Genomic DNA, 41,028 nt, shown 5'->3' on the forward strand with positions numbered 1-41,028 from the left:
GTTCGATGTTAGTAACTCCATACTTTCATCAGCAAAACCAACACCTGCTTCTGCATAGAAGTTAAAGACTTTATCAATACCAAACTCTTCTAATTCAGTTCGTTCATCATCGTAGCGAGCAATGGCGGCTATTTTTCCTTTATAGCCAGCTGATCTCAACTGGGTACTGACGCTAATACTATCAATAACCTTAGGTAGAGCAAGTAACACTAACTCAAGTTTTGCTAGGTTAATTCTTTCCCAGAAAAAAGCATCCTCAGCATCACCACAATATGCTTGGATACCTTGTTCAGATAGTCGCTCTACTTTTTCTGACTCAGCATCTAACCCCCATGCAGGGGTGTTACCATGCTCGCGGATTGCTCGATATGCTCCCATGCCAACGCGTCCTAAACCTACAATTACAATAGGTGCTTGTGTTGGTTGGCAAAATGTATCCTCTGCTAAACAGGTTTGACGCTCGAATTGATGGAAAAAGGTTTTATAACGGCTAAAAAAGCTATGAGCAAACCGATATAAGGTATTGGTGATCACAAAAGAAATAGCAACAGCTAATGCTAATATTACCAGCCAGTCATTACTTAACCATTGATTGGCAACACTGATTGCAGCAACAATTAAGCCAAACTCACTGAAATTACTTAATGCAAGCGCAGTCAAATAGGCGGTACGACATCGTATTTTCAACAAACATAAAATCCCAAAAAACAACCCGAACTTGATTGATATGACTAATACCAATAATAGGGCTAAACCTATCATTTCTAGGGTAGGTGTTGCACTAAAACCTATGGATAAAAAGAAGCCTATAAGGAATAAATCTTTAAAACTCAATAAAGCTTTATTTATCTCCGTGGCCTTAGGGTGAGAAGCTAAAAATATTCCCATAATTAAGGCCCCTAAATCACCTTTTATATTCACCAGCTCAAATAGCTCGTAACTGCCTAAGGCGATAAAAAAACCCATTAAGGGAATTAATTCACCATGACCAACAAATGTTATAAGTCGATTTATTATAGGTTTAATAAAAAACAAAGCGAGTAAGGCAAATGCCCAAATCGATGGGGTTTTTCCGGTAGCAAACACTAAAAAAGCGACAGCAACGATGTCTTGAATAACGAGAATACCTACGGCTAATTTGCCATGGCGGGTGCGCATTTCACCATTTTCTTCAAGCAATTTGATCACGCATACAGTACTACTAAAGCTTAACGCAAAAGCGATTAAAGTGGCTGTGGTTGAGTCTATTTCAGCAAAATAACTCAGGGCAACAATGGCCAATACTTTGATGATAGCAAAGGTGATTAACATCCACATGATGGTGTGCAGAGAGCTAGTTAACCAGACTTCATTTTTAAATAAACTTTTGAGGTTAAGCTTTAGACCAATAGTAAATAACATTAAAGTAATGCCTAAGTCACTTAACATCTTCAGGCTATCATCGGCTTGATAGCCGAGAAAATTCAATGCAAAACCTGCAATTAGGAAACCAATTGAAGGTGGAAGGTTAACAGTTTTTACTGCTAGACCGCAGGTGAAAGCAAAAAATATCCAGATAAAATCCATAATTCTATTTCGGTTTCCTATCGTGAGAGTCGTAATTTATAGTGAGCTAGGGGGCAACTAAGTTGCTTAGTTGCTGTTTCATAAAATCTACAATAATTGGCTGTGCAGCTACATTCGGGTGAATACCATCTGTTTGCATCAATTCGGGTTTAATGGCTATCTTTTCCATAAAAAAGGGTAACAAGGTGACATGAGTTTGCGCTGCAACGTCGGTGTATACCTGATTGAATAGCTTGTTGTAACGTGCACCATAATTTGGCGGAATTTTTATCTCCATGAGCAATACCTTAATACCTTGTTGTTGCGCGAGACTAATTATTTGTAACAAGTTGTTTTTAATTAACTTAGGTGGGAAGCCTCTGAGGCCATCATTGCCCCCTAATTCAATTAATAAATAATCGATGTTCTGCTCAGCTAAAATTCTCGGCAGACGAGTCAAACCGCCACTTGTCGTTTCTCCACTGATACTAGCATTTTGTAGAATGTACCCCGCATTTTGCTGTTGCAATGCCTGGTTTAGTTGGTATACCCAGCCCTGATTCTGTTTCATCCCAAAGCTTGCACTAAGGCTATCACCTAGTATTAAAATAGTGCTAGGTTTACTATTATCCTTTTCTTGTGCATGGCTTGCACTAATAGAAAATATATTAATACTAGTAATTACAGTTATTATTAAACAAAAGAAAAGCTTTTTAATCATGAATTCAAATTCCGAAATTATTTTAGAAACCCAGTCACTTGCTAAGTTTGTCACAATTGAGGGTAAGCAACTAGATTTATTGCACAATGTTAATTTTACTGTAGAAGCCGGGCAAACCATTGCAATTGTTGGCTCTTCGGGTTCAGGTAAAACAACTTTGTTGTCTATTCTAGCAGGTTTAGATTTACCTTCTAGTGGTGAAGTTTATCTTAAAAGCCAACCTATGCACCAACTAAATGAAGAGCAACGTAGCCAGGTTAGGGCAGACCACGTCGGTTTTATCTTCCAGCAGTTTTTATTGATTAATAGTTTAACGGCGTTAGAAAACGTGATGTTGCCGGCTGAGTTGGCGAATGACAAAGACGCACAAGCATTAGCACTATCCTTACTTGAAAAAGTGGGATTAAGTGAACGAGTCAATCATTTCCCATCACAATTATCTGGAGGAGAGCAACAGCGTGTGGCTATTGCTCGAGCGTTTATAACGCAACCTGATATTTTATTTGCTGATGAGCCAACAGGCAATTTAGATAAAAATACTTCCACCTACATAACAGATTTATTGTTTGACTTGAATAAACAATTTGGCACTACATTAGTATTAGTTACTCATGATTTAACTTTAGCTCAGCGCTGCCAAAAGCAAGTACAAATGCAAGATGGAAAATTAAGTGAGCCACAATTATCATCAACTGAAGTAACGTTTAGCACAGAGCAAACCGCATGAATATCTTTAGCTATGTCTTAAAGGAAAATTGGGCCAAACAAGCGTTACGGTTGTTGAAGCATGAATTAAGGCGAGGTGAGTTAACAATAGTTGTTTTAGCAATAACACTTGGTGTGACGAGTGTTTTTTCGTTAGCAGGTTTTTCAGATAGAATTAAACAAGCATTGATTAATGAAAGCACTAGTTTTATTGCTGCGGATCGTGTTTTACAAACAAGCCGCTCCTTAGACTTAACGAGCGAAAAACAATTATTAACCCGTAAAGCGATTGACAAAAAAAGCGAACAACTTGAGGTTGAGCAAGCTCAACAGGTATTAATGTCATCAATGGTTTTTGCTGAAAACAATATGCAACTCGTTGAAATTCAGGCTGTTTCAGATGGTTATCCGTTACGAGGTGAGCTACTAGTTAGCTTTGATGACAACCTAACGACTTCTGAGGTTGTTAATGCCCCTGAATTAGGCACCGTCTTTATTGAAGAAAAACTACGTGCTTTGCTTGATGTATCCTTTGGCGATACCCTAGATATTGGTGAATCGACTTTTGTTATTAAGGGGGTTGCAACTCAGATTCCTGATGCGTCTTTTAGTGTGTTTACTTCAGGTGCTAAAGTATTGATTAATATTAAAGACCTCGATGCAACACAGTTGGTTAAACCGGGCAGTAGGCTGACTTATAAATATTTGTTTGCGGGGGACACTGACAATATCGCATCACTTGATCAATGGCTGTCGCCACAAGTTAATGATAGTCAGCGTTGGTTTGATATTCAGTCGAAACAATCACCTTTAGCTAACGCATTGAATAAAGCTGAAAAATACCTTTCACTGGCTAGTTTGCTAGGTATTATATTGGCTGCTGTAGCCGTTGCTGTTGCAAGTAGACGCTATGCAGAAAAACATCAAAGCGGTGTGGCTGTATATAAGGCAATGGGAGCATCAAAATCATATATTAAAAAGCTGTATTACTTGCACTGGACATTATTAAGCTTGTTCAGCATTGCTTTAGGACTATTCTGTGGTTATATACTTGCGCAACTAGGGTTATTTGCTATTGAGGATTATTTACCTGTTAAGGTTTCTACCTCTGCTTCTAGTTTGGTTGTGTTTGGTTATAGTTTAACGCCAATCGGCTTTTATCCATTATTCATGGCTATTATCACTGGTATTTTGTGCTCATTTGCTTTTGCCTTGACGCCATTAAAACAGCTGGTAGCAACATCACCACTCACGGTTATCCGTTCTGCTAATTTAGGTGGTAGTGGTGACAGCCTTACAGCCCGAGCTATCTATTATTTACCCCCCATCTCAGCGTTGTTCGCTTTATTAGTTTTATTCAGTAAAGATATTATCTTAAGCGTTGCCTTATTAATCGGAGGGGGGATAGCCTCTGCTATTTTATTAGCTTTTGGGCAATTACTCATGCAACTTAGTCGCTCAGTTGGCAGTAAATCGGGGGCAGCTTGGCATTTAGCTTTGGCAAACTTACAACGTAGAGCTAAAGCAAATAGTGTGCAATTGGTCAGTTTTACTATCGCAATAAAACTGTTGTTAATGATTATCGTCATCAAAACAGCCCTGCTAAGTGAATGGCAAGCACAGTTACCAGAGCATGCCCCAAATACCTTTTTAGTCAATATTGCTCAAGACCAAGTTAACGAAGTTGAACAATTTGTGAAGCAGCAAAACCTAGTGGCAAGCGATGTTTATGCTGTGGTGCGAGGTCGTTTAACGGCAATTAATGAAGATAAAATTGCTAAACAAGTGTCAAAAGAGGCCAGTGATGGCAGTGATAATGGTCGAAAAGGGGTTGGGCGCGAGCTTAACTTAACTTGGCGAGCGCAATTACCGGATGAAAATACTATTGAACAGGGTGCTTGGTGGCAGGACAATACCGCGCAAGTTTCTGTCGAACAAAGTATTGCTAAGCGTTTAAATGTTGGTCTAGGAGATAAGCTAACCTTTCAATTAGGCAGTGAACAATTTACCGTGCCAGTAACGAGTATTCGAAAAGTGAATTGGCAGTCAATGCAGCCTAATTTTTACATGATTTTTAGCCCTCAAGTCTTGTCAGACTTTCCTGCTAGTTATATTTCATCTTTGCATGTTCCACTGGATAAGAAAAAAAGCATGCAGCGCTTTTTAGCTGATTACCCAACCATTAGTGTGATTGATGTTGATGCGATGATTGTTCAATTAAGGAAAGTTATAGATCAAGTATCAACTGCGGTAGAGTTTATTTTAGTGCTAGTCGTTTTTGCTGGATGCTTAGTGCTTATTGCACAGGTACAAGCGAGTATGGAAGAAAGAGAACGTGAAATAGCAATATTACGTACCATTGGCGCTAAAGGCAGATTATTGAGAAATAGTGTTCTATTAGAGTTTGTAGCCTTGGGTGCTATTGCAGGCCTTATGGCGAGTGTTGCCATGGAGTTAACGGTTTATCTGTTACAACATTATTTGTTTAATATGCAAACTAGTTTTCATTTTGAGTTCTGGTTGCTAGGTATCTTAGCAGGTGGTGGTTTTGTTGGTTTAGTGGGGGTACTTAGCTGTTGGCGGTTATTGAACTTGTCGAGTGTCGCGTTAATTCGCCGTACGATGTAATAGCATTAATTTCAACTAATCAGTGTCTTATCTCTAGGCCTTTTAACGCTCGCAGAGAGGAAAAGGCATTAATCAAGTTAATGGTATAATGTTATGTTTTAAAAAATGTATGATAAGCTACCGGGTTGTTATATCGAGTTAAAACAATATGATTAACCCAGGTTAGCAATTGCAGTAGAAAGCTACTAACAACGATAAAACATACCATATTTCATCATAAGGAATAATAATAAATATGAATCCATCCAAGCAGGCAACACCCTATTTAGTTGCACTTGCCTCTATCATCGTCATTATTGCTGGTTTAAAGGTCGCTGCACCTATTTTAGTGCAACTCTTGATGGCGTTGTTTATCGCAATAATCTGTATGCCGTCAATTCGTTGGATGGAAGGTCATAAAGTTCCTCGTTCTCTCGCTATTGTGGTTGTTCTTACGGTTTTTCTAGCGTTTGTCTATGTAATAGTTGCGTTAGTAGGAGACTCAATTAATGCGTTTAATGCCAATAAAGAGTTTTATATTGAACAGCTAGGATCTCGAATGAGAGGGATTGTCAATTGGGCTACTTCGCATGGGGTACCTATTGAAAATGTCAATATCGCCGCCGCTTTTGAGAAAGCAGACATAATGTCTTTAGTCACAATGGTTTTAGGTGGTGTAGGGAATATATTCAGTGATTTCTTTTTGATTTTTTTGTGTGTTATTTTCATTTTAGCAGAAACAACCAGTTTCCCTGCCAAGTTCTCTAGAGCTTTTTCTAATGCTCAAGATAAAATGGTTCATGTAAATAATATCTTGAGTAAAATACGCCATTATTTGGCGATTAAAGCAGCGACTAGCCTTTTAACGGGTATTTTAGCTGCGCTAGCACTGCTATTTATCGGCGTTGACTACCCATTTCTTTGGGGAATGTTGGCCTTTTTGTTAAATTTCATACCAAACTTAGGTTCACTGCTTGCCGCTTTACCTCCTGTTATTTTAGCGCTGATACAATTAGGACCTATAGGCGTTATGTGGACAGGCATAAGCTTTTTTGCCATAAATAATATTATTGGCAATTATCTTGAACCTAAATTAATGGGTAAAATGCTTGGCTTATCAGCATTTGTTGTTTTTCTTTCATTGATTTTGTGGGGATATATCTTTGGTGTCATTGGTATGTTTTTATCTGTACCACTTACTATGATGATCAAAATAGCATTAGACACTAACGATAAAACACGTTGGCTAGGTATTTTACTTGGGCCAGAAGAAGAAGCTAAGGAAGTAGTGGCTCCAATAAAAAATTAAAGCAGGTTACTGGATGACACTCAACTCTTTTATACGATTTTGCGTCATGCGTATAACACATTGTTTGTATGCGGTTTCTGCGCCTCTTTGAGGTGCAATTGCAAGATATTGCCAGCGACAATTGTTATCACGGTAGGTGATGAAATTGTTTTGCGAGCGATTGAATAATTTTAAAGCGGAATGTCGACCATTAACTAACACTTTTTCTTCTAACAATAACGTGTGGTGATTGAGCCACGTTTGTAGTTCGCGTTCGAGCGAGTCTTTGATGTTATCTAAACAGCGTGAGTGTTCATCGGTGTTTTGTTCAAATTTTTCACATTTAGCTAATATGTTTTCGATTTCACCCGTATTGCCATACGCAGAGAATGAACATTGAGCTAAAATTAAAACACTTAATGTAAATAAACTTTTTTTCATATTAGAGTTACTGTTAGTAAAATAAGTAGGTGCTGCGCTTGAGATCAGCTTGTTTAATATTTACCTTTCACGCTTAACTATTAGGTTAGTCTAAAATAGCCATTAAAAATAGTTAAGCGGGTTAGTACAAATTGATTAATGTTTAAATTATGCTGGAAGAACTTTTAAATAAGGTTTAACGGTTACTTTTTTGTATACACCAGCACCAATGTAGGGATCAGCATCAGCCCATGTTTGGGCGGCTGATAAACTAGCAAACTCAGCAATAATTAAAGAGCCGGTAAAGCCTGCATCGCCGGGTGCATTGCTATCAATAGCAGGACAAGGCCCGGCAACTAATAGTCGTCCTTCAGTTTGTAAAGCACTTAAACGCGCTAAATGGTGCTCGCGTACAGATAATCTTTTTTCTAAGCTGTTTTCAACGTCTTCACTGTAAATTAAGTAGAACATGGGGATTCCTAGTTTTGGTTATAGCCTGATGATTAGGTGTTTGTTTTGTCATTATCGTTAGCTGAGGAGTGATGAGGGTTTTCACTCATTACGTTTGAAGTAATCTCTATGCTATCTTCAAGTGCTTCTACTACTTCTTCCTCTTCTTTTGGCAAGTATTTGTAGAGTGAAAAAATAGAGCCAACGGCAAATATAAGTGTAATAGCGGTAAGGCCAAATACTTTAAAATTCACCCAGGTTTCTAATTCATAATTAAAGGCAACATATAAATTTAACGCGCCCAAAAAGGCGAAAAATACAGCCCAAGCAAGGTTTAGCTTGACCCAAATAGGCTCTGGTAATGTTAATGATTCAGACAAAAATTGTTTGATGATGTTTTTTCCAAAGCCGTAATAGCTCACCAGTAAGGCAAGAGCAAAAAACTCATTGATAATGGTGACTTTCCATTTAATAAAACTTTCGTCATGTAAAAAGATCGTTAATCCACCGAACACGGCTATTAAGCCAAAAAATATCCAATTGCGCGTTGGTACTTTTTCTTTTTTTATAAAGTAATAAAGGATTTGTAAAGCCGAGGTAATAATCAATGAACCAGTAGCCCAGTAAATATCGGCAAATTTATTGACAACAAAAAAGATGATCAGTGGGACGTATTCAAAGACTGCGTGCATAGTAGATTATTCAACTAGGTAGGGGATTCACAAAAAACTAATTCTATCGAAACTCTTCTGCTATTAATAGTTAAAGCTTATAACTAAAGGAAATAATATTTAGCAAGTTAAATAGTTTGTGATCTTTATCAACTAAGCGCTCGATCTAGTTTGTACTTTTAGCCAGAGCAAGGTACTTTACGCTTATTGAAACTTATCGAGTTAATAAAATACCATGTCAACCAATGAACTTTTTTATCAAGAGCAAGGCAATGAAGTCAATTTATTCAATCACGCCTTTGAACATCAACTCCCCGTTTTAATCAAGGGGCCTACAGGTTGTGGTAAAACACGTTTTATCGCCCATATGGCTCAAAAATTAAATAAACCTTTATATACCGTTGCTTGCCACGATGACTTAACCGCAGCAGATTTAGTAGGTCGGCATTTAATTGGGCCGGAAGGTACTTATTGGCAAGATGGCCCTTTAACTAGAGCAGTTAGGGAAGGGGGCATTTGCTATCTAGATGAAGTAGTTGAAGCACGTAAAGACACCACTGTGGTGTTACATCCTTTAGCGGATGATAGACGGGTATTGCCATTAGAGCGAACTGGAGAGTTAATAGAAGCTGCGCCCGGTTTTATGTTAGTTGTATCTTATAACCCTGGATATCAAAATTTACTTAAAGGTATGAAGCCTAGTACTAGACAGCGTTTTGTTGCCTTGCGATTTAATTATCCTACGGCGGAGGTTGAACAACAAATATTGATCAAGGAAACAGGGGTTGATGAACATTTGGCGTTTAAACTAGTAGAGTTAGCTAATGCACTTCGTAAATTAGAGCAAAATGATTTAGACGAAGTGGCTTCAACACGCTTGTTGATCTATGCAGCCCGAATGATTTCTTCAGGCATGCATGCACTTGATGTCTGTCGATGCTGTTTGGCAGAGCCGTTATCAGATGACCCGCAAACAGTAAAAGCTTTAATGGATGTTGCTAAGATCTATTTTGATGAATAACTTTTGCACCATTTACACGTAGTGGAGTAATAATGAACAATGCAATTGCTGCCAAAATACCAGCAGAGATAACCTTGGAACACTCAACAACTGACGTTACTGTATCAAAACGCCTACCGGGTGATTTAGCGATGTGGTTTTTTATTTTGGCTGAGTTAACGGTATTTGCCATATTATTTATTGGTTTCGCTGTTGCGGAGCAATTAAATATTGATATGTTTAATGAGGGTAAAGCTCAACTACATCAAATATCTGGATTGATAAATACACTAACGTTAATCACCAGTAGTTTTTTTGTCGCGCTTGCTTTAACTAAAATGCATCAAGGGTTTGGCAAACAGGCAGCGCAATTACTGGTAATTGCCAAGTTGATTGCCTGTATATATATTGGCGTCAAAGTATGGGAATACCTGTCATTATTTGAACAAGGTATTGATATAGAGACCAATACGTTTTTTACTCTCTACTTTATGATTACCTTTTTTCACTTAATGCATGTATTGCTAGGTATGGTCATTCTTGTCTTTGTTACTTTGAAGGCAGCTAAAAATGAATACAATGATAGCAATATCTCTGGGTTTGAGTCGGGTGCAAGTTATTGGCATATGGTTGATTTGCTTTGGATTATTTTGTTTCCTCTGATTTATATTATTTAAGTCCTTAATACTGGAGCCTAGAAGTGAAATTATTTGATTTCAATAGTAGTAATAAAAAAAATACCTATAGTTGGCTATGGTTACTATTGCTAACAGTAGTCTCTACCTATATTGATGTGCTTTTTGGCTTTTTCACTGAGCAAAAAAGCTTGTTTATTCTGGTTGTTTTATTTATTGTTTTTCTTAAAGGACAGCAAATTATTGATATTTTTATGGAGCTGAAACATGCTCCAACGTTGTGGCGCAGGTTGTTATTAGCTTATGTTGTGTTGCTACCTATCATAATAGGCTTTATTTATTTACTATAAAGCCTGCGTTAATAATGGGTTTTAAAGGTGAAGTACGTATGAAATCTAATCAAGACAACAAGCCTGCAATTATTTACCAATCACTTTATTTATCTAATTTGTTGCTTATTCCGCTGGGTAGCGTGCTGGTTTTACTTTACTATTTGTATCAAGCTCGACCCCATAGGGCTTCGCCAAAAATACTCACTAATTTCAATAGAATTCACTTGTATAGAAGCATTCAAATATCGGTGTTAGCGGGCATAATGCTTGGCGTAGCACCGATTTTTTATATTTTATATTCAGCAGAATTTGATGTTTCAGTAATGATTACTGTTTTTTATTTTGTTACTTTACATGCTTGTTTTGTACTTATTGGTATGTTGAATTTGGCCCGTGCTATGGCAAAAAAACTACCGGTATTTTAATCTTTTATTGTTAATACGTCAGCAAAGCCTGTTTAGAGCTTCTGCTTTTTCCCAGTTTATATCGCTTAAATCACGCTAAAAAAATCTAGGGTTATTGACATAAATCACTTTAACTGTCATTGCATCTGATACAATCTAATTATTATTTAAGTAGTTATATGGTTTAAGGTTATGGAAGAGTGGGTTGGTGGAATTTGGCATAAATATATTACCCGAAAGGCTAACCCTGAATATGATCATGCCCGAGTTTCATTTGATGAAGTAGCTAAATCAGTTGGTATGATTTTTAGGGCTCTCGGTGGCAATGCAGTCAAACGTATTGAAGCGGCCACTGGTCGAGAGTATCTAAGCCGTAAAAGTTTTTTACAAAAAATTTCAGGTGATACCCAGCTGGTTAGCTTGGCGTGGCAAGACGATGAAAGTTTACGTTTGCCAGAGTCTCTCGCCATTTTTGATGATAAAGCGCTTAACTATGATCTCTATATCTGGCTAGCCGTTTTAGCTGCGCATCATGGTGGCCAGTTTAAGCATTGGGCGAGAGATAATCAAAAGCTAGTGGTAGAGGTGTTAGAGGCATTTCCAGCGCTACGTTCTCGTTATGCAAGGCTTGCTAAAGCGTTTGTTAGTAGCCGAATTGATATTGATAAATTACCTAAAGCTGAGCAAGCAATGGAACGTGCAATTGTCGAGGCTATTATCAAACCCGGCTCTATCACCGAGTTTCCTATGGTTAACTTTGCGCCTAAAGCCGTGTATTTATGGTTATATCCGTCAGCTTTGTCTGATGAGGTTGTTGCTGCAGAATTTCAGGAGCTTGAAGAAAGCGATGAAGACGAAGGCAAAAATAAGAGTAAAACTCAAAAGTCAGATACCAGTAGAAAAAAAGCCGAGCGTGTCGATTCTCCCGATGAAAAACAAGGCATGATGATCTTTCGTCTTGAGAGTTTATTTTCATGGAGTGAATTTTCTAAAATAGACCGAGGTTGTGATGATAGTGATGACGATGAGGATACTTCTTCAGCGGCTGAAGATTTAGATAAAATCACTTTAGCAAAGCAGCAAGAGCAGCAAAAAAGCGCGAATATAAAAATAGACTTAGATTTACCTTCTGCCTCTGAAGATGATATTCCTTTGGGAGAAGGCATTAAATTACCAGAATGGGATTATAAAACACAGACCCTTCAAGCTGATCGGTGTTTATTGCAACCAATGTTACCTAAAGATGCAAAAGCAGAAAAATTGCCCGTGAGGTTACAAAAAACCGCCAAAACTATTCAAGCCCAGTTTGAACAATTACGCAGTGTCAGGTATTGGTTAAAAGCACAACCACAAGGAGAAGAGCTAGATCTAAGTGCGTGGTTAGATTTTCATGTAGAGAGCAAAATAGCACCAAGTGCTGAAAAAGGCTTATATCAATCATTTCGTGGTAACAACCGTGATTTATCTTGTTTGCTATTAGCAGACTTATCAATGTCTACCGATGCACATTTAGACAATGACAACCGTGTTATTGATGTGGTGCAAGATAGTATGCTGTTATTTGGTGAGGCATTACAAGCTGTTGGAGATAACTTTGCAATGTATGGTTTCTCGTCTGTAAAAAGACATAATGTCCGTTTTACTATGTTGAAAAACTTCAATGAAAGTTACAGCGACCATGTTAGAGGCCGTATTCAAGCGATCAATCCTGGTTTTTATACGCGCATGGGCGCAGCTATTCGTCAAGCTACCCAAGTTATTAACGAGCAAAAAAGTTCAGAGAAATTATTGCTTATTTTAACTGATGGTAAGCCTAACGACATTGATCATTACGAAGGGCGTTTTGGGATAGAAGATACTCAAAATGCAATTAATGAAGCAAAGCGTTTGGGTATAAAACCCTTTTGTATCACCATTGATACTGATGCACAGGACTATTTGCCTTACCTGTTTGGTAGTGATGGTTTTACTGTTATTTTAAGGCCGGAACAGTTGCCTTTACGTTTGCCACAACTTTATCATCAATTAACCGCTCAATAGGAATGCTGATATGAGTAATCAACAAAACAAATGTCTATTTTGTCAGGGTGAAAACACGGTTGATACTGACACGTGTCAGCATTGTGGTATGACGCTTCCTAAAAAGCACCCTGAAGATAGAAAGAGTAAAATCAGTTTTTTTGTTAAAGCGTTTTGGGCCATTGTCATCTTTTGCACTGTGATGGTGTTTTATCTTCCAAGGTGATTTGGTCTAATGGTAAAACCTTGGCATGATTGCAACACTGAGTGATAATCATACAGTAAGATTTTTTTGGAGGCTCTTTCGATGATTGACCAACATGGCGAGGTGCAATTATGTTATGAAAACAACATAATAAGGGCAACACTTATTGGCGCATTCAATGAACAAGGTGCAATACAATACACTGAAGGAATTAAACATATTGTTAAAAGCTTGAAAGGACAAGAGTATGCTATTTTGGTTGATAATACCAAAATGGAAGGGGGGACACCTGAAGCCTACCAAGTACTTGAAGAGTATAATCAATGGTTAAACCACACCAATTTGGTAGCTAAGGCAGTTGTGGTTGAAACTATAATAACCACTGAATTAATTAGACATTTGTCGCCAGCAATAAAACTTCAAACAACAAAAACATTTAAAAATAAGGCTTCTGCTTTACGGTGGCTGCAAACGTTGATCAGTGATTCATGAACTTATTGTTGGACAAGCCCTGCAGTGATTGTAAATTTTTTACATGGTGTCATTTATTAAAATGTTTTATATTACAGCGTTAAATAAAAGTGTCTGTTGAACGTGCTAAGTAATAGCACAAAAATTAACATAAAAAGCAGGCAGATTAATCAATAAAGGAATAATATGCGTAACTTATACAGTAGTGTTGTTTTAGCTTGTCTATTATCTGCTTGTAATTCAGATAAAAATGTCGATCCGTTAACACAAGAGCCGGAAAATAATATAGATAGCCAACTTAGTGAAATTATTTCAACTAACGGTTTAACAGGAGATCACTTTAATGGCCGCGATATTCCGGATGTAAACAGCAATATTGTGCAGTTAGGCAAGCACTTGTTTTTCTCTAAATCCTTAGGTGGGGATAGAGACTCAGCTTGTGTATCGTGTCATCATCCTATGCTAGGAGGGGGAGATAACCTAAGTTTACCTATCGGCGCTAATGCTTTGTCACCTGACTTATTAGGCATAGGCAGAGTACATGATACCAGTGCTCCAAACTTTGACGGTGGTCCTACTGTACCAAGAAACGCACCTACTACATTTAATATTGGTGGTTGGGATAAATTTATGTTTCACGATGGTCGTGTTGAAAGTATGGGCAAAACCGTCGGGAAAAATGGTAATGATGGTCTGGGGATTCGAACTCCTGACAGCTTACTGGGTATAGCTGACCCGAAAGCGGGCAGTTCTTTAACTCATGCTCAAGCTAGATTTCCAGTGACTTCTAACGAAGAAATGAAAGGTTTTAATCATTTAACTAAAACGAATCAACAAATCCGAGACTATTTAGCGCAGCGTATTGGTGGGTACGGCGAAGCCGAGACAGAATTAAGTGATCATAACTTTTGGCTAGATAAATTTAAAGAAGCCTTTCAGCAGCCTAATGCGAGTGCAGAGCAGCTTATTACCGAGCAAAATATCTCATTTGCAATTGCCCAATATGAGTTATCTCAAGTTTTTATTAACAATCCATGGTCAGATTATATCCAAGGAGATACTGACGCTTTAACTGATTCGGCAAAACGTGGTGCTATTTTATTTTATAGTAGTGAAGAACAAGGTGGAGCAAATTGTGTTTCTTGCCATTCAGGAGACTTTTTTACCGATGAAGAGTTTCATAATATAGCTACGCCACAGTTAGGCCACGGTAAAGGTGATGGAGACTCAGGACACGAAGATTTTGGTCGCTATAGAGAAACTCAAGTGCAAGCGGATAAGTTTGCTTTTAGAACGCCTACTTTATTGAACGTTGCTAATACAGGTCCTTGGATGCACTCTGGCGCTTTTACAACCCTTGTTGATACGGTTAAACATTCTGTTAACGCAAAAGAGTCAATCCAAAATTTTCATAACATTGCCATGGAACAACCCGGTATGCAAAATATCGATATGGCAGCAACTTACGCTACAGCAGCCTTTGATAATGTTAATTTTGAGGGGGGAAACTTACAACTCTCACAACAAAGTATTGATGATTTAGTCGCGTTTCTTCATGCGTTATCTGATCCCTGTGTAACAGACCGAGCATGTATGAAGCCATGGCTATTAGAGGATGATGAAGCACAAGACCCTAATGGTGATCAAGTTAATGCAATTGATCAAAGTGGTGAAACAATTTAGCTATTATCAATACATTGCAAAAACATGTTTCTTATTCTACCAGCATACTGCATTTTGAGGTTGATTGGGCATGAATGAGATTTGTGAGTGTTACTGTCAAGTATATTTACACTTTTTCTTGAATGAAAGAAGGCAAAACTTCAACTGATTGTATATTGGCCTGTTTTTTTTAATGGTACATTGTATGCTTAATTGTTTTTGATAAATAAATAAACTTTGGTGTGTAAATTTTTTGCTTTGTTATTCACCTGCAAATGCACAACATGAGATAAGGACTTTTTAATATGCACAAATCTAAAATGAATAAAAGAGTGTTCAAGCTTCTATCTTGTATACTCTTGATGTTTGCTTCTAGCCAAGTTTCAGCCTATGTGCTTGGCCCTACGACTCCAGGGAAGTGGGGGCCTTCAACAATTGGAACGGGGGCAACTGTAACGTGGAGTTTAATGGGGGCAGGTTTAGCCACTGACTCTGGTACTTCTGTTGCGTTAAGCTCATTTATGCCCGCTGGATTTAAAACGGCTATTACTGCGGCTTTTTCTGCATGGAGCGCTGTCGCAGATTTAACTTTTGTTGAAGTTGTAGACCCTAGTGTTGGTTGGGCAGACCCAGGTGCAGGCGTTAGTGATATTAGAATAGGGGGGCATAGTTTTGATGGTCCTTTTGGTACACTCGCTCATGGTTTTTATCCACCTGCTAATGGTGGAACTGCAGCGGGTGATATTCATTTTGACGTGGCAGAAACATGGAAAATCGGTTTCGGTGGTACAGGGTTTGATATTTTTCAAGTTATGGCCCATGAGTTAGGCCATGCCTTAGGTTTAAATCATACTGCTGTTGCTAGTTCACTGATGAACCCTTTTTATACTGAAGCTTATAGCGGTCCACAAGCAGATGATATTGCCGGTATGACTTATCTTTATGGCCCCGCTAACACAGTTTCACCCGTACCTGAGCCTAAGAGCGTTGTATTATTATTATTAGCGGTAATTTTGTTAGTTTTTGGTCATAAGAAAAACCAACACGCTAACTTACAATAGTTTACGAAAAAGTTTACGAAAAAAAAGCTTATGAAAAAATGGATTGTCCAGTATGTTGTTGTGTTGTTTTGCTTGCTATTAAGTGAGAATGCCGTGGCGTACTGGGCAAAAATGAGTAAGGAAGCGTTATTGAATTACCCCATTATTGTTTACGGGCAATATATTGGAACCTCACCTGTTAACATTGATGCAAATTCCTCTTTAACCAATTTAGGGGTAATAAAAACTTTTGAAGTTCTCAAAGGTAAACAAAATCAACCATTATATTTTCTTAAAGGTCATGATCCTAACTTGCCAATCAGCAGTGATATGCTATTTTTTGAACCTGGACAAATTGGACTGTGGTTTTTACAGCCGGTAGAAAATAGTACAAACCTCTATCAACTCAATCACCCCAGTCAATATCAACACCTCAAGGAAGAAATTAGCGAGCTAGAACGATGGAAATCGTTGTTAAAATAATCAAGGCTATGGAAAAGATATTATTATGGATAGCTTCTCAATTCTATTAGGCTAAGCTTAAGGAGTGTTATTGGTAATGGATAAGCACTAGTCTGATTGGTATGAACTATCAAACTACTTTATATTTAACTAATGAAAACATTAACGTTAGGATGAAAAGCGTGATAAAAATATGGGTTGTTTTGATACTTGTTTTACTTATCGGTTGTAGTGAAAAAACATATGATGAATATATATCTGACGCTAATCAGCAAATCACCACCAACAATACGGCTAAGGCCATCATATCGTTAAAAAATGCCATCCAAATATCCCCAAAGTCACCACTTGCTAGGTTTATGTTAGGGCAGTTATATTTCCATGAACATCAATATAAAAATGCTGAAAAAGAACTAAACAAAGCGCTGGTTCTAAAACACCCGGCTAATCAAGTTATTCCATTATTATCAAAAATATACCATAAGACTAATGATGATTTAGCATTGCTTTCTCTCGAGCATAAATACACACAATTATCCATAGAGCAAAAAGCCGAAATTGGTTTTCACAAAGCACAAGCCCACTTACGGTTGCAGCAAGAGAAAGAAGCGATAAAGCTGTTAAAGAAAATAAGTCAATATAAAACAACTTCACCCTTTAAAACGTTAGCGAATAGCTACGTTTTATCGACCAATAAAAACTTTGATAACGCGTTAGCACAAATTGACTTTTTATTAGAAAAGTTTCCTACTCAAGCGGATGCGCTAAAACTGAAGGGGATGCTGTTATTAAAAAAAGATCAAAAGTCAGCAGCAGTAAAAATATACCAGCAATATCTAAAAGCATACCCAGAAGACAGAGCGAGTCAATTATTCTTAGCACGTTTATTAACGGTAATGAATAGAACAAAAGAGGCTGAGCCGATAGTTGATGGTTTACTTGAAATATATAATACCCATGCGTTATTAAATCAACTTAAAGCGGTTGCTCGCTACCATGCTAAAGACAATACCAGTGCGTTAGCATATTCTGAGAAAGCAATCCTGAAAAATCCACGCGAACCTGTATTAAGATTAATTGCAGGTTATAGTGCCTATCAATTGAAAAACTGTAATACTGCTTACAATCACCTCTCTATAATTGCTGATAAACTAGCATATGATCATCCAGCCTTAAGACTCCTAGCTATATGCCAAGTTAATTTAGGGTTTGGTATAGCGGCAAGTAACACGCTCAGTTTAATTAATGAAGCTAGTCCCCCGGATGCGGAACTTTTTTCTATGGTTAGCTTCGCTTTAATTAATCAGGGAGAGATAGTAAAAGCTAAAGAAGTACTCAACGCTTCGCCTTTAGAAGGCAATAGTGAAGATTTAATGCTTTTGGGAATCATGAAACTCTCAATGAACGAAGTATCTGATACTATAAATCTTGAGCTTGCACACCAACAGACGCCGAGTAATAGTCTAACCAAACAAACTTTAGCAACCGCCTATTTACAGACCCAACAATTCGAACAGGCATTAACGTTGGCAGAGGGTTGGAAAAAAGAAAATAGTAAAGACAGCCAAGCTTATTTAGTTTCAGGTTTAGCTTATGTAAAGTTACTTGATTATGCAAAAGCGAAGCTTGAATTTCAGCAATTAGTGGCAATTGCGCCGGAAAATCTTAAAGCTCAATTATTGTTAATAGACGTGTTAGATAAATTAGGTGAATACAGTAAAGCGAGAACTGATCTAAATCAGTTGTTAGAAACACATCCATTTTATGTCCCAGCGTTAGTTAAACTATACTTGTTTTCAGCTAATAAAAACGAAGTGATATCGTTAATGCAATCTAAGTTAAAATCAGTGCCTGAAAACACTGAGTTAATTTTGGCATTGGCGAAAATTCAACTCGCAGAAGCACAGCCCCAAGAAAGTGTTAGTTTACTTTTACCCATTGCAGAACATTCTAATAAAAGTGACGCGTACTGGGACATTCTTGGTCAAGCATACATGCAACTACATCAGTATAATCAAGCTAAAAAGCACTATAAGTTATGGCTGCAAGAGAAACCCCACAATACTTTTGCTTTGATAGGTAATTTGGTATTAATGGATTTATTTCATCAATACAATGAAGCCGTATTGCTCACGAGCAATTATCTTAAGAAAGCAGGGCGTGATAGTCGGTTAGAACTGTTGCATATACATTTCTTAATAAAAGTAAGTGATTTTGACGCAGCTAAACTAAGCTATGCTCAGCTAGCTCAAACTTTGCTTGATTTACCCTTTACAAAAGGGCTTGCTGGCCAAATTCAGATGCATGATAAAAATTATTCCGACGCTTTAGCTAATTTGTTTATTGCGTATGAGCACTTCCCCAACACCCAAAATGTCCAACTGATTTATCAATGCTATTACGGGCTAGAACAAGCTACCAAAAGTTATGCATTTTTAAAGAAACATGTTGAAATGCATCCCAATGATTTGGAAAGTTTGCTGCAACTGGCTGCCTTACAGATTAATATTAACATTGATGAGTCTATTCATAATTATGAAAAAGCATTAAAGATAAATTCTAACAATTTTATTGCTTTAAATAACCTTGCTTCTTTTTACCTTGATAAAGGTCAAGTAGAACGTGCACAAGAGTTTGCTGAGAAAGCTTTAAAATTACAGCCAAGCAACAGCTATGTACTTGATACATTGGGGCAAATATTATTGGCTAAAAAAGAATATCACCAAGCATTAACTTATTTTTCTAAAGCGGTTAGTGACAAAAATGTTATAGATGGTATCTATGTTAATTATATTGAAGCTCTATTTCTTACACAACAGCACGCTTTGGCTAATCGTAAAATTGAACAAAGAAAAATTACCTCAGGCAAAGCTCTTGAAAAGTTGTTGAGCTTAAAGAAAAAATATAAGACTTAATATGCTTGGGAGGGGTTTGGAACAATTAAAAGCATCTTAAAAAATGATTTTTTTAGATGCTTTTAAATAGGCTTTGTATAAATATCAATAGCATTGAATTAAATGATTTTCTTACATTCTTTTATACATTCCAAGCAAGATTCTTCACACGCTTTACATTGAGGGTGTTTCGAGTGTTTACCACATTCTTCAGCACAAACCTGACAAACGTCTATGCAAATTTTGGCAACTGCTACTAATTGCTCTGATTGATAAGTGGCCATTTTGGCAAGTGCTCGGCACATCACTATCATTTCGTTAACCGTTTCAGCACATCGAGCAACACTGGTATCACCTGATTTAAACAACTCTATACAATGATCGATACACTCATCACCATGTTGAGCGCATTCATTCGCGATGCTTACCAGTGCTTTGTTTATTTTTGTCATTGGGTGATGGTGATGAGAATGATCTTGAGCAGAAAATGCCGTACCTGACGCTACAACTGCTGAAGTAGCAAGTATGCCTTTTAATAAAGTTCTACGAGAGTGATTTTCATTTTTTGCGTGATCAGACATATTTTATCTATCCTATTTATCTATGATTGCTTGAAAGTGAGTTAATATTGAACTAACTAACTGTAATCAGTAAAGTTTAACATATCTCCTTGCATTGTATATACTTTCAGCAGAGCAAAAGATAAGTGCAGCAATGTTATCATTGAAAGAAATAAACATCAGCAATGATATGTAGACAAGGTTATAAATACGCTTTTAATCAATGGGTTGCCTCTGTGTCTTTGAATTATCGCAGAATGGGAAATATATTAATTAACTTAACGGTAAAGTGATTGAAAAAATACTGCCCTTATTTATTTCACTTTTTACATTCACCGAGCCCTTGTGAGCAAGCGCAATGTGTTTGACAATAGATAGCCCTAGCCCTGTTCCACCTAACGCTCTGCTGCGAGCTTTGTCTACACGATAAAAACGTTCAAACAATCGTGATAAATGCTCTTCTGGAATTCCGCTTCCTTTATCTTCAACACTGATTTCAATATCGTGCGAATTTTTGATCACAGTAAGTTTTATTTCACTGTTGCCATCACTATATTTTATTGCATTATTGAGTAAGTTAATTACAGCTTGTTCAATTAAAGAGGGGCTATGCTTAAAGGTTATATCTTCGGCTTGGTTCAAAATAATGTCGATGTTTCTCTCTAATGCCTTGTCTTTACATAGAAATATAGCATTGCTTAAAGCTAAGGTTATAGACTCATCGACAAAATCTATTTCATTAATTTCTGTTTCTTTTTCTATTTTAGATAAGGTTAATAAGTTTTCTATAATACCCTCTAGACGAATAGAGTGAGTATGAATAATATCAATAAATTCTGCGTTTTTCTCTTGGGTTAAGTTAGGAAATTCAATTAATGTTTCAGATAACCCTTGTATTGCAGTCAATGGCGTTCTAAGTTCATGTGAAACATTAGCAACAAATTCTTTTCTTTGTAACTCAAACTCTTTTAATTGGGTGATATCATTAAACACCACAAGAGTGCCACATTTGTTTTTATGAATATCAAGTAATGGCGCTGATTGGGCGAAAAGTACTTGTTCAATGTCGTTATGGATAATAATTTCTTGCCCAACCGGCTGGTCTTGCTTGAGGGCATATAAAATTAAATGGTTTAACTCTACATTTTCAACAACATCTTTAAGTTTTTCACCTTCGATATTATTTTCAGAAATTTTTAAAATATTATAAGCCGCTTGATTAATGCGTAAAATATTTTCGCTATTATCTACTGCAATAACGCCTTCAACCATACTGGAAAATACCGCTTCTTGTTCATTTCTCTGGTTAAGAATTATTTCTATTCGTTGGTTTAATTGGATAGCAATTTCGTTGAACGCTTGCCCTAGCTGCTCGGATTCAAGCGAGTCGTTAGAGCTGAGTTGTACACGACTAGAAAAATCGCCTTTGGCTAAACGTTGTGCTTGAACCTTCATAACTTCTAAAGGCCTCACAAGTGCTTTAGACATCCACCAACTTGCAAATGCCGTTATGATGGTTAGGATAATAAACCCAAGAGATACCTTGTAATATATGCCTCTTAGCGCATTCTGTAGTGTATTTAACGGCGTTGAAGTTCTCATTACGCCTATCATTTTATTTTGCGCTAAAATTGGCATAGCAAAATACATTGAATCAATTGCTAACGTGTGACCGTAACGTATTGATAAACCCTTACCGCTAAGAATAGCTTGCTCAACTTCTGGACGTTTTTTATGATTATCCATTGTGGTAGGATCTTTTTTGTTATCTCCAACAATTTCACCAGAAGGTAAAATAATTGTGATCCGCGTGAATGAGTCGTCACCTAATTGTTGAGCCTTATATTGTACTTCTTGGTATTTTTTGGTTTGAAGCAGACGAGCAAATTCAGGTGTTAGTATTTTAGCTCTTATTTCTAAATCACTTGCACGCTCTTGATAGTAAAACGATTTAAATGACCATAATGCAATCATCACAATTGCAAGTAGTGAAATAAATGAAATAATTAAAAAGGAAGGATATAACTTCCAAAAAAGGGTTTTGCGTTTTATGGTCATTGCATGTTCGTTGGTGAAAAATGCTTATTTAAAAGAATATTAAGCTTAGGGAATAGATACTTTAACAAGTGTGAAGTAACAATACTATACACTTAATAGCAACACTTTGTTCTTTGGTTTAATTGGCAAATAACAAGGAAAAAAAAGCACCACGAATGGTGCTTTAGATGTTTGAGAATCAGACTGATTACTGTTTTTTTAATCTTCTTGATGCTAATCCCATAATGCCTAATGCGAAGATAGCAAGAGAAGAGGGTTCAGGGACATCTGTTGGGCTTCCTACTATGAGAGTTAGGGAATCTGATGCTATATTATTTGACCATGCCCATTCGTAGGCTCCAACATTAGCGCCTAATGATGCGAAGGTTGCACCAGCAAAAGTTCCACTGCCTGATATTACCTGACCAGATTGATACCCATTTGGCATCCATATTTGTCTAAAAGAAGATGAAAAGTCGATAAATAAGTTATCACCTGCGATAATGCCTCCTGATAACGAACCAGTAAATGCAGCTAGTGTTGGGGTTTTGGTAAATGCTGCTAAATCATAGTCGTCAACACTGCCAGAAGCGAACATAGATTGTAAATCTCCAACTCCTCCAGCTGTCCATAAATTACTGGAGTTGCTATTTCGCGTTGCATCAAAGACTGCAGAGCCTAAGTCAAGAGAACCATTCCAACTAATTACTACATCACCATTTAACTCATCAAGGTTAAGTATCAATCCAGCATTCGCTAAGCCACTCATAGATATAATCAAACCAACTAAGGCCATTTTTAACATTTTTATATTCATTGTATCTTCCTTTGTAATACATTCATTGAAAGAGAATGGTATTTTTATTGTTGGAAGCATGATATATACAAAAATCATTCCAAAGCATATATACTCTTTTTTTTCATAGGTTTAGGTTCCGCTATAAACCACCGAAATCAATAGATGTAAAGTAATTGGACACTCGCTGTGCATAATTATTAATTGCCTTTAGTTAATAAATTCAATTATGACCACTTTGCAAAACGTTCCTTTATAATTCCGCACATTACACAACTGCCTTAGCTAAACCCTGAGAATACGATAAGGGCAGTTATATCACCATTTATGACGCTACCATATACTAGTAACAGCACTAGTTTAAGTGTATAGAACAAGTTAAGCGTTTACCCTACAACAATTCAACCCGTAAGCTAAACATCCACGTTATACACTAATCTACTCGCGCTACAAAGTCGGGCTTCGTGAGTCTTAGCTGCCTAAAGCAGCTAAAGTGTAGCTTTACAGTGTGAAACCCTTCCATAGTTAATAAATCTCTTTCTAAAATTATAGATCGAGAGAACTAGTAAACCTGATAAACCAAAGCTACCACCTGAAGAAGATTGTTCTTGAAGCGAAGGTGGAGCAGTTACATTGTTATTATTAATTGTGTCGTCAGACGAGCTCTCAATAAAGTTAGCTACGACGGTTCTGTTTGAATTCATGTTAACGACACAAGTTTTCAAACTGTCTGTTGGAATCCAGTTGACTACTCTATTGTCAAATTCGCCCCAGACAATATCATCTATACCATTTGAATCAATATCAGCAAATGAAACAGAAGTTAGTCCATCATTAGCTCGATGTACAATATCTGTAATAAAACTTCCATCTTGATGCTGAGTTAATAGCCCCACATCCTGCCCATAATAGGAAGTTACAAGTACATCTGTTAGATTATTTTGATCAATGTCTCCAAGTGCCACACCGTAAACATAGTTATCAGCATAAATTGTTGATTCGATATAATCAGAAGCCGTTAAACGATAGGCTAATACCTTGTTTAAATTAATTGCGGTGCCAACGATATCAAAATTGCTGCTACCAGTTAATTTCCCTACTGCCAGCTTGAAGAAAGCTCCTTCAGTCGGGATATCTTGATATAAAGAAAATTGGTTATCGCCTTCGTTGGCGTACCATCTCAAGCTAGGCCCAGTAACAGAATTTACAATATCTTTTAAACTATCTGCTGAAATATTCGCACTAAAGCTTCCTAGTAACAAATCATTTAAACCGTCTTGATTGATGTCGGCTATCGCTAATGAATAGGGGTGTTCATTGGCGATCTCAATCATATCAGTCAAGGTAAAATTACCATTACCATCATTCATATACGATAAAATAGCGTTGGCTTTGTAATCGACAACAAAAATATCAGTATCACCGTCGCCTTCCCAATCGGCAGTAGTCATGGAGCTTGAATAAATTGGGGCGGAAAATGTTTGTGCAAGTTGATATTGCTCGTTTCCTAACGAAAAACTGACGGTTAACTGGCTGCTAAACAATGAAATGGTTGCTATATCTTGTAACCCATCACCATTGAAATCTGCAAATGCTACCTCTTTCGGTCGAAACTCCTGAGCAATGAGTTGCTTTTTATCAGGGTTCATTAATACCTCTTCACCAGCATCACAACTACCAGACTCCCAGTGACTAAATTTATATCCGGAGGTTTCTTCAAAGTTTAAAGAAACGATAGAATCACTCGTAATTTTCTGCTGACACGTTTCAGTGCAAAAGGTATTGTTAGATTCAATATTGACCTTTCCTTTACCAATTATCTCAAGTGTTAAAGTTACCTCTTGTGCTAAGACAGCGATTGGAAGGTTGGTCAAAATAGTACTTAATATTAGAAATGATTTTATTTTCATTAGAAGCTCCAAGTTAGTTTCAAATCAATTTGTTCTCAAGTATGATGAAAAGCTATTTTTATAAGATAGTTTTTAAATCCTTTTTTTATCCCCTTTAATAACAGCAGTTTAGAGAGATGTATTTGAAAGAAAGTTTTTGTATAGGAGATATACTCTTTAATCCTGAACGCAATGCGATCATTGTAAATAAGCAAGAAAAACGTATTAAGCCAAAAACTATGTTGCTTATGTGTTATCTGGCAAAAAATTCTGACAGAGTTGTCACTAAAGAAGATATTATGACTAACTTATGGCAGGGTGTCGTAGTAGGTGATGAAGCTGTCACCCGGCTGATTTTTAACCTCAGAAATGTCTTGTGTGATGATGCCAAAAACCCAAAGTTTATAGAAACTATTCCAACCAAAGGTTACCGTCTACTTGTTGCCCCAGACGTTATTAAAACGAAAGTAGATGGCAGAAAATACAAATTTCTAGTATTGGCCTTTGTGATGTCACTTGTTATAACGTCACTGATGAGTCTATTCATCAACAAAAATGAGTTATACACAGGTACAATCTCAGAAGTTGCATCGGTTACAAATAAAGCTGGTTTAGAGCGGCACTTTAATATCAATTTCAAAACCAATAACTTGCTATATGTGCATGTAACAAATAGCAGTAGTCAGTTGTTTTTTAAGCTTAAAGGAGAGGGTGTCCCTATACAACTCACCGATAGTCATTCAAGAAAACGCTCTCCAAAATGGTTAAATGAGGATACTTTTTTATATATACAAGCAAGACGAAATGATTATGCAATTACTCGTCAGAATTTGGCAGGCAAGCAAGAAGATTTATACTCAACACAGAATTTTATTTACTGGGTTAATCAAACCAAGCAAAAACTCTTTTTTACCGAAGAGTCTAGTTCAAAAGGGCAGCGAAAAACTAGTTTAAAATCACTCGACTTAGTTACGGGGAAAGTGGATAACTTGTCTGAAAACAACTCCGAATTACCTGACTATATTTCTTCTTTTGCAGTCGATTTAAGTGGAAACCGTTTGTTTGTATCAGATCAAAGTGGTCAGCTGATGTTATTTGAACTTGGCAGCAAACAATTGCACCCACTACAAAGTAATTTCACACGTGTCTTACATATTGATGTAATTAACGAGCATACTTTGCTAGTGACCGGGCAAAATGATGCAGCTAGTGGAATATGGAAAGTTAATTTATATGATAATGAACAAAGTTTAGTGCTTTCGGCAACTGGAGGACTGGAAATAGCTCAAGCTATATTACATCAAGGCAAGTTATTTTACTCAACCTATCAATTTGATACTGATATTTATCTTTTAAATGAAGGAAAGTCATTCCCGCTAGAAACAATAAATACCCCTTACAACGAATTGCATCCAAAATTTATCGATAATCAAAGCAGTATATTGTTTATTTCTAATAGCGGCGGAGGCTACGATTTATGGCATTACAAATTAAACACTGATTTTGCTGAACGGATAACTAACTTCAATGCAAGAAAAATGTATCCGCCCGTAATTTCATCAGATGGCGAATTGGTTGCAGTATCGTTTGAACAAGAGAACAAGCACTTTGCGGTTATTGACTTAACACGCAACATACAGGAGAGTAATATACAAATTGATAATCAGCGATTTCCGCTCGGTTGGTCTGAAGACAAGCAGACACTATATTTCAGTGAATATTCAGATAATATAAACCTTTTTAAAACCTCTCGCGATCTTAGTAAAACTAAATTAATTGCAGCAAATGGCGGTTTATTTGTGAACCTAAATGATGCAGCCAATACTATAGTATTTGCTGACTATGTCAGTCAGGGGATTAAAACGTTAAGTGATAAAGGTGAAGTTCTAAACTTTACGCCGCTCAACATTCTCAACAACTTGACCATTGGTGAAGCTATGATTAAAAACAAAGCCTTGTATATTGCTTTACGCGGAGAGAATGAATATAACATTCAGAAAATTAATGTCTCGAATGGCGACACTTCATATGTCACTGAGCTCCCAGTGCAATCGCATTTTTCCGATATTGATGCACATGGAAAAAAAGCATTATATTTATTACGTGAAGCATCTGGACCCCAAGGTGATATTATTAAAGTAAATTTTAAGAATTAACCGCGTTGTTATCAGCTCATCAGCCTTAATTTATTTTAACTTCAACCCTGATACTCACTATTTTAAGTAAGCTCACATATATTTGCTGCAGAATGCTTATAATATATTATTAAAGGTAATCAATTAATCATTCAAGCCTGTTTAGAAAAAGAAAAGATTAATAAAGGTGCTTTAATTCACTAAAGCGCTTCTTTCCTGTATAATCCGCGCACTAAAATTTCCTTAAATCTCTTTGATTAATAAAGGCACGAGATGACTGTAGAACAATTCGACCCAAGCACAAGTAACTCAAATAAAAGCCAAACGACCACGTTAGACATTCCGTCTAAAATGATTGAAGAGCAACATAACGACGTTGTTAACTCAAATAAAGTGTCTACTCTTGTTTCTGAAAAAGCTGCAAAGGTGGGCTTCGTAAGTCTGGGTTGTCCTAAAGCCGAAGGTCAACCCAAGCTGTAACCCCCTAATTTATAGGACCACTGTTAATACCGTCCGTTTATTCAACTATCTGTTCCCTTAAAACAACTCCGTTATTTTACAAGTTCATCTATTAATATTAAAAACACCTTGTTTACTTAAATGCGATAACGTACATTTAAAGTGTACTTATTTGTATTTTGGTAAATAAAATGTCAACTAAACTCAAATGGCTTAATGATCAATTATCACAGTTTGAACTACTCTTAATGCCATATTTGAAGCAACATGGTATATCACGTTCGCATGTGCAAAATTATTTGAAAAGTGGTTGGTTAGAAGTAGTTGTTGGCGGTGTATATAAAAAGCCAAATGCAACCATATCGTGGAGTTCGGCACTTTCTGCATTGCAATATCAACAAGCCAGCTCGTTACATCTTTCAGGGCTTTCAAGTCTAGCACAGCAAGGGATATCTCATTACCTCGCCATGGGTAGTGAAACAATCCATTTTAATTCTATAAAGGCCATAAGGTTACCCAAATGGTTATTTTCTCAACATTGGAAGATAGAAGTTAAGTGTTCTAAAGTACTTGATCAAATTGATGAGAATGATCTAATCGAATTAGCTGTTAATAGCCAAACAGTCAAAGCTAGCGTAATTGAATTAGCGGTTTTAGAAATGTTAGAGAAAGTAACAGATGAAAGTAGCTTTATATTTGCTGTTCAAATGTTCCAAGGTTTCACATCGTTAAGACCTAGAAAGCTGCAATCATTATTGGAAAGATCACCTTCTATGAAAGTGAAACGTCTTTTTTTATTTCTAGCACAATATTACCAACATCCTTGGTTTAAGCGCATAGATGAGAGTAAATTAGCTCTAGGCTCTGGTAACCGTCAAATAGTGAAAGGGGGTTATGTCGATAAGCGCTATCTAATCACTGTTCCAATTAGATTTAAACAAGGAGAGTTAGAAAATGGATAAAAATAGCCCTTATTACAAACAAGTAAAATTGTTGATTTCTGTATTGCCTTATGTCGCTAAGGAAAAGTGTTTTTCGTTAAAAGGTGGTACGGCAATTAACTTGTTTATTCAAAACTTCCCTAGATTGTCAGTCGATATTGATTTGGCCTATATGTTATTGGAACAAAGAGATGAAGCTATAGTTAATGTCAGAAGTGCATTAAGCAGAATAGCTAAGCAGATAAGTAATTCAGGAATAGCAAAAACCGAGTTACAACTCAATAGACCTGATGAAATGCGTATCATTGTGTCAGGACAACAAGCACAAATAAAAATTGAAGTATCACCGGTAATGCGAGGCACTTTAAAGCCAGCTATTGAAATGGATCTTATTGAGTCTGTAGAAGATGAATTTGGTTATGCTAGCATTGGCGTGGTGTCATTAGCTGATTTATATGGTGGTAAAATTTGTGCCGCACTTGATAGGCAGCATCCAAGAGATCTTTTTGACATTAAGTTACTTCTTGAACATCAAGGCTTGTCACAGGGCATTGATAGAGCTATTTTTGAAGGTTTTATTGCGTATTTGTTAAGTCACCCAAGACCTATAGCTGAAGTAATGTCTCCTAGGCTTAAAGATATCGAAAGCTCATTTATTCAAGAATTCAATGGTATGACAACACAGGCTGTAACTGTTGATGAACTCATTGTCATACCAAACAAATTAATAGCAGCGCTAAAAACTCACTTTACCAAGCAAGATTTGGATTTTCTGCTGTCGTTTAAATCAGGCAAGCCAAACTGGGAACTTTCACCAGATACTAATATTGCTAATTTACCTGCGGTGCAGTGGAAATTGATTAACATTAATAAAATGAGCATGGATAAAAAATCGCAAGCAGTAGATAAGCTAACTCATGTGCTAACAAAGTGGCTTTAAACTAATACTACAACCAATCATTTCAACAAGCTCAAGCTCGTTATCATGGGCTATATCCGAAGCTGTCTTTAACTGACGAGCTAATGTAGTGCCACCTGATTGCTTATCACTTGACCAACGAATATAGCTATAACATTTCTTTAATTTATATAGATAGAAAGAGAGGGCATGAACCAGTGAGTATTATTGCTGAGTTTTATTAATATGGGCAGTTAATCCTGGTAATAATTTAGATACTCGACAACCTGCCTAACATAGTGATTGTCGAACTTTGAAAAATGATTTTTGGTGAATGGTTCACAATGTTAACTATTGAATCGTTTGATACTTTCATCTACTTCCTTTTTGAATGACTTACAATAAGCACAAGTTACTTTGGGTGAGGTAGTTAGAGCAACCGAATTGATTATTCGCCAACTAAAAAATATAATTGTATTGCTATATACAAAGTGGGTTGTAATATATCTACCGAAACAGGATGTTTTCAAGTTCAACTACTTGAAGTAAAGGAGTATTATAATCAAATCAAATTAAATTAAATCACCGTAACTGTTTGTGCTTTTGCACTAACGGTATTTTTGGCGATGATTAAAAATATAAACTCGAACTGATTTAGTTCACTTAAAATAAAAACAAGGATTTTGTATGTTAAAAAAATAATACTGTTTGCCGTTTTGCTAAGTTTTTCAAACCTATCTATGGCTACAGTTCACCTTTGTCCAGTGACGTCTAAAGTGATAAATGGTTGTTCATTTGATGATATAGGGGTGAATTATGGTGAATTTGTTGAATCTATTGCCGAAGTTATAGCATCTCCATACTCAGGAGACTTTACTCCTTCTTGTAATGCTCATGATATCTGTTATCAAACGGTAGGAAAAACGCAACAAACATGCGACCATGAGTTTAGAGAAAATCTTTATGATGAATGTGGAATTGACCCTTTATGTAAGGTGTATGCTGACACTTTTGTTGAAGCGGTTCAAGCCAATGGCATTGATCATTATAATTACGGCGTAAATACTGCTATCTCATTTGCAGGGCAAGCGGAAAGCAATATAACCACTGAAAGCTGTGTTACGACTCCTAAGTATACTGACAGATATAATTCAGGTATGCTTGATTACATTAAGAGTGAATTTAATTCTCGTGTAGGGAGAAATCCAACCACAGCAGAGGAATTTGACTTACTCAATCTATACTTACTAAATGAGAGTGATTCTGATAATGATTACACTAATTGGAAAAGCTCTGTGATTGCTTCAATTCAAAGCAATTACCTAAATACTTCTGGGCCTGAAGCTATCTTTTATAAGCAATAAGTAACGGTTCGTGGGTGGACTTCAGCATTTATTTTAGATGGTTCATTATCAAAAGGTCAGCCAGTTAATTATAAGTGGCATATGGCTCACAATCATCAAGAAGAATTCGATAAAGATATTAGTAAACAGACACCTCTTGCTGGTGGTATGATGTATATCAGTGGTTATTTAAGAGTTGATAGTACTTACGGCAAAGACTACATAATTGTTGATGAATCATTTTATGTTAATTCGTGTCCATCCACACCATGTAATATAGAACCATAAGGAAATAGCGATGAATATATCAAAACTTTTATTTACGGCGTTGTTAGTGTTTATTCTGGGGGGATGCTCTTCTATGAAAGCCATTGACACGGTTCATGTTAATTCTCATGCTGAGCTGACAAAATACCTAGAAGTAGGTGATGAGGTTATTGTTATCACTAAGCAAGGTATAACACATGAACTTTCTATTACTGATATTCATGCTGATGCCATTTCTGGTGGTGAAGTGAAAATACTTATTGCAGATATTGAAAAAATAAATAAGAAAGAATTTTCTTTGCTGAAAACAGGTGGGCTTATATTAGGTATACTTTCGATAGTTGTTATGAGTTGCTGCTTTATAGTTTCGTAAGGTATTATGAGAACGAATTCAGATGGGTTAGATTAAGCCCATCTGAATTTATCTTCCCTTATTAAAAGAAAACCTGTACTAAATAATGAATAAGCTAAAACCACCATTCATAAAGCTGTAATTATCAATTAAAACACAAAAGACAAGCAATATATTCTCCTGTATAATCTCGCCCAATTCATTAAAGCCTTTACAAAGACCCTGACTTTGCAATAAAGGCAGTTAAACCACCATTTATGACGTTGCTATGGCTTATTAAACGATAAGTTAAGGCATCGGCAAACGCTGTAAAGTTCAAGTTGAGAGAGCCATGACCGTAGAACAATTCGACCCCAAAAGCACAGCTAATGCAGCTTCTAAACAAAGTTTTGCTAAGCAAACTACAACGCTTGAAACGCCAGTTAAGATTATTGAAGCGCAAAGTAATGCTCAAGCAAGTGACCAGCCATCATCAAATCGCGCTGCAAAGGTGGGCTTCGTGAGTCTGGGTTGACCTAAAGCCGAAGGTCAATCCAAACTAAAGGCTTTATTTTATAAGGTCTACTGTCAATACTATATCTTTTTCAATTATTTAATTCCTTAAAATAACCCTTGTTATTTTACAATTATTACTATCAATAACCTGTTTAATTCAATGCAATATCGTGTGTTTTAAGTATACTTTTCTTGAATTTTCATTAAATAATTTGAGTTCTATAGTTTTAATAAATTGTGAAAAAAACAAAATTCTCTATCTCCTTTATTAAACAAACTAATTTAAGAGAGTATTGTTTGTCTGTAATTTGAATATTTTAATAAGTTTGCAATTAATATTTTTTATTTCTAGAAATTCACAGGCTTCAATAAGGTAAATTATTTTCTTTTTAGAGGAAGCAAATCAAAGAATCTACACCCACGTCACATTTAATGTATATTTAACTTATCTTTTTCTTGTTATCTTTCATGTTTTTAATAGTTGGAGTAAAAAATACTTTACCAATAATTGTATTAAAATAAAATGCTATATAGATCATTATTAGTTCTTACAAGATAACTTAAATTTAATGAAATTGATGGGAAACCTATTGCTTAAATTGATTTATAAACTGAACCAAGCTTATCCCAAAATTATTAATAATCATCTATGGAGTATTGTATTTTTTATTACTTCTCTGGCTACCAGAATGAATATGACAAAAGACTTAAATTATTAGGGATAAATAAATGACTGCCCATAATTCAATCGAAATCGTAGAAAAAATTTACAAATTGTCTAAGAAAAGACACATTAAAGACGTGGATAATTATATACAAAGCATTTTAGCTGAACTGTTAAAGGAACAGACTAGTGATGATGCTCTGACTGCGCTCTCTAAAATTGAATTTCGTTCTGATATACGTGAAGAAAGAAGGTTTAAAATTACTAAGCCTGATTTTAAATTACTTGTCGAAAGCTTGAAAGAAGAAAAAAACTTTGACGGATATTTATTAAAAGCTTCAATTGAATTAATAAATAAATTAGTGCAATTAGGTGGGGACTATTTAACACAGTTAAAACTGCATGATAAAGAAAGTTCAGTAAGAAAAGTATATAACGCGCTACAAGATTTATGTGAAATGGATAAAGATACTTTTATAAAAATATTGCACTCTTGGATTGCTCATTGTCATTTATATTTTGCAGAAGGAGAGCTAAAAATAGACGAGAATTTTGTAACTAAAAAGCATAAAGAATTATTTGGTTACGATCTTAAGGTAGAGAAAAGGATAGGTAGTTTAGCGCATAAAACGTTTTTGTTATGGAATAACCAATGTTCGAAGAAATGCACGAAGAAATTATCAATTGACCCATTATCTGGTGACGATATCAGAGCAATAAAGGATATATTCGATGGAATAATAGAAGAAATAGAAGATTCCCTCTATAAAAAAGAGCGCTTTTTTTACTCTCAATTAAACAAGTTAGTTGATAGGTATAATATAACGGTTGAAGATATTGCAGGTTTGAGAGAGATAAAAGAAAAGAGTGATTATTCAGATAAAATATTTAAAGATAAAAATGGTGAAGGTCGCATTCCCAATTTTATATTGGGTTATCATCAATTAAAAAAACAGAAAAGCTTTTTAGATGAATGGGCTGCTAATAGCTCTTTGTTAGAAAATGAAATTGTTAATTTGACAGGAAAAGTAAAATCACTGTTAGATAAATATAGTAGTCAAATAGACATTTATGACACAGGCTTTGCTCTACATAACAATGAATTGCCGACTTTACCAACCGTTATCAAGTCAATATTAATGCCAGATGAAACAGAGCTAACCAAAACGTTTAAGCCCTATGGTAAAAACAGACGTAGTAACAATTCAGATGAACTCTTTAAGCCACAGGAACTTCGTTATAGTGGCAAAATCACAATGATTTCAGACAATATCAGAAGAATGAACCCAGAACATAGGTTTTGGTTTGAATTGTCTCTGGCAGAGTACTTGAATAAGCACCCTACAATAGAACAGAGTTTTACTAATGTTTTTAATTATATTTTTAAAAGCTCAGCTGATATCTATCATGATTACTGGCTTGCATTTTTAAAAGCGTTGAGAGACCGAAGCTTCGTTAATGAACCACCTCAACATTTAGTGTTAATGGATGAAGTGTTGAAAGAATCCTTTGATAGTTATTTTGATAGCTGGGTAAATAGTAATGGTTCATACAAGAGTGTGATAACAGAAAGTCAATTACCAGAAGATAAAAACCCATTTGTAATCAAGCCTAAACAAAATAACAAATGGAATAACGAAAAGGTACTAACATGCTAGAAATTAACAACATTACATCAAATGCGCATGGTACGCTTTTTATAAAGCCAGAGTTGATTATTTTAAATAAAAGTCTAAATAAATTCTGGTCAAATGCTGAAGATTATCGCTTTGCACAGTTTACTGACGAAGACTCATTATTAAAGATAATAAAATTAGCAATAGAGTCAGAGCAGCATATTGTTTTACTTGATGATGGTATAAATCATGAAATTAGATCAATAATCGCAGAGTTAACTGATAGTTTTTCAATCATTCCTTACAACACTATACCAGAAGTAGTCGCTGCAAATGATATGCTGAAAAACAAGAGTCCAGCTTCTGAGGTTATTAGTGCTCAGTTACTTAATATACATTGCATTAACGAAAGTAAAGATTACTTATCTACTGAGTACAAAAATGGCTTTAAACAACATATAGTAAAATTAGCTGCTGAAGCTGAGTTAGAAAACTTCTCTACAGCAAACTCATTTATTGAATCTAAAGCCATGGAGTGTTGTGACTTTTCACTTACCTTGAATCATGATGGCAAGAAAATATTTAACCTACGTAGTTCTGAAATTTCACATATACATAATAAAAATCAAAACGGTTTGCTTTATTTTAAGTGGAACAAAACTGAAACAAAGCAGGCACATTTAGTGCTTGAGAGTAATGAAATTTTACAAAGTACCAACCATGTTTTAAGCCAGTTATCGAAAACTTCAAGTACAAGTATTAGTCACCTATTTGAACTTGAATCATTAACTGGGGTGTTAGTAGCAAAAATAAAAACGCTAGGCGATAAGCCACTAGAGCAAGAGACTTATGCATTACTTGGCTTATTTTTAATTGAACAAGCTATTAAGCTGGCACTGCAATTAAACAGAAGAACGAATGCCTATTTTCTCAATAGAAAAGGATTAGACTTTGCTCTTTTTTATATTGATAAAAGTGGAAAAAACACTTTTATCTCCGAATTAGTTTTTAATCATTACCTTGCGACATCTAAATTAGACTTATATCGAGATATTGTAAATTTTGACTTGAAAAAGTGTGGCCAGTACTTAAGTAACCTAAATAAGTCTAAGGTTTACGCATGCTCAAATCTAGATAAGCTTAATTTACTTATTCAACTGGCAGCCCTTTTCTCAAAGTTTAAGTTCAAACACTATGCTGAATTAGAATTAAACCAAATAGATCAATTAACTCTTCCTGAAGATTACCAACTTATTACAAGTTGGTATGTAAAGTTTGCTCATATCGCTATACATCACGAAAATGCTTTTCAATATAAAAGAAAAACCGCTGATATTCTTCAGGATGAAGAGACAAAAGAGACACTAGAAAAGCTATCTACAGTGGTATACGACGAGTTTACTAATTTATCATTTGAGTATTTTGATAGAGAGTTAACTTCTACATTATTTGATTTATCAAATCTATTTAAAGAATACATAGATAAAATAAATAACTATGAAGAATGCTTTAGCTTTACTGCAAAATTAGCTTCATCTGAAAACAAAGCAAAGTGGTACAACATTGTTAGCCACTTCCAAGGTATTCGAATTCAAATTACGCCAAGAGGAAATGAAAATAAGGTACATATCTCAATTAGGCCTGATGAAGAAGTAGGTAAAAAGACACTTAAGATAAAATTTAAAAAATATTTAGATCAACCAGTTAAAGTGGTGGTTTTGTCGAATAACAAGGTAGTCATAAAAGCAACACTAGAGGTTTTACCAAATTATACAGCTATTGGTTACGGTGTTGTTTTATTTGAAGAGTCTCCTAATTTAGATGATCTTAGACTGATGATATCGAAGGTGTAATCTATGTTTTATATGATGGTGACAGGTGATGACGGTATTTTATATACGGTCACAACTGGCAATGATGATACCGAAGCTGCATATGGTAATAAAGGTGGTCAATCTGACTTTGAAGTTAAGACCGAGCGATATTTTGCAAAAAAAGATATTGACGAAGTCCAAATTCAAGTCTTAAAAAAGGCCACCAATGCTGCATATCACATTCTATTGCATAAACATAAAGTTGCATTTCCGTCTATCAAAGCCTTCCTTAATGTAGAAACGAATAAACCTATAAATGGAGGGCTTACTGCTGATAGTAAAAGTGCAGGGTTAAGTTATGCCGCTACTCTTGCCGTAAACTTTTTGCAAAAAATCACACTGAAGAAACCGAATGAAGGTACGCATTTTTTTACAGGTATCGTCACAGATGAGGGTTTAATAGAGAAAATAAATGAGCTTGACAATAAAATTAATAACACATGTAATTTTATTGAAGGGCAAGAAAACTTACCAGGCCCCTATCGTGTTTTCTTTCCGAGTATAAATAATGATGATATCCAGCAGAATACTAGAGATAGGGTTAAAGCACTAGCCGAATCAAAAAAAATAACCATCACGCTACACCCTGTAAGCCATATTCAGCAAGCATTAGAAATTATGGGTTATGATCTTTTCTCAAAAATAGAAAACCCTTATAGATCGCTCCACAGTTATAGATATGAACATCAGGAGTTATTTTTTGGCAGAGACATAGAAATACAAAATGCAATTACCGAGATAAATAAACATCCCAATAGTCTTTTTATGATTCACGGCCATTCAGGTTCAGGTAAATCGTCTATTGTTCAAGCTGGTGTACTGCCTGCCCTTGAAAAAAATATTGGTCAAATTTTTTACCAAAGTACTATAACGCCAAATCTAGTTAAAGGTAAAAACGACAAAGCACTACAACTTATAAAAGCATTGTTGCTCAATATAGTTGAGCTACAACCTTTAAATCTGCCCGAACTTTGCTTAAACCAAGTTTGGGAAGATAAATTAATACAAATTATCGAGAAACTAGAAAGTCCTGTTTTTTTATGTATCGACCAGTTTGAAGAAGCAACAACTAGTGCTGATTTCAAACAAACCGAAATAGAAAGTGTACTCAGCTTTTTAAAAACTCTTTCCAATGCCCTGCCAGATAAACTTTATGCTTTTATTTGCATGAGAAGCGATGACATAAAGCATATTTATAAAAATTATTACTTCGCTTATGAAGTGCATAGCAACAAACAACAGCGGGCATTAAATATAAGAGAAATCATTGAAAAGCCTGCTGAGCAATTAGGTAAGCCATTTCCCCAAGAATTAGTAGATAAAATAGAGCAAGAAGCAATTCACCTAGAACATGTTCTGCCACAGTTATCATTCTATTTGTATAGGTACTGGAATGGGGAAACATCTCATGGACTGAAAGATGAGATTGTCAAGGTACTCGAAGAGAAGGTAGATGAGTTTAGCGCTCATAACGGGGCGATGAATATAAATCTATTTTTAGAGTTAGTTGTTGCTATATGGGATGGCAAGTTAAGAAAAAAAAGAGCTTACAAAAAGTACCTAGAAATTGCACATAAAGAGTTTTTGCCACTATTTGAAGTTTTAGTTGATAAGCAACTAATGATTAAAGCCCGATTAAATAATGATGTTTACTTTGAGCTGACTCATGATGTACTAGTTAATGTTGATGATAATTCATGGAAAGAACTCAGTAGATATTGTGGTGAATATTGTGATTACTTGGAATGGTTCATCAGTATAGAAGAGCAATATTTATCATGGCTCAGTCACGAAAGATTATGTACAGTCACCCCTGATTTACTTTTAAATACAGCATCCATTGCTCGCGTTCAGGAGATACAAGAAAAGTGCACAATTCATAATAAGTGGGTGGTTAAATACCTTTCTCAATCAATGCAGCAGGAAACTGACAAAGCAAATAAAGAGAAATATAGGTTCAGGCTCGTGGCAGGAATGGCTGTTGTAATGATGGTACTAGCCGGAATTGCTTTTTTAATGTGGAATAAAAGTGAAGCTAGTTTAGAAGTTGCAGAAATCAATGAAAGATTAGCAGATAAAAAAACACATGAACTACTAAAACTTGGCTCTCAAGGTCTTATGGCAAAAGCCAATAAAGAGTTTGAGGGTGGTAATTATCTTACTTCTACATTATTAGGTCTAAATGCAATCCCTGGTATTTATGGTGGTGAACGACCTGTAATTGAAGATAATTCAGTACTATTAAAATCTTACTCATCTATATTACCTGATTATGTATTTGAGCCAGATGAAGAAATTAAAAATGCTTTTTTTGATGTAAGTGGCGATAGCATATTTATAGTAAACCAACGAGGGTTTGGTAATTATTCGCTTCTTTCAAATAAGGTAAACTTTGAGGTGAATGAAAATTTTCCCATTATGAATGTTTCTCAAAGTAGAAACGGCGAATTTATAGTGGCGATTTCTGCGGATAAAACAATCAAAGTTTATAAGGAAAGTGGTGAACGTAAAGGTGCTAGTAAAGAAGTTATTATTGATATGAATCCACCGAATAACAATGATCGTATTGTAAAAAGTTCATCTATTATCTTAGACTCAATCATTAGTGACGATAGTAAATATATTGTAGCGACACACATGGAAAGGCATACCCTTTGGGATATTGAAACATTAGACAAATTTAACGATATTGAATATTTTAAAAAGAAGTTTGGCGGTAATCCAGAACAATTATTCAAGAGTTATTTAAGTAAAAATAAGATAGTGTCTTTATCGGCATCAGGAGACGTTCATCAGGTCAACATTAAAACGGGCCTAAAAAAGTCATTTATCTCTAAAGAAATAAAGAGAAATCGATTAATCGCTTACGATGGGAATAATTTACTCTCTGTGTACGTAAATGAAACAATTAATGGTCAATCAACACCGCAAGTTAAGCTATTAAATATTCATAATGGAGATATTACAAGCGTCGTAGATCCTGGCTATGGTTTAAGGGGGCTTGAATTTATTAATAACGGAAGGACTTTATTAACAATCGGTAATTCACTTAACTTTTATACTATTGATGAAAATGATCAGTTAACACTTGAGAAACACATCAGGTTGCCAAGCAGTTTTAACAATTATGCCTTATCACCCAATAAGACGAAGATTGCTTTTCATAACGGTAAACTCATATCGACTTGGGATATTAGCTCAATGCGTTTACTTAGTACTCACTCTTTAGGGAGCAATAAAACTGAACGCTCATTAAGTCAAACAAAAAAGGTGACATTAGCATGGTCGAATGACAATAAAATTTTAGCGATAAGAGATAATAAAGTCTATGTGTGGAAGTTAAATGTTCCTAAACAAAAAGGACAAATCTTTGAAAGTAAATATCGAGAGTCTGCTAGCGGGCAATATAGTCCAAGTGGCAAATTTGTAGTTAATTACTCTAATAAAAATATTCAAGTTTTAGATTCTAAAACAGGTAAAGAATTATACAAAACAAACTTTGTGAAAGGGAAACTGGCATTTGGTGTTAATGCTCCTCAAATACACCAATGTAAAAATGGTGATGAATATATTAGCGTAGGAAAAAATAATGGCTCTGTTGATTTTTGGCCTATTGATAATTATTCAAAAACAAAAACATTATTACACGATACAACGTCTTCATATGATGAACGTTCAAGTGGCAGGTTAATATTTAAAATAACCTTTGACTCTACATGTCAAAATATAATCACAACAGGCAATAATGCTCAATTAAAGGTATGGAATGCTAAATCATTGGAACTATTACATACATTTAATTATTCACGGTTACTACTAAATAGGTTGATTTTTATTGATGACAACACATTAATTACCACAAATGGAAAGAATGAATTAAAACTTAGGAATTATTCAACTATGGAAGTTATTCATACACTGACTTTACCAGGTAAAGTACTAAAGTTATTTTATAGCCCTCAAAAAAACACTCTCATGACTGTTTCTGATGTTGAAATAAATAATAAATCTACAAGTAGTTTTAAACTTACCCTTTGGTCTCTTTCTTCGGGAGCTGAGCTTAATAAGTCTGCGTTTAATAGGAACATACATTCAGTGGAAATAGAATTTAGTTCAAACGGTGAATATATTGCACTAAGTAATATAGAAAAAAGTAATACTACAGTATATGGTACTTCTAACTTAGAGGAGCTATATACGTTAAATGACAGTATTAACCCGATATTTACTCCTGATAGTGCAGCCTTATTTACACTAGAAAGTGATGGTTATATAGCCGCAGTTCAACCTGTTGATGGTAAAGCGATTGCTTATCTACCCTCTATTTTTAGCGAATTTAATAACCATAACCTTAGGCATTACTCATTAGCTATTAATGATGACAATCTCGATATCACCTACTCAAATTTACTTTGGCGCGTACCTATTTCAACTGTCTTAAAAAATTCTGAAGTTAATTTAGATAAACTGCCAATTAACAAACGATGTTTATCAGCAGAGGAAAGAAAAAGATTCTTCCTTCCGATGTTAACCCGTGAACAAATATCAGAACGGGAATGTATTAATTATCACTAAGTTTCATGTAATAGCACTTCACATACCTGCGTCACGTTTAGTGCGTAGATCTATAAAACAACTTATTCATAATGTACGTACGCTTTAGGAATACCTAAGGCGTATTCCTTAACTTACAAAGCTTAGGCTCTATAAAGGTGAATATATTATGAATAAAACTCTAGCGATCTCAATACTAGCACTGTCTCTAAATGCTAATTTGGCGCATGCCAATAAACTAGCTGCTATGGCTGCTGCCGAACTAGCGGAAACAATCTTTGATAAACTGAGCGATTTATCAGAAGGTAAATGCCTGAGTGTACATGCTATTGCTCTTGATCGTTCAGATATTTCTCATGCGGTAATTCAAAACGTAGGGAATGACAGCGTTTTGGGCTTATACGCCATAGATCAATCTATATGCAAAAAAAATGGTGCTGCATCATCTTCAGATATTAAAAATTTTGCTATCGCTATTGGTAATGAATTTATTGCACCAGGACTTCAGCTAATCAATACAGGAACCGGTAACGTGACCGGTGTTGTCGCTGTTAAGCAATAAAGGAGAGTGTATGTTTTTCATAGGAACTCAAAGCTTAATCCTATGACAAAATGTG

34 protein-coding genes (1 of these 34 cut by a window edge) are annotated in these 41,028 nt (G+C 35.7%); 25 read left to right on the forward strand and 9 right to left on the reverse strand.

Features of this window, described 5'->3' with window-relative positions; all coding sequences use genetic code 11:
* Positions 1-1,566, reverse strand: the 5' portion of a protein-coding gene (locus tag ABXG98_RS17285) for a cation:proton antiporter domain-containing protein (RefSeq protein WP_353539947.1). Its footprint begins 18 nt before the window's first position; the window shows 1,566 of its 1,584 coding nt (coding positions 1-1,566); its start codon is at positions 1,564-1,566; the stop codon falls past the left edge of the window.
* Positions 1,567-1,612: 46 nt separating this feature from the next.
* Complete coding sequence (locus ABXG98_RS17290) at positions 1,613-2,266, reverse strand: arylesterase (RefSeq protein ID WP_353539948.1); 654 nt, start codon at positions 2,264-2,266, stop codon at positions 1,613-1,615.
* Between ABXG98_RS17290 and ABXG98_RS17295 the strand changes: the two genes are divergently transcribed.
* The 3 genes from ABXG98_RS17295 to ABXG98_RS17305 all read left to right on the forward strand — a co-directional run bounded on the left by ABXG98_RS17295 (position 2,265) and on the right by ABXG98_RS17305 (position 6,887).
* A complete protein-coding gene (locus ABXG98_RS17295) occupies positions 2,265-2,993 on the forward strand; it encodes an ABC transporter ATP-binding protein (RefSeq protein ID WP_353539949.1) in 729 nt (242 codons plus the stop codon). The two genes, ABXG98_RS17290 and ABXG98_RS17295, sit on opposite strands and share 2 nt — an antisense overlap.
* Complete coding sequence (locus ABXG98_RS17300; RefSeq protein WP_353539950.1) at positions 2,990-5,599, forward strand: ABC transporter permease; 2,610 nt, start codon at positions 2,990-2,992, stop codon at positions 5,597-5,599. Before ABXG98_RS17295 ends, ABXG98_RS17300 begins: the two co-directional genes overlap by 4 nt.
* A gap of 235 nt (positions 5,600-5,834) precedes the next feature.
* Positions 5,835-6,887 (forward strand): AI-2E family transporter, encoded by a 1,053-nt coding sequence (locus ABXG98_RS17305; RefSeq protein WP_353539951.1) that lies wholly within the window; start codon positions 5,835-5,837, stop codon positions 6,885-6,887.
* A gap of 6 nt (positions 6,888-6,893) precedes the next feature.
* Here ABXG98_RS17305 and ABXG98_RS17310 read toward each other — a convergent pair whose 3' ends face one another.
* The 3 genes from ABXG98_RS17310 to ABXG98_RS17320 form a co-directional block, all read right to left on the reverse strand.
* On the reverse strand, positions 6,894-7,307 hold the full coding sequence (locus ABXG98_RS17310) for a lysozyme inhibitor LprI family protein (RefSeq protein WP_353539952.1): 414 nt from the start codon (positions 7,305-7,307) through the stop codon (positions 6,894-6,896).
* Between the two features lie 147 nt (positions 7,308-7,454).
* Positions 7,455-7,757: a YciI family protein gene (locus tag ABXG98_RS17315; RefSeq protein WP_353539953.1), complete on the reverse strand. Its 303-nt coding sequence runs from the start codon at positions 7,755-7,757 to the stop codon at positions 7,455-7,457.
* Between the two features lie 32 nt (positions 7,758-7,789).
* Positions 7,790-8,428: a septation protein A gene (locus ABXG98_RS17320; protein WP_353539954.1), complete on the reverse strand. Its 639-nt coding sequence runs from the start codon at positions 8,426-8,428 to the stop codon at positions 7,790-7,792.
* A gap of 214 nt (positions 8,429-8,642) precedes the next feature.
* Between ABXG98_RS17320 and ABXG98_RS17325 the strand changes: the two genes are divergently transcribed.
* The 11 genes from ABXG98_RS17325 (at position 8,643) to prsT (ending at position 19,552) form a co-directional block, all read left to right on the forward strand.
* On the forward strand, positions 8,643-9,428 hold the full coding sequence (locus tag ABXG98_RS17325) for a CbbQ/NirQ/NorQ/GpvN family protein (protein WP_353539955.1): 786 nt from the start codon (positions 8,643-8,645) through the stop codon (positions 9,426-9,428).
* 32 nt (positions 9,429-9,460) lie between these two features.
* Positions 9,461-10,084: a cytochrome c oxidase subunit 3 family protein gene (locus ABXG98_RS17330; protein WP_353539956.1), complete on the forward strand. Its 624-nt coding sequence runs from the start codon at positions 9,461-9,463 to the stop codon at positions 10,082-10,084.
* Between the two features lie 23 nt (positions 10,085-10,107).
* Positions 10,108-10,392 carry a cytochrome C oxidase subunit IV family protein gene (locus tag ABXG98_RS17335; RefSeq protein WP_353539957.1) on the forward strand — a complete coding sequence of 95 codons (285 nt, stop codon included), beginning with the start codon at positions 10,108-10,110 and terminating at the stop codon, positions 10,390-10,392.
* A gap of 38 nt (positions 10,393-10,430) precedes the next feature.
* Positions 10,431-10,799, forward strand: a complete 369-nt coding sequence (locus tag ABXG98_RS17340) for a hypothetical protein (protein ID WP_353539958.1) — start codon at positions 10,431-10,433, stop codon at positions 10,797-10,799.
* A gap of 171 nt (positions 10,800-10,970) precedes the next feature.
* Positions 10,971-12,818, forward strand: a complete 1,848-nt coding sequence (locus ABXG98_RS17345; RefSeq protein WP_353539959.1) for a nitric oxide reductase activation protein NorD — start codon at positions 10,971-10,973, stop codon at positions 12,816-12,818.
* A 10-nt stretch (positions 12,819-12,828) separates the two neighbouring features.
* Positions 12,829-13,023, forward strand: coding sequence for a DnrP protein (locus ABXG98_RS17350; RefSeq protein ID WP_353539960.1), 195 nt, complete (start codon positions 12,829-12,831; stop codon positions 13,021-13,023).
* An 81-nt stretch (positions 13,024-13,104) separates the two neighbouring features.
* Positions 13,105-13,494, forward strand: coding sequence for an STAS/SEC14 domain-containing protein (locus tag ABXG98_RS17355; protein WP_353539961.1), 390 nt, complete (start codon positions 13,105-13,107; stop codon positions 13,492-13,494).
* Between the two features lie 165 nt (positions 13,495-13,659).
* The gene (locus ABXG98_RS17360; protein WP_353539962.1) at positions 13,660-15,156 is read left to right on the forward strand and encodes a cytochrome-c peroxidase; all 1,497 of its coding nucleotides are present in this window, start codon (positions 13,660-13,662) and stop codon (positions 15,154-15,156) included.
* Positions 15,157-15,440: 284 nt separating this feature from the next.
* On the forward strand, positions 15,441-16,196 hold the full coding sequence (locus ABXG98_RS17365; protein ID WP_353539963.1) for a matrixin family metalloprotease: 756 nt from the start codon (positions 15,441-15,443) through the stop codon (positions 16,194-16,196).
* 30 nt (positions 16,197-16,226) lie between these two features.
* Positions 16,227-16,658, forward strand: a complete 432-nt coding sequence (locus ABXG98_RS17370) for a hypothetical protein (protein ID WP_353539964.1) — start codon at positions 16,227-16,229, stop codon at positions 16,656-16,658.
* A 161-nt stretch (positions 16,659-16,819) separates the two neighbouring features.
* On the forward strand, positions 16,820-19,552 hold the full coding sequence (prsT, locus tag ABXG98_RS17375) for an XrtA/PEP-CTERM system TPR-repeat protein PrsT (RefSeq protein WP_353539965.1): 2,733 nt from the start codon (positions 16,820-16,822) through the stop codon (positions 19,550-19,552).
* Between the two features lie 98 nt (positions 19,553-19,650).
* Here the strand turns inward: prsT and ABXG98_RS17380 are convergent, their stop codons facing one another.
* The 4 genes from ABXG98_RS17380 to ABXG98_RS17395 form a co-directional block, all read right to left on the reverse strand.
* Positions 19,651-20,112 (reverse strand): four-helix bundle copper-binding protein, encoded by a 462-nt coding sequence (locus ABXG98_RS17380; RefSeq protein WP_353539966.1) that lies wholly within the window; start codon positions 20,110-20,112, stop codon positions 19,651-19,653.
* A 252-nt stretch (positions 20,113-20,364) separates the two neighbouring features.
* Positions 20,365-22,149, reverse strand: a complete 1,785-nt coding sequence (locus ABXG98_RS17385) for a HAMP domain-containing sensor histidine kinase (protein ID WP_353539967.1) — start codon at positions 22,147-22,149, stop codon at positions 20,365-20,367.
* Between the two features lie 187 nt (positions 22,150-22,336).
* On the reverse strand, positions 22,337-22,945 hold the full coding sequence (locus ABXG98_RS17390; protein ID WP_353539968.1) for a PEP-CTERM sorting domain-containing protein: 609 nt from the start codon (positions 22,943-22,945) through the stop codon (positions 22,337-22,339).
* Positions 22,946-23,412: 467 nt separating this feature from the next.
* A complete protein-coding gene (locus tag ABXG98_RS17395) occupies positions 23,413-24,834 on the reverse strand; it encodes an FG-GAP repeat domain-containing protein (protein ID WP_353539970.1) in 1,422 nt (473 codons plus the stop codon).
* A 122-nt stretch (positions 24,835-24,956) separates the two neighbouring features.
* On the opposite strand from ABXG98_RS17395, the gene ABXG98_RS17400 reads away from it, so the two are divergent.
* The 11 genes from ABXG98_RS17400 (at position 24,957) to ABXG98_RS17450 (ending at position 40,973) form a co-directional block, all read left to right on the forward strand.
* Positions 24,957-26,969 carry a winged helix-turn-helix domain-containing protein gene (locus tag ABXG98_RS17400; RefSeq protein ID WP_353539971.1) on the forward strand — a complete coding sequence of 671 codons (2,013 nt, stop codon included), beginning with the start codon at positions 24,957-24,959 and terminating at the stop codon, positions 26,967-26,969.
* Between the two features lie 252 nt (positions 26,970-27,221).
* Positions 27,222-27,428 (forward strand): hypothetical protein, encoded by a 207-nt coding sequence (locus ABXG98_RS17405; protein ID WP_353539972.1) that lies wholly within the window; start codon positions 27,222-27,224, stop codon positions 27,426-27,428.
* A 170-nt stretch (positions 27,429-27,598) separates the two neighbouring features.
* Complete coding sequence (locus tag ABXG98_RS17410; RefSeq protein ID WP_353539973.1) at positions 27,599-28,369, forward strand: type IV toxin-antitoxin system AbiEi family antitoxin domain-containing protein; 771 nt, start codon at positions 27,599-27,601, stop codon at positions 28,367-28,369.
* The gene (locus tag ABXG98_RS17415) at positions 28,362-29,288 is read left to right on the forward strand and encodes a nucleotidyl transferase AbiEii/AbiGii toxin family protein (RefSeq protein ID WP_353539974.1); all 927 of its coding nucleotides are present in this window, start codon (positions 28,362-28,364) and stop codon (positions 29,286-29,288) included. The genes ABXG98_RS17410 and ABXG98_RS17415 overlap by 8 nt, the downstream gene beginning before the upstream one ends.
* A gap of 698 nt (positions 29,289-29,986) precedes the next feature.
* Entirely contained in the window at positions 29,987-30,610 is a 624-nt protein-coding gene (locus tag ABXG98_RS17420; RefSeq protein ID WP_353539975.1) for a phospholipase A2 family protein, read from the forward strand.
* Between the two features lie 277 nt (positions 30,611-30,887).
* Positions 30,888-31,229 carry a hypothetical protein gene (locus ABXG98_RS17425; RefSeq protein ID WP_353539976.1) on the forward strand — a complete coding sequence of 114 codons (342 nt, stop codon included), beginning with the start codon at positions 30,888-30,890 and terminating at the stop codon, positions 31,227-31,229.
* Between the two features lie 310 nt (positions 31,230-31,539).
* A complete protein-coding gene (locus ABXG98_RS17430) occupies positions 31,540-31,722 on the forward strand; it encodes a hypothetical protein (RefSeq protein WP_353539977.1) in 183 nt (60 codons plus the stop codon).
* 710 nt (positions 31,723-32,432) lie between these two features.
* Positions 32,433-34,025 (forward strand): hypothetical protein, encoded by a 1,593-nt coding sequence (locus ABXG98_RS17435; protein WP_353539978.1) that lies wholly within the window; start codon positions 32,433-32,435, stop codon positions 34,023-34,025.
* Complete coding sequence (locus ABXG98_RS17440; protein ID WP_353539979.1) at positions 34,019-35,836, forward strand: hypothetical protein; 1,818 nt, start codon at positions 34,019-34,021, stop codon at positions 35,834-35,836. The genes ABXG98_RS17435 and ABXG98_RS17440 overlap by 7 nt, the downstream gene beginning before the upstream one ends.
* A gap of 3 nt (positions 35,837-35,839) precedes the next feature.
* Complete coding sequence (locus tag ABXG98_RS17445; RefSeq protein WP_353539980.1) at positions 35,840-40,432, forward strand: nSTAND1 domain-containing NTPase; 4,593 nt, start codon at positions 35,840-35,842, stop codon at positions 40,430-40,432.
* Between the two features lie 148 nt (positions 40,433-40,580).
* A complete protein-coding gene (locus ABXG98_RS17450) occupies positions 40,581-40,973 on the forward strand; it encodes a hypothetical protein (protein ID WP_353539981.1) in 393 nt (130 codons plus the stop codon).
* The last annotated feature ends 55 nt before the right edge of the window (positions 40,974-41,028 follow it).

Source organism: Colwellia sp. KU-HH00111, from assembly GCF_040362745.1.
Taxonomy (GTDB): Bacteria; Pseudomonadota; Gammaproteobacteria; order Enterobacterales; family Alteromonadaceae; genus Colwellia.

Coding starts and splice junctions, on each gene's coding strand:
- ABXG98_RS17390 (WP_353539968.1), bottom strand. CDS start 22,945: ATGAATATAAAAATGTTAAAAATGGCCTTAGTTGGTTTGATTATATCT.
- ABXG98_RS17395 (WP_353539970.1), bottom strand. CDS start 24,834: ATGAAAATAAAATCATTTCTAATATTAAGTACTATTTTGACCAACCTT.
- ABXG98_RS17325 (WP_353539955.1), top strand. CDS start 8,643: ATGTCAACCAATGAACTTTTTTATCAAGAGCAAGGCAATGAAGTCAAT.
- ABXG98_RS17410 (WP_353539973.1), top strand. CDS start 27,599: ATGTCAACTAAACTCAAATGGCTTAATGATCAATTATCACAGTTTGAA.
- ABXG98_RS17415 (WP_353539974.1), top strand. CDS start 28,362: ATGGATAAAAATAGCCCTTATTACAAACAAGTAAAATTGTTGATTTCT.
- ABXG98_RS17365 (WP_353539963.1), top strand. CDS start 15,441: ATGCACAAATCTAAAATGAATAAAAGAGTGTTCAAGCTTCTATCTTGT.
- ABXG98_RS17305 (WP_353539951.1), top strand. CDS start 5,835: ATGAATCCATCCAAGCAGGCAACACCCTATTTAGTTGCACTTGCCTCT.
- ABXG98_RS17420 (WP_353539975.1), top strand. CDS start 29,987: ATGGCTACAGTTCACCTTTGTCCAGTGACGTCTAAAGTGATAAATGGT.
- ABXG98_RS17440 (WP_353539979.1), top strand. CDS start 34,019: ATGCTAGAAATTAACAACATTACATCAAATGCGCATGGTACGCTTTTT.
- ABXG98_RS17290 (WP_353539948.1), bottom strand. CDS start 2,266: ATGATTAAAAAGCTTTTCTTTTGTTTAATAATAACTGTAATTACTAGT.
- ABXG98_RS17340 (WP_353539958.1), top strand. CDS start 10,431: ATGAAATCTAATCAAGACAACAAGCCTGCAATTATTTACCAATCACTT.
- ABXG98_RS17435 (WP_353539978.1), top strand. CDS start 32,433: ATGACTGCCCATAATTCAATCGAAATCGTAGAAAAAATTTACAAATTG.
- ABXG98_RS17450 (WP_353539981.1), top strand. CDS start 40,581: ATGAATAAAACTCTAGCGATCTCAATACTAGCACTGTCTCTAAATGCT.
- ABXG98_RS17320 (WP_353539954.1), bottom strand. CDS start 8,428: ATGCACGCAGTCTTTGAATACGTCCCACTGATCATCTTTTTTGTTGTC.
- ABXG98_RS17350 (WP_353539960.1), top strand. CDS start 12,829: ATGAGTAATCAACAAAACAAATGTCTATTTTGTCAGGGTGAAAACACG.
- ABXG98_RS17405 (WP_353539972.1), top strand. CDS start 27,222: ATGACTGTAGAACAATTCGACCCAAGCACAAGTAACTCAAATAAAAGC.
- ABXG98_RS17295 (WP_353539949.1), top strand. CDS start 2,265: ATGAATTCAAATTCCGAAATTATTTTAGAAACCCAGTCACTTGCTAAG.
- ABXG98_RS17310 (WP_353539952.1), bottom strand. CDS start 7,307: ATGAAAAAAAGTTTATTTACATTAAGTGTTTTAATTTTAGCTCAATGT.
- ABXG98_RS17330 (WP_353539956.1), top strand. CDS start 9,461: ATGAACAATGCAATTGCTGCCAAAATACCAGCAGAGATAACCTTGGAA.
- ABXG98_RS17445 (WP_353539980.1), top strand. CDS start 35,840: ATGTTTTATATGATGGTGACAGGTGATGACGGTATTTTATATACGGTC.
- ABXG98_RS17345 (WP_353539959.1), top strand. CDS start 10,971: ATGGAAGAGTGGGTTGGTGGAATTTGGCATAAATATATTACCCGAAAG.
- ABXG98_RS17385 (WP_353539967.1), bottom strand. CDS start 22,149: ATGACCATAAAACGCAAAACCCTTTTTTGGAAGTTATATCCTTCCTTT.
- ABXG98_RS17370 (WP_353539964.1), top strand. CDS start 16,227: ATGAAAAAATGGATTGTCCAGTATGTTGTTGTGTTGTTTTGCTTGCTA.
- ABXG98_RS17360 (WP_353539962.1), top strand. CDS start 13,660: ATGCGTAACTTATACAGTAGTGTTGTTTTAGCTTGTCTATTATCTGCT.
- ABXG98_RS17315 (WP_353539953.1), bottom strand. CDS start 7,757: ATGTTCTACTTAATTTACAGTGAAGACGTTGAAAACAGCTTAGAAAAA.
- ABXG98_RS17425 (WP_353539976.1), top strand. CDS start 30,888: ATGAATATATCAAAACTTTTATTTACGGCGTTGTTAGTGTTTATTCTG.
- ABXG98_RS17380 (WP_353539966.1), bottom strand. CDS start 20,112: ATGTCTGATCACGCAAAAAATGAAAATCACTCTCGTAGAACTTTATTA.
- ABXG98_RS17355 (WP_353539961.1), top strand. CDS start 13,105: ATGATTGACCAACATGGCGAGGTGCAATTATGTTATGAAAACAACATA.
- ABXG98_RS17430 (WP_353539977.1), top strand. CDS start 31,540: ATGACCGTAGAACAATTCGACCCCAAAAGCACAGCTAATGCAGCTTCT.
- ABXG98_RS17300 (WP_353539950.1), top strand. CDS start 2,990: ATGAATATCTTTAGCTATGTCTTAAAGGAAAATTGGGCCAAACAAGCG.